Source organism: Paenibacillus sp. BSR1-1, assembly GCF_030403775.1.
In the GTDB taxonomy this organism is placed as follows: Bacteria; Bacillota; Bacilli; order Bacillales; family Cytobacillaceae; genus Neobacillus.
The window spans coordinates 1-55,516 of sequence record NZ_JAQMWQ010000031.1 but is presented as its reverse complement, the minus strand read 5'-3'; the positions used below and the strand labels follow the sequence as shown (position 1 = coordinate 55,516).

General features: G+C 40.1%; 66 protein-coding genes, 1 pseudogene and 2 riboswitches (1 of these 69 cut by a window edge). Of the genes and pseudogenes, 53 read left to right on the top strand and 14 right to left on the bottom strand.

Translation table 11 applies throughout. The annotated features are described in order from the left end of the window. From PH210_RS27120 to PH210_RS27110, 3 genes and pseudogenes are all read left to right on the top strand, one after another. Positions 1 to 256, top strand: the 3' portion of a protein-coding gene (locus PH210_RS27120; RefSeq protein ID WP_289989469.1) for an ABC transporter ATP-binding protein. The gene continues 563 nt to the left of window position 1, outside the view; the window shows 256 of its 819 coding nt (coding positions 564-819); its start codon lies off the left edge, out of view; it ends in the stop codon at positions 254 to 256. Next, positions 249 to 1,016, top strand: coding sequence for a siderophore-iron reductase FhuF (gene fhuF / locus PH210_RS27115; RefSeq protein WP_289989458.1), 768 nt, complete (start codon positions 249 to 251; stop codon positions 1,014 to 1,016). The genes PH210_RS27120 and fhuF overlap by 8 nt, the downstream gene beginning before the upstream one ends. After that, positions 976 to 1,227, top strand: a pseudogene (locus tag PH210_RS27110) (DUF2573 family protein). The gene fhuF and the pseudogene PH210_RS27110 overlap by 41 nt, the downstream one beginning before the upstream one ends. Positions 1,228 to 1,256: 29 nt before the next feature. Here the strand turns inward: PH210_RS27110 and PH210_RS27105 are convergent. Then, positions 1,257 to 1,388, bottom strand: coding sequence for a YuzL family protein (locus tag PH210_RS27105; RefSeq protein WP_223591976.1), 132 nt, complete (start codon positions 1,386 to 1,388; stop codon positions 1,257 to 1,259). 216 nt (positions 1,389 to 1,604) lie between these two features. On the opposite strand from PH210_RS27105, the gene PH210_RS27100 reads away from it, so the two are divergent. From PH210_RS27100 to PH210_RS27070, 7 genes are all read left to right on the top strand, one after another. Continuing rightward, on the top strand, positions 1,605 to 3,992 hold the full coding sequence (locus PH210_RS27100) for a 3-hydroxyacyl-CoA dehydrogenase/enoyl-CoA hydratase family protein (protein WP_289989457.1): 2,388 nt from the start codon (positions 1,605 to 1,607) through the stop codon (positions 3,990 to 3,992). A gap of 33 nt (positions 3,993 to 4,025) precedes the next feature. Then, positions 4,026 to 5,201 carry an acetyl-CoA C-acetyltransferase gene (locus PH210_RS27095; protein ID WP_289989456.1) on the top strand — a complete coding sequence of 392 codons (1,176 nt, stop codon included), beginning with the start codon at positions 4,026 to 4,028 and terminating at the stop codon, positions 5,199 to 5,201. Between the two features lie 60 nt (positions 5,202 to 5,261). Continuing rightward, positions 5,262 to 7,043: an acyl-CoA dehydrogenase FadE gene (locus PH210_RS27090; protein ID WP_289989455.1), complete on the top strand. Its 1,782-nt coding sequence runs from the start codon at positions 5,262 to 5,264 to the stop codon at positions 7,041 to 7,043. Positions 7,044 to 7,216: 173 nt separating this feature from the next. Continuing rightward, positions 7,217 to 7,576, top strand: a complete 360-nt coding sequence (locus PH210_RS27085) for an arsenate reductase family protein (RefSeq protein ID WP_289989454.1) — start codon at positions 7,217 to 7,219, stop codon at positions 7,574 to 7,576. 68 nt (positions 7,577 to 7,644) lie between these two features. Continuing rightward, entirely contained in the window at positions 7,645 to 8,028 is a 384-nt protein-coding gene (gene gcvH / locus PH210_RS27080; RefSeq protein WP_289989453.1) for a glycine cleavage system protein GcvH, read from the top strand. Positions 8,029 to 8,263: 235 nt separating this feature from the next. Then, positions 8,264 to 8,620 (top strand): toprim domain-containing protein, encoded by a 357-nt coding sequence (locus tag PH210_RS27075; RefSeq protein ID WP_289989452.1) that lies wholly within the window; start codon positions 8,264 to 8,266, stop codon positions 8,618 to 8,620. A 5-nt stretch (positions 8,621 to 8,625) separates the two neighbouring features. Beyond that, positions 8,626 to 8,934, top strand: coding sequence for a thioredoxin family protein (locus PH210_RS27070; protein ID WP_289989451.1), 309 nt, complete (start codon positions 8,626 to 8,628; stop codon positions 8,932 to 8,934). A gap of 607 nt (positions 8,935 to 9,541) precedes the next feature. Here PH210_RS27070 and PH210_RS27065 read toward each other — a convergent pair. Then, on the bottom strand, positions 9,542 to 9,946 hold the full coding sequence (locus tag PH210_RS27065; RefSeq protein WP_289989450.1) for a hypothetical protein: 405 nt from the start codon (positions 9,944 to 9,946) through the stop codon (positions 9,542 to 9,544). A gap of 152 nt (positions 9,947 to 10,098) precedes the next feature. Then, the gene (locus PH210_RS27060) at positions 10,099 to 10,449 is read right to left on the bottom strand and encodes a nuclease-related domain-containing protein (protein ID WP_289989449.1); all 351 of its coding nucleotides are present in this window, start codon (positions 10,447 to 10,449) and stop codon (positions 10,099 to 10,101) included. A 203-nt stretch (positions 10,450 to 10,652) separates the two neighbouring features. On the opposite strand from PH210_RS27060, the gene PH210_RS27055 reads away from it, so the two are divergent. The 15 genes from PH210_RS27055 to yunB all read left to right on the top strand — a co-directional run bounded on the left by PH210_RS27055 (position 10,653) and on the right by yunB (position 25,468). Continuing rightward, positions 10,653 to 10,985: a hypothetical protein gene (locus tag PH210_RS27055; RefSeq protein ID WP_289989448.1), complete on the top strand. Its 333-nt coding sequence runs from the start codon at positions 10,653 to 10,655 to the stop codon at positions 10,983 to 10,985. A gap of 79 nt (positions 10,986 to 11,064) precedes the next feature. Continuing rightward, positions 11,065 to 11,170: riboswitch (SAM riboswitch) on the top strand. A gap of 58 nt (positions 11,171 to 11,228) precedes the next feature. After that, positions 11,229 to 12,545 carry an O-acetylhomoserine aminocarboxypropyltransferase/cysteine synthase family protein gene (locus tag PH210_RS27050; protein WP_289989447.1) on the top strand — a complete coding sequence of 439 codons (1,317 nt, stop codon included), beginning with the start codon at positions 11,229 to 11,231 and terminating at the stop codon, positions 12,543 to 12,545. Between the two features lie 114 nt (positions 12,546 to 12,659). Further along, a riboswitch (SAM riboswitch) is annotated at positions 12,660 to 12,764 on the top strand. 160 nt (positions 12,765 to 12,924) lie between these two features. Further along, positions 12,925 to 13,950 (top strand): methionine ABC transporter ATP-binding protein, encoded by a 1,026-nt coding sequence (locus PH210_RS27045; protein ID WP_289989446.1) that lies wholly within the window; start codon positions 12,925 to 12,927, stop codon positions 13,948 to 13,950. Next, the gene (locus PH210_RS27040; RefSeq protein ID WP_223591959.1) at positions 13,943 to 14,611 is read left to right on the top strand and encodes a methionine ABC transporter permease; all 669 of its coding nucleotides are present in this window, start codon (positions 13,943 to 13,945) and stop codon (positions 14,609 to 14,611) included. Before PH210_RS27045 ends, PH210_RS27040 begins: the two co-directional genes overlap by 8 nt. A 15-nt stretch (positions 14,612 to 14,626) precedes the next feature. Beyond that, positions 14,627 to 15,469, top strand: a complete 843-nt coding sequence (locus PH210_RS27035; RefSeq protein WP_289989445.1) for a MetQ/NlpA family ABC transporter substrate-binding protein — start codon at positions 14,627 to 14,629, stop codon at positions 15,467 to 15,469. Between the two features lie 379 nt (positions 15,470 to 15,848). Continuing rightward, positions 15,849 to 16,634, top strand: a complete 786-nt coding sequence (gene sufC, locus PH210_RS27030; protein ID WP_289989444.1) for a Fe-S cluster assembly ATPase SufC — start codon at positions 15,849 to 15,851, stop codon at positions 16,632 to 16,634. 18 nt (positions 16,635 to 16,652) lie between these two features. Continuing rightward, complete coding sequence (sufD, locus tag PH210_RS27025; RefSeq protein ID WP_289989443.1) at positions 16,653 to 17,954, top strand: Fe-S cluster assembly protein SufD; 1,302 nt, start codon at positions 16,653 to 16,655, stop codon at positions 17,952 to 17,954. After that, positions 17,954 to 19,183: a cysteine desulfurase gene (locus tag PH210_RS27020; protein ID WP_289989442.1), complete on the top strand. Its 1,230-nt coding sequence runs from the start codon at positions 17,954 to 17,956 to the stop codon at positions 19,181 to 19,183. Before sufD ends, PH210_RS27020 begins: the two co-directional genes overlap by 1 nt. Continuing rightward, a complete protein-coding gene (gene sufU / locus PH210_RS27015) occupies positions 19,173 to 19,616 on the top strand; it encodes a Fe-S cluster assembly sulfur transfer protein SufU (RefSeq protein ID WP_289989441.1) in 444 nt (147 codons plus the stop codon). Before PH210_RS27020 ends, sufU begins: the two co-directional genes overlap by 11 nt. A gap of 51 nt (positions 19,617 to 19,667) precedes the next feature. Next, entirely contained in the window at positions 19,668 to 21,065 is a 1,398-nt protein-coding gene (sufB, locus tag PH210_RS27010; RefSeq protein ID WP_289989439.1) for a Fe-S cluster assembly protein SufB, read from the top strand. Between the two features lie 134 nt (positions 21,066 to 21,199). Then, a complete protein-coding gene (locus PH210_RS27005; RefSeq protein ID WP_289989437.1) occupies positions 21,200 to 22,045 on the top strand; it encodes a DUF72 domain-containing protein in 846 nt (281 codons plus the stop codon). A 17-nt stretch (positions 22,046 to 22,062) separates the two neighbouring features. Then, positions 22,063 to 22,884 carry a sulfite exporter TauE/SafE family protein gene (locus PH210_RS27000; protein WP_289989436.1) on the top strand — a complete coding sequence of 274 codons (822 nt, stop codon included), beginning with the start codon at positions 22,063 to 22,065 and terminating at the stop codon, positions 22,882 to 22,884. Positions 22,885 to 22,891: 7 nt separating this feature from the next. Further along, positions 22,892 to 24,244, top strand: coding sequence for a bifunctional metallophosphatase/5'-nucleotidase (locus PH210_RS26995; protein WP_289989435.1), 1,353 nt, complete (start codon positions 22,892 to 22,894; stop codon positions 24,242 to 24,244). 60 nt (positions 24,245 to 24,304) lie between these two features. After that, a complete protein-coding gene (locus PH210_RS26990) occupies positions 24,305 to 24,607 on the top strand; it encodes a YunC family protein (protein ID WP_223591917.1) in 303 nt (100 codons plus the stop codon). 75 nt (positions 24,608 to 24,682) lie between these two features. Next, the gene (yunB, locus tag PH210_RS26985) at positions 24,683 to 25,468 is read left to right on the top strand and encodes a sporulation protein YunB (RefSeq protein WP_354670026.1); all 786 of its coding nucleotides are present in this window, start codon (positions 24,683 to 24,685) and stop codon (positions 25,466 to 25,468) included. 25 nt (positions 25,469 to 25,493) lie between these two features. Here the strand turns inward: yunB and PH210_RS26980 are convergent, their stop codons facing one another. Continuing rightward, positions 25,494 to 26,489 (bottom strand): M23 family metallopeptidase, encoded by a 996-nt coding sequence (locus tag PH210_RS26980; protein WP_289989432.1) that lies wholly within the window; start codon positions 26,487 to 26,489, stop codon positions 25,494 to 25,496. 176 nt (positions 26,490 to 26,665) lie between these two features. Here PH210_RS26980 and lipA point away from each other — a divergent pair, with 176 nt between their 5' ends. Further along, positions 26,666 to 27,583, top strand: coding sequence for a lipoyl synthase (lipA, locus tag PH210_RS26975; protein ID WP_289989431.1), 918 nt, complete (start codon positions 26,666 to 26,668; stop codon positions 27,581 to 27,583). Positions 27,584 to 27,623: 40 nt separating this feature from the next. Here lipA and PH210_RS26970 read toward each other — a convergent pair whose 3' ends face one another. After that, positions 27,624 to 28,259 carry a YhcN/YlaJ family sporulation lipoprotein gene (locus PH210_RS26970; RefSeq protein ID WP_289989430.1) on the bottom strand — a complete coding sequence of 212 codons (636 nt, stop codon included), beginning with the start codon at positions 28,257 to 28,259 and terminating at the stop codon, positions 27,624 to 27,626. Between the two features lie 115 nt (positions 28,260 to 28,374). On the opposite strand from PH210_RS26970, the gene PH210_RS26965 reads away from it, so the two are divergent. Then, positions 28,375 to 28,650 (top strand): YutD family protein, encoded by a 276-nt coding sequence (locus PH210_RS26965; RefSeq protein ID WP_289989429.1) that lies wholly within the window; start codon positions 28,375 to 28,377, stop codon positions 28,648 to 28,650. Between the two features lie 28 nt (positions 28,651 to 28,678). On the opposite strand, the gene PH210_RS26960 is transcribed toward PH210_RS26965, so the two are convergent. Both PH210_RS26960 and PH210_RS26955 read right to left on the bottom strand, forming a co-directional pair. After that, positions 28,679 to 28,963, bottom strand: coding sequence for a cytosolic protein (locus PH210_RS26960; RefSeq protein ID WP_289989428.1), 285 nt, complete (start codon positions 28,961 to 28,963; stop codon positions 28,679 to 28,681). Positions 28,964 to 29,022: 59 nt separating this feature from the next. Beyond that, positions 29,023 to 29,289 carry a DUF3055 domain-containing protein gene (locus tag PH210_RS26955; protein ID WP_289989427.1) on the bottom strand — a complete coding sequence of 89 codons (267 nt, stop codon included), beginning with the start codon at positions 29,287 to 29,289 and terminating at the stop codon, positions 29,023 to 29,025. A 186-nt stretch (positions 29,290 to 29,475) separates the two neighbouring features. On the opposite strand from PH210_RS26955, the gene PH210_RS26950 reads away from it, so the two are divergent. From PH210_RS26950 to nucF, 3 genes are read left to right on the top strand one after another with little or no spacing between them, the layout of a single operon-like run. Next, positions 29,476 to 30,777 (top strand): EAL domain-containing protein, encoded by a 1,302-nt coding sequence (locus tag PH210_RS26950; RefSeq protein ID WP_289989426.1) that lies wholly within the window; start codon positions 29,476 to 29,478, stop codon positions 30,775 to 30,777. Between the two features lie 28 nt (positions 30,778 to 30,805). Further along, entirely contained in the window at positions 30,806 to 31,249 is a 444-nt protein-coding gene (locus PH210_RS26945; protein WP_289989425.1) for a DUF86 domain-containing protein, read from the top strand. A gap of 6 nt (positions 31,250 to 31,255) precedes the next feature. Beyond that, complete coding sequence (gene nucF / locus PH210_RS26940; protein WP_289989424.1) at positions 31,256 to 32,020, top strand: 5' nucleotidase NucF; 765 nt, start codon at positions 31,256 to 31,258, stop codon at positions 32,018 to 32,020. Positions 32,021 to 32,051: 31 nt separating this feature from the next. Here the strand turns inward: nucF and PH210_RS26935 are convergent, their stop codons facing one another. Further along, positions 32,052 to 32,564 carry a phosphatidylglycerophosphatase A family protein gene (locus PH210_RS26935; RefSeq protein ID WP_289989423.1) on the bottom strand — a complete coding sequence of 171 codons (513 nt, stop codon included), beginning with the start codon at positions 32,562 to 32,564 and terminating at the stop codon, positions 32,052 to 32,054. A gap of 215 nt (positions 32,565 to 32,779) precedes the next feature. Here PH210_RS26935 and yutH point away from each other — a divergent pair, with 215 nt between their 5' ends. Both yutH and PH210_RS26925 read left to right on the top strand, forming a co-directional pair. Beyond that, complete coding sequence (gene yutH / locus PH210_RS26930; RefSeq protein WP_289989422.1) at positions 32,780 to 33,793, top strand: spore coat putative kinase YutH; 1,014 nt, start codon at positions 32,780 to 32,782, stop codon at positions 33,791 to 33,793. A 95-nt stretch (positions 33,794 to 33,888) separates the two neighbouring features. Then, on the top strand, positions 33,889 to 34,878 hold the full coding sequence (locus tag PH210_RS26925; protein ID WP_289989421.1) for a 2-hydroxyacid dehydrogenase: 990 nt from the start codon (positions 33,889 to 33,891) through the stop codon (positions 34,876 to 34,878). Between the two features lie 48 nt (positions 34,879 to 34,926). Here PH210_RS26925 and PH210_RS26920 read toward each other — a convergent pair whose 3' ends face one another. Further along, positions 34,927 to 35,163, bottom strand: a complete 237-nt coding sequence (locus PH210_RS26920) for a NifU family protein (RefSeq protein ID WP_223591894.1) — start codon at positions 35,161 to 35,163, stop codon at positions 34,927 to 34,929. A 150-nt stretch (positions 35,164 to 35,313) separates the two neighbouring features. On the opposite strand from PH210_RS26920, the gene PH210_RS26915 reads away from it, so the two are divergent. Then, the gene (locus tag PH210_RS26915; protein ID WP_289989420.1) at positions 35,314 to 35,643 is read left to right on the top strand and encodes a YuzD family protein; all 330 of its coding nucleotides are present in this window, start codon (positions 35,314 to 35,316) and stop codon (positions 35,641 to 35,643) included. Positions 35,644 to 35,686: 43 nt separating this feature from the next. On the opposite strand, the gene PH210_RS26910 is transcribed toward PH210_RS26915, so the two are convergent. Beyond that, positions 35,687 to 36,754: an NAD(P)/FAD-dependent oxidoreductase gene (locus PH210_RS26910; RefSeq protein ID WP_289989419.1), complete on the bottom strand. Its 1,068-nt coding sequence runs from the start codon at positions 36,752 to 36,754 to the stop codon at positions 35,687 to 35,689. A gap of 259 nt (positions 36,755 to 37,013) precedes the next feature. Between PH210_RS26910 and PH210_RS26905 the strand changes: the two genes are divergently transcribed. Together PH210_RS26905 and PH210_RS26900 are read left to right on the top strand one after the other, a co-directional pair. After that, positions 37,014 to 37,253: a YuzB family protein gene (locus PH210_RS26905; RefSeq protein ID WP_223591891.1), complete on the top strand. Its 240-nt coding sequence runs from the start codon at positions 37,014 to 37,016 to the stop codon at positions 37,251 to 37,253. Positions 37,254 to 37,482: 229 nt separating this feature from the next. After that, positions 37,483 to 37,848, top strand: a complete 366-nt coding sequence (locus tag PH210_RS26900) for a HesB/IscA family protein (RefSeq protein ID WP_289989418.1) — start codon at positions 37,483 to 37,485, stop codon at positions 37,846 to 37,848. 211 nt (positions 37,849 to 38,059) lie between these two features. Here PH210_RS26900 and PH210_RS26895 read toward each other — a convergent pair whose 3' ends face one another. Then, positions 38,060 to 39,058: an NAD(P)/FAD-dependent oxidoreductase gene (locus PH210_RS26895; protein ID WP_289989417.1), complete on the bottom strand. Its 999-nt coding sequence runs from the start codon at positions 39,056 to 39,058 to the stop codon at positions 38,060 to 38,062. A gap of 451 nt (positions 39,059 to 39,509) precedes the next feature. On the opposite strand from PH210_RS26895, the gene PH210_RS26890 reads away from it, so the two are divergent. From PH210_RS26890 to kapD, 9 genes are all read left to right on the top strand, one after another. After that, a complete protein-coding gene (locus PH210_RS26890) occupies positions 39,510 to 40,727 on the top strand; it encodes an NAD(P)/FAD-dependent oxidoreductase (protein ID WP_289989416.1) in 1,218 nt (405 codons plus the stop codon). A gap of 59 nt (positions 40,728 to 40,786) precedes the next feature. Continuing rightward, positions 40,787 to 41,278 (top strand): NUDIX domain-containing protein, encoded by a 492-nt coding sequence (locus PH210_RS26885; protein ID WP_289989415.1) that lies wholly within the window; start codon positions 40,787 to 40,789, stop codon positions 41,276 to 41,278. A gap of 156 nt (positions 41,279 to 41,434) precedes the next feature. Beyond that, positions 41,435 to 41,563 (top strand): YuiA family protein, encoded by a 129-nt coding sequence (locus PH210_RS26880; RefSeq protein WP_223591886.1) that lies wholly within the window; start codon positions 41,435 to 41,437, stop codon positions 41,561 to 41,563. 143 nt (positions 41,564 to 41,706) lie between these two features. Then, positions 41,707 to 42,030 (top strand): YuiB family protein, encoded by a 324-nt coding sequence (locus PH210_RS26875; protein WP_223591885.1) that lies wholly within the window; start codon positions 41,707 to 41,709, stop codon positions 42,028 to 42,030. 115 nt (positions 42,031 to 42,145) lie between these two features. Then, positions 42,146 to 42,757 carry a stationary phase survival protein SpsC gene (gene spsC, locus PH210_RS26870; protein ID WP_289989414.1) on the top strand — a complete coding sequence of 204 codons (612 nt, stop codon included), beginning with the start codon at positions 42,146 to 42,148 and terminating at the stop codon, positions 42,755 to 42,757. Between the two features lie 72 nt (positions 42,758 to 42,829). Next, entirely contained in the window at positions 42,830 to 44,338 is a 1,509-nt protein-coding gene (locus PH210_RS26865) for a leucyl aminopeptidase (protein ID WP_289989413.1), read from the top strand. 295 nt (positions 44,339 to 44,633) lie between these two features. Then, the gene (locus PH210_RS26860; protein WP_289989412.1) at positions 44,634 to 44,906 is read left to right on the top strand and encodes a hypothetical protein; all 273 of its coding nucleotides are present in this window, start codon (positions 44,634 to 44,636) and stop codon (positions 44,904 to 44,906) included. Between the two features lie 129 nt (positions 44,907 to 45,035). Then, positions 45,036 to 45,419, top strand: a complete 384-nt coding sequence (locus PH210_RS26855; RefSeq protein WP_289989411.1) for a hotdog fold thioesterase — start codon at positions 45,036 to 45,038, stop codon at positions 45,417 to 45,419. A gap of 164 nt (positions 45,420 to 45,583) precedes the next feature. Continuing rightward, positions 45,584 to 46,207 (top strand): 3'-5' exonuclease KapD, encoded by a 624-nt coding sequence (gene kapD / locus PH210_RS26850; RefSeq protein ID WP_289989410.1) that lies wholly within the window; start codon positions 45,584 to 45,586, stop codon positions 46,205 to 46,207. A 194-nt stretch (positions 46,208 to 46,401) separates the two neighbouring features. Here the strand turns inward: kapD and kapB are convergent, their stop codons facing one another. Then, positions 46,402 to 46,785, bottom strand: coding sequence for a kinase-associated lipoprotein KapB (gene kapB, locus PH210_RS26845; protein ID WP_289989409.1), 384 nt, complete (start codon positions 46,783 to 46,785; stop codon positions 46,402 to 46,404). Between the two features lie 119 nt (positions 46,786 to 46,904). On the opposite strand from kapB, the gene PH210_RS26840 reads away from it, so the two are divergent. From PH210_RS26840 to PH210_RS26810, 7 genes are all read left to right on the top strand, one after another. Beyond that, complete coding sequence (locus tag PH210_RS26840) at positions 46,905 to 47,645, top strand: peptidylprolyl isomerase (protein WP_289989408.1); 741 nt, start codon at positions 46,905 to 46,907, stop codon at positions 47,643 to 47,645. Between the two features lie 76 nt (positions 47,646 to 47,721). Then, a complete protein-coding gene (locus PH210_RS26835; protein ID WP_289989407.1) occupies positions 47,722 to 47,931 on the top strand; it encodes a hypothetical protein in 210 nt (69 codons plus the stop codon). A gap of 95 nt (positions 47,932 to 48,026) precedes the next feature. Next, on the top strand, positions 48,027 to 48,581 hold the full coding sequence (locus PH210_RS26830) for a superoxide dismutase family protein (RefSeq protein WP_289989406.1): 555 nt from the start codon (positions 48,027 to 48,029) through the stop codon (positions 48,579 to 48,581). Positions 48,582 to 48,708: 127 nt separating this feature from the next. Continuing rightward, positions 48,709 to 49,083 carry a hypothetical protein gene (locus PH210_RS26825; RefSeq protein ID WP_289989405.1) on the top strand — a complete coding sequence of 125 codons (375 nt, stop codon included), beginning with the start codon at positions 48,709 to 48,711 and terminating at the stop codon, positions 49,081 to 49,083. Between the two features lie 108 nt (positions 49,084 to 49,191). Then, the gene (locus PH210_RS26820) at positions 49,192 to 50,382 is read left to right on the top strand and encodes an alanyl-tRNA editing protein (RefSeq protein WP_289989404.1); all 1,191 of its coding nucleotides are present in this window, start codon (positions 49,192 to 49,194) and stop codon (positions 50,380 to 50,382) included. A gap of 160 nt (positions 50,383 to 50,542) precedes the next feature. Further along, the gene (gene gnd, locus PH210_RS26815) at positions 50,543 to 51,955 is read left to right on the top strand and encodes an NADP-dependent phosphogluconate dehydrogenase (protein WP_289989403.1); all 1,413 of its coding nucleotides are present in this window, start codon (positions 50,543 to 50,545) and stop codon (positions 51,953 to 51,955) included. Between the two features lie 91 nt (positions 51,956 to 52,046). Continuing rightward, complete coding sequence (locus tag PH210_RS26810; RefSeq protein ID WP_289989402.1) at positions 52,047 to 52,424, top strand: PH domain-containing protein; 378 nt, start codon at positions 52,047 to 52,049, stop codon at positions 52,422 to 52,424. 435 nt (positions 52,425 to 52,859) lie between these two features. On the opposite strand, the gene PH210_RS26805 is transcribed toward PH210_RS26810, so the two are convergent. After that, entirely contained in the window at positions 52,860 to 54,023 is a 1,164-nt protein-coding gene (locus PH210_RS26805; protein ID WP_289989401.1) for a MalY/PatB family protein, read from the bottom strand. An 86-nt stretch (positions 54,024 to 54,109) separates the two neighbouring features. On the opposite strand from PH210_RS26805, the gene PH210_RS26800 reads away from it, so the two are divergent. Next, complete coding sequence (locus PH210_RS26800; protein ID WP_289989400.1) at positions 54,110 to 54,373, top strand: DUF1871 family protein; 264 nt, start codon at positions 54,110 to 54,112, stop codon at positions 54,371 to 54,373. A gap of 119 nt (positions 54,374 to 54,492) precedes the next feature. Here the strand turns inward: PH210_RS26800 and PH210_RS26795 are convergent, their stop codons facing one another. Continuing rightward, complete coding sequence (locus PH210_RS26795) at positions 54,493 to 54,726, bottom strand: helix-turn-helix domain-containing protein (RefSeq protein WP_289989399.1); 234 nt, start codon at positions 54,724 to 54,726, stop codon at positions 54,493 to 54,495. A 221-nt stretch (positions 54,727 to 54,947) separates the two neighbouring features. Between PH210_RS26795 and yugI the strand changes: the two genes are divergently transcribed. Beyond that, positions 54,948 to 55,349, top strand: a complete 402-nt coding sequence (yugI, locus tag PH210_RS26790; RefSeq protein ID WP_289989398.1) for a S1 domain-containing post-transcriptional regulator GSP13 — start codon at positions 54,948 to 54,950, stop codon at positions 55,347 to 55,349. Positions 55,350 to 55,516 lie beyond the last annotated feature (167 nt).

The window sequence follows — 55,516 nt, the reverse complement described above, 5'->3', positions numbered from 1 at the left end:
GAAGAACCGGACCGTCGTTATGGTCCTGCACGATCTCAACCTCGCTTGCCGATATGCCCATAACATTGTGGCAATAAAAGATCAAAAAGTTTACGCTCAAGGAAAACCAGAGCATGTCATCAATTGCAGCCTTGTAAAAAATGTTTTTGATATGGATTGTGAGGTAACGACAGATCCCTTATTCGGGACACCTCTTTGCATACCTTATGGGAAGGGAAGATGTATTCTAGAGAAGGCGGTAGCAATCAATGGCTAAACTTCTGACAGACACCCGTCTCCAAAAATATAGACTGGCAGCTAATTTGAAAAATTCATTTCATGTCGCTGATTTATTGAATGATAAGTTTTTAAAGCTATTTATTGCTAACTTAGCCGATTCTATCGGTGCACCGAATGAAAAGGCAGCAGCCTCCATTTTTATTAAAAGGTATGCATTTGTGGCAGTCATCTCCCTGTATGCGATGTCAGTCTGGAATAAAAAAATCGATGTCTCTCTGAGTAATATTGAAATGGAGTCGCCTGAAAAGGGAAAGGATTGGCTTCCTTCTTTTTTATTAAAGGATGAAAAGGAACTGAAATGGAATGGGAATGCCCGCGCGGATTGGCGAAAAGACATAATAAACGAGCTATTTGCCAAAAATATTTTCCCGATTATCGATAAATTAGAAAAAACTTTTGGGATTTCTAAGTTAATCTTGTGGGAAAATATTGCTGTTTACATATTCTGGCTTTACGAATCAGAGCTAAAGGATAGTGAAAATAGTAATATGCAAAGCGATTTCCATTATTTACTTATTGAAGCAGAGGGCGCTCTGTTTGGACGCTATAAAGGAAATCCCCTGCAAAAATACTACACCGAAAAGATCGAAGATGTTAGAATGAGGAAAACCTGTTGTTTCTCTTATCAATTATCCGCTGGTAAACGCTGCAAAACATGCCCTTGTACGAATATCACTAAAGATGGAAGGTGTCAGGATGGAGAAAGTATTTGTTCAACAATTCGAAGCCTTGCTTGAGAAATATAGTGAATTATTAGTAGGGGAAGCGGCTGAATAAACGAAAGAAAAGGTGAAGGCTTGGGCGCTATACACTCATATCGCCAAATCGATGCCAGCTTTAGCTAAGCATTGGAATGAATTGTATCCAGAAGCGAAGGAAGAAATGAAGAAAATTATTAATGAGATTAAACAAATGAATGAAAAGCACCGGAATTCTGCAAAGAAATAAAACAGGCTGAGTGGCTCAGCCTGTTTTTTTTAACGCTTATATTGGTTATTCTGGCTGTTGGTTTTGTTGAAGCCTGGATCCTCATTGCCTGGTCCGCTATTGCCTTTTACACTGGCCGCACTGACACCTGCTTTGGAAGGATTTTTCTTCATTTTTGCCATGGAAATCACCTCAAAAATAGATTTCCCTGCAAAAAAAAATTTATCAAAAGTCAAGAAAAAATTTATTTTTCAAAAAAAATTAAATTTTCCACGCTTATGGATTGCACAAATTTTCAAAATCTTTTATATTAAATAATAACAGAACTCATTCAAATGTGGATTTTTTTTAACAAAAAAATGAATGAGTATTCATTCAAAATAATGAAGGGGGAGACAATGTTGAACCAACTTATTAAAAAAGCAGCCGTCTTAGGATCTGGAGTAATGGGATCAGGAATTGCGGCACATCTTGCAAATATCGGAATACCAACCCTATTATTGGATATTGTCCCGCGTGAACTTACAAAAGAAGAAGAAGCAAAAGGATTAACTTTAGCTGACCAGCAGGTACGTAATCGTATCGCTGCTGCAAATATTCAAAAATTATTGAAGCAAAAACCTGCACCGCTGACAGCTAAAAAGAATCTTGCTCTTATTGAAGCAGGTAACCTTGAAGACGATTTAGTCAAATTGAAAGACGTTGACTGGGTAATCGAAGTGGTTGTTGAAAACCTAAATGTGAAAAAACAAGTTTTTGAGCAAGTTGACAAATTCCGTAAACCTGGCAGTATCGTAAGCTCAAACACTTCCGGTATTTCAGTGGAAGCGATGGTTGAAGGACGTTCCGACGATTTTAAGAAAAACTTCCTTGGAACACACTTCTTTAACCCGCCGCGTTATCTAAAATTGTTAGAAATGATCCCAACGCAATACACGGACCCAGAAGTCCTCTCTTTCATGAAAACATTTGGTGAGGATGTTTTAGGAAAAGGTGTAGTTGTGGCCAAAGATACGCCTAACTTTATCGGCAACCGCATCGGTACGTACGGCCTCCTTATTACAGTTAGAGAAATGTTAAATGGCGGCTATAGTGTCGGAGAAATCGATTCTATCACTGGACCATTAATTGGACGTGCGAAAAGTGCTACCTTCCGCACCCTTGATGTAGTCGGACTAGATACCTTCTATCATGTGGCAAACAATGTCTACGATAGTGTCCAGGGAGAAGAAAAGGAAGTTTTTGAAGTCCCTGCTTTTATGAAAGCGATGGTTGAAAAAGGCTGGCTTGGAAGCAAATCCGGACAAGGATTCTTTTTGAAAAAAGGAAAAGAAATCTTAGAATTGGATCCAAATACACTGGAGTACGGTCCACGCAAAAAGCTTGCTACACCTTCAGTAGAGCTTGCAAAGCAGGAAAAAGGCACAGGGAATAAATTGAAAGCGCTTGTTTACGCCAATGATCGTGCCGGCCAATTTTTATGGAATACAACAAAACATTCATTAATATACTCAGCACAGCTCTTAGGGGAAATCGCCGATGATATCGTAGCCATCGACCGTGCAATGAAATGGGGCTTCGGCTGGGAAAAGGGTCCTTTTGAAAACTGGGATGCCATCGGTGTCGAAAAATCTGTGCAAAAGATGAAAGAAGAAGGCATTGAAGTTCCAGAATGGGTTACCGAAATGCTTGAAAAGGGTCATACCTCTTTCTATAAGGAAGAAAACGGCGAGCTTTACTTCTATCATAAGGGTGAATACCAGCCAGTGGAGTTCAATCCAAAGGCGATCGACCTTAAGAAAATTAAGAAACAAAAAGGTGTAATCAAAAAGAATGGCGGTGCAAGCTTGATTGATATCGGTGACGGTGTTGCTTTATTAGAATTCCACTCACCAAATAACGCGATCGGACTTGATATCGTACAAATGATTAACTTCGCAATCGACGAAGTGGAGAAAAATTATAAGGGTCTTGTCATCGGGAACCAAGGAAAGAACTTCTGTGTCGGCGCCAACTTGGCAATGATGCTGATGGAAGCCCAGGATGACAATATTCCGGAGCTGGATATGGTCGTGCGACATCTTCATAACGCACTTTTAAAAGTAAAATACAGCTCTAAGCCGGTGGTTGCGGCACCATTTGGCATGACGCTTGGCGGCGGAGCAGAGGTTTGCCTGCCTGCAGCCCACATTCAAGCATCATCTGAAACGTATATGGGACTTGTTGAGGTTGGAGTAGGTTTGCTTCCTGGCGGAGGCGGTAACAAGGAGCTTTATATTAAGCACTTAGAAAGCCTGCCAAATGGCGTACAATTCGACCTGCAAAACGTGGCCAATAAAGTATTTGAAAGCATTGCGACCGCGAAAGTATCTACTTCCGCAGAAGAAGCACGCGAGAATAATTTCTTAAACTTTGCGGATGGAATCAGCATTAATGGTGACCATCTGCTATATGATGCAAAACAAGCCGTACTGGCATTACATGAAAAAGGCTATAAGCCAAGAGTGCGCCGCAAGGTTCCAGTCGTCGGTGAAACCGGTTATGCGACACTTCTGCTTGGTGCTGAAGCCATGCGTTTATCCGGCTTTATTTCCGAGCATGATATGAAAATTGCCAAGAAGATTGCTTATGTCATTGCCGGTGGCAAAGTGCCATTCGGAACAGAAGTCGATGAACAATATCTATTAGATTTAGAAAGAGAAGCATTCTTAAGCTTAATCAGAGAACCAAAAACACAACAGCGTATGCAGCATATGCTTGTGAAGGGAAAACCATTACGCAACTAAACTAATAGATTGAGAGAAAGAGAGGGAACATTCATGAGAGAAGCGGTAATCGTTGCCGGAGCAAGGACACCTGTCGGCAAGTCGAAGAAAGGAACGCTTGCCCAAGTTCGTCCTGATGATTTGGGAGCGTTAGTTGTAAAAGAAACCTTAAAGCGTGCCGGAAATTATGAAGGCAATATAGATGATTTAATCATTGGCTGTGCGATGCCTGAGGCAGAGCAAGGAAATAACATGGCCCGGAATATCGGGGCTTTGGCAGGACTTCCTTACACGGTTCCTGCTATTACAGTCAATCGTTTCTGTTCTTCAGGATTACAGGCGATTGCCTATGCAGCACAGGGAATCATGCTTGGCCATACTGATACAGCCATCGCTGGCGGAGCGGAATCGATGAGTATGATTCCAATGACGGGTCATGTTGTCAGGCCAAATATCAAACTAGCCGAAACAGCTCCACAGTACTATATGGGAATGGGTCATACGGCTGAACAGGTAGCACAAAAGTATGGAATTACACGCGAGGATCAAGACGCCTTTGCGGTTAGGAGTCATCAGCGTGCAGCCAAAGCCATTGCTGAAGGAAAATTCGTTGATGAAATCGTACCAGTGGATGTCACTATTCGCACAGTGGGAAAAGACAATAAGCTGGTAGAAAAAACAATCCAATTTTCACAAGACGAGGGTGTTCGTCCAGATACGAATTTAGAAACACTTGCTAAGCTGCGCCCGGCCTTCTCTGTTACAGGTTCTGTTACAGCTGGCAATGCCTCACAAACAAGTGACGGGGCAGCGGCTGTTATGGTAATGGACCGTGAAAAAGCAGAAGCGCTTGGTCTTAAGCCATTAGCAAAATTCCGTTCGTTCGCTGTCGGTGGTGTTCCGCCGGAAATTATGGGTGTCGGACCTGTAGTAGCGATCCCTAAAGCCCTAAAGTTAGCAGGTTTAGAGATATCAGATATTAATCTATTCGAATTGAACGAAGCCTTTGCTTCGCAATCTCTTCAAGTAATCCGCGAGCTTGGACTTAATGAAGAAAAAGTAAACGTGAATGGCGGGGCAATTGCCCTAGGACATCCGCTAGGCTGTACAGGTGCGAAGTTAACATTGAGCCTTATTCATGAATTAAAGCGCCGCAACGAACAATTTGGTGTTGTAACCATGTGTATCGGCGGCGGAATGGGTGCTGCCGGAGTATTTGAATTATTGTAATCCTGTCATGGGGGGTTCCCGATTATTGCCCCCTCTAAAAATTATTTAGGAGGAATATTAATGACTGAAACTAAAAAAATCGTAAAAGGCGGAAGCTTTTTAATTGAAGATCTATCATATGAGGATATTTTTACACCGGAAGATTTTACAGAAGAGCATTTAATGATTGGGCAGACTGCTGCAGACTTTGTTGAAAAAGAAGTGGCGCCGCAAATCGAGCATTTAGAAAACCATGAATTTGATCGTACCGTTAAGTTATTAAAGAAAATGGGCGATCTTGGCCTTTTAGCGGTAGACGTTCCAGAGGAGTTTGAAGGCTTAGGTTTAGATAAAATTACTTCATCAGTTATTACCGAAAAAATGTCAGGCGCAGGCGGCTTCTCCCTTTCTTATGGTGCGCACGTGGGAATCGGTTCCCTGCCAATCGTGTTATTCGGTAATGACGAGCAAAAGAAAAAATATTTACCTGCCCTTGCTTCAGGTGAAAAAATTGCAGCCTATGCATTGACGGAGCCTGGATCAGGTTCTGATGCATTAGGCGCTAGAACAACGGCTAAATTAAATGCTGCCGGCACTCACTATATCCTGAACGGTGAAAAGCAATGGATCACCAATGCTGGTTTTGCAGATGTTTTCGTTGTTTATGCAAAAATTGACGGTGAACATTTCACGGCCTTCATCGTAGAACGGGATTTCCCTGGCGTTTCAACAGGCGCTGAAGAAAAGAAAATGGGTATTAAGGCTTCCTCTACTCGTACCCTAATTTTAGAAGATGTAGCGGTCCCGGTCGAAAATTTACTTGGTGAATATGGTAAAGGCCATGTTATTGCCTTTAACATTTTAAACATTGGGCGTTACAAGTTAGCTGTCGGCGGCGTCGGCGGTTCCAAAAAGGCATTTGAAATGACCGTAAAGTATGCAAATGGCCGTAAGCAATTTAAAACTCCAATTGCCCAATTTAATTTAACTAAAGAAAAGTTTGGTACTATGGCTTCTAAAATTTATGCGGCTGAAAGCTCCGTTTACCGTACAATCGGTTTGTATGAAAACAACCAAGGCCAGCTTTCGACTGAAGAGGCGAAGGACATTAAAAAGGTTGCAGGTTCTATCGCTGAATACGCAATTGAGTGTTCCGTAAATAAATTCTTTGCTAGTGAAGTGCTTTCTTACGTGGTAGATGAAGGTGTACAAATTCACGGAGGATACGGCTTCATGCAGGAATATCCAATTGAAAGAGCCTACCGTGACGCCCGTATTAACCGTATCTTTGAAGGAACAAACGAAATCAACCGTCTATTGGTGCCAGGCACCTTCTTGAAAAAGGCCTTTAAAGGCGAGCTTCCATTATTCCAAAAAGCAATGGCGCTTCAAGAGGAATTAATGATGTTAATGCCGGAAGAGCCAGGCGATGAGCCGCTTGCACAGGAAAAATATCTGGTGAAAAACGCAAAGAAAATTGGCCTATTAGCAGCAGGCTTAGCTGCGCAAAAATTCGGCAAAGCGCTTGAAACAGAGCAAGAAATCCTCTCTAATATTGCGGATATCACTTCACAAGTTTACGCTATGGAATCAGTTGTTTTACGTACTGAAAAAGCGATTGCAAAGGATGGCTTAGAAAAGAATAAGCAAAAGCTTCTTTACACTCAAATCTTCTGTCAAGAAGCCTTTAATGAAATCGAACAGCATGCGAAAGAAACCCTTGTAGCGGTTGAGCAGGGAGATACACTTCGCATGATGCTTACTTCCCTTCGCAAGTTTACGCGCCACACGCCAATCAACGTGATTGCGAAAAAACGCGAAGTGGCAGATGTAGTAATTGATGCAGAACGTTATGTAGTGTAATTTTTATTCCGGCTCCCTTCCTTTCTAGAGGGGAGCTTTTTATTTAAATATTTTTTTAAAAAGCAGGAAACTCTACAAACGGTGTCGAAATTTATCTTTTGGAAGTGCCATCTATTAGGATTTTGAAGTTGTCTATGATAAAATGCATTTGACTAAAGAGGGTGGTGAAACGGTTGGCATTAACATTTTACTGGTATCCGAAATGCGGAACATGTCGAAATGCAAAGAAGTGGCTGGATGCCCATCAGCTTTCGTATGAAGAAGTACATATTGTAGAAAATCCCCCATCAAGGGAATTGTTGCAAGAGTTTTACCAAAAAAGCGGCTTGGAATTAAAGAAATTTTTTAATACAAGCGGCCAAAAATACCGGGAATTAGGTATGAAAGACCGAATGAAGTCAGCTACAGACGATGAGCTACTAGATTTATTGGCTTCCGATGGGATGTTAATCAAACGCCCTATTTTAACAGATGGTGAACATGTGACCGTTGGTTTTAAGGAAGAAGAGTTTGAGAAAATGTGGCTGAAGTAGTATTAATATGTGAAATCGATTTATTTCGATGATAGATTTTAGAATAATTCAATGGAGGGATTTTGCTAATGAGTACACCAAAAGAATTACGTTATTCTGAAGAACATGAATGGGTAAAAGTAGAAGGAGAAAAAGTGCGCGTCGGGATCACTGACTTTGCGCAGCACGAGTTAGGTGATATTGTTTTCGTAGAGCTTCCTGAAGTGGGCGACGAAGTAAAGGCTGACGAACCATTCGGCAGTGTGGAATCAGTTAAAACTGTTTCTGAACTATACGCACCAGTCAGCGGTAAAGTTGTTGAAGTAAACGAAGATTTAAGTGACAGCCCTGAGTTCGTTAACGAATCACCATATGAAAAAGCATGGATGATCGTAATTGAATTATCCGACAGCAGTGAAATCGACAAGCTTATGACGGCTGAACAATACGAAGAAATGACTAAAGAAGACTAATTTTTAGCTTGAAAGCACCTCATTCAGGTGCTTTTCTTACATTTTCCACTTTTTCTACTACTAAATTTGGGCAGGCTATAATAAAATGTGAAAAAGGCGGAAAAGCATCCATGAGCAAAAACCTATTTTTGAGATGACAATAATGCTATAGTTAACGTACCTAAGAAGCAGGCACACATTGTGAAAAATTTGGAATATGTTATCATAAAACAACTTCTTTTACAGGTGATGGATAATGAATGATACGTATGTTGACAAAGTTCTTATTGTCGAAGGAAAATCGGATAAAAATAAGGTTAAAAGTATCTTAAAGGAACACGTTGAAATCATTTGTACAAATGGAACCATCAGTTTGACAAAATTAGATGAATTGATTGAATTTCTTGAAGATAAGGATGTCTATATCCTTGTGGATGCCGATGAAGCCGGTGAGAAGCTTCGTAAGCAGTTTAAACGGGAATTTCCTCATGCGGAACATTTATATATTGACCGGATGTATCGTGAAGTTGCCACTGCGCCTGTGCATCACCTAGCCACGGTTTTATTAGGAGCGAACATTGACGTTCATACCGAGTATTTAGAAATGAGTTAACTGAAATGAATGAGTGGAATCGAAATGATTTAACCACCTTCCTCGAATCGAAGACAACCGGTCTGGTCTATTTTTATACGCCAATGTGCGGCACCTGCCAGCTGGCCTCTAAAATGCTGTTGGTAGTTGAGGAACTGGTTAAGATAGAAATGGGAAAAATGAATTTAAATTTTTACCCTGATTTAGCGGTAGATTTTACTGTTGAAAGTGTCCCCTGTTTGTTGATCATGCAAAACGGAGTCGTAATGGAGACACTGTATGCTTTTCATTCTGTACCGTTTTTGTTGGATAAAATTAAACAGTATATAAAGTAAAACAGATGCTTTTGGCGGGCATCTGTTTTTTTGTGATATATAAAAAGTGTGCTGCAGGTCATTGTGAAAGAGCCAGAGTGCCCGCGATAAGTAAAAAAGGTCAAGGCGGTCACTGTGAAAGAGTCAGAGTGCCTGTGACAAGGTTGAAAAAGCTTCAGCAGTCACTGTGGAAGGTTCAGAGTGCCCGCGACAGGATAGAAAAAGTAACAGCGGTCACTGTGGAAGGTTCAGAGTGCCCGTGACAAGGTTGAAAAATCTTCAGCAGTCACTGTGGAAGGTTCAGAGTGCCCGTGACAAGGTTAAAAAAGCTTCAGCAGTCACTGTGGAAGGTTCAGAGTGCCCGTGACAGGATAGAAAAAGTAGCAGCGGTCACTGTGGAAGGTTCAGAGTGCCCGTGGCAGGGGTGAAAAACCTTCAGCGGTCACTGTGAAAGGTTCAGAGTGCCCTTGATAGGATAGAAAAAGTAACAGCGGTCACTGTGGAAGAGTCAGAGTGCCTGTGGTAGGCTTAAAAAAGCGAAAGCAGTCACTGTGAAAGCTCCCAAGTGACTGTTACGAGATAGAAAAAGTCAAAACGGTTACTTAGAAATAAGCAAATATCAATTTATTTATTTTAAATTTAAAAAACTATATTCTTTCTTACCAGTAGAAATATAGTTTTCCTTTAAAACCCTTCTAATTGTTTTGATCGACACCCACCCACACCATTCCTGCACAACATTAGTGGTAATTCTCATATCCGGGAACAACAGCTTAATTTCCTCCACACTCCGTAAAACAGCAGTATCAACTGCTTCCTCGCACCCACAATCAATACAAATCAATTTTCCAGTAGCCAATGATACTTTAAAGGAATGGCACGCACAACAAGTTAACCCTTTTCGCAGCATACCGAAATTATAAGCCCGGAGCTTCGCATATGGTGAAACAAATTGATTCAAAGAAACCAGTTTATCTGCGAGAACATTTTGCCGAGAAGATAATTTGGACGGAATACTATTTAATTTCTTCATGAAACTTTTAAACTGAGGTACATAAATAATGGGCTCGCTGGGGGGTGCTTCGTATAGGTAAAACTCGGGGTTAATAAAAACAACGTATCCATTGATCGGTATATTGTAGCCTAAATCATGGAGTAGTTGACTTAATAGGGTTTTGCTGCGATTTAATTATCAAGCGGATTTTGATATACTTTTCCATTTAGAGTTTCTAACCTATCACGTTTAAAAACAAAATTGCCTTGATAATTTTTCACCTCAAAAAGATAGATCGGTTGTTGAAAAATGAGCGCTGAATCAATTTGGAATTTTTTATTACCGGTCTCAAGCTGCAAATCATTTAAAATAAAACTTTGACTTTGCACTTTCTCCGTTAATAAATCAAACTGAACTTTCCCTTCGTAGCCTTTTTCAAGATTCAAATAATGCTGCCTTTCATCCTCCGTCAACTCCATTCTCGTGTTTAAAATCCTAAGAATCAGTAACTCTAGTGACTCTATTCGTGGTTTGTAAGCCATGTTCCACACCCTCTCTTTACTTCAAATTTTATTAAAAAATCACCCATCCTTAACAACATACATTTGAACAATTGATAACAATTCCCCCAATTTCGACACATCACTCCGCAAATCACCGCAATAACTGTCGAGCGTTATTAAAAGGATAATAGCGCCCCATGATGAATATGTATTAGTAAAAGCATGGGACCGGAGTGGTGAAAATGATAGAGGCTTTAAATAATTTTCTAACAAAAGTAAAAGAACAAAGGCATATCCTTCCATTAATAGAAAACGCGGACCTCCGTGTAAACTTAAATACCAATCAACAGTCCATACAACTGGTAATAAAAAATGGAACGATTATTACTCTTCAAAACCAACCTTCCAAATACGAAATTAGCGGCGATATAAATGCAATGACACAACTCCTCGAGGGTAAGCAAAGATTACGAACGCTAAAGCTCAGCATATCAGCACCTTTAAGAACGATCCTGCTGCTCGAATCCCTTTTTTACCTCACAAAAGCACGGGAAGAATTTGCAAAAATAATTTAATCAAAGCTATTGACTCGGAATTAGACATCATGTATGCTGAATTTAGAATATTCTACCAATAAAACAGCCAAATAAAGTAATCTTATCTAGAGTGGCGGAGGGACTGGCCCAATGATGCCCGGCAACCGGTTGGACAACCAAGGTGCTAATTCCAGCGAAGCGGAAAAGGCTTCGGAAGATAAGAAGAGAGACCCCCTCTTCTTATTGAAGAGGGGGTTATTTATTTTAAAAGGAGTGGGAGTAATGGCAGAAAATCAAAAAAAATATCGGTTTGAAACATTAAGTGTTCATGGCGGATTGTCACCAGATCCAGTGACAGGTGCACGCGCGGTCCCAATCTACCAAAACAATGCCTATCAATTTAAAAACACAGAACATGCTGCAAACCTGTTTAGCTTAGCAGAACCAGGTTACATATATACCCGCATTCATAATCCAACCACCACCGTTTTTGAAGAACGGGTCTCCCTGCTAGAAGGAGGTGTTGGTGCTCTGGCAGTCGCCAGCGGAATGGCTGCCATCACACTCGCCATCCTAAATATTGCCGAAGCAGGCGATGAAATTGTGGCCGCTTCTAATCTCTATGGAGGAACCTATAATTTATTTGCAGTTACGCTCCCTAAATACGGGATTAAAGTAAAATTCGTAGATGCGGAAAATCCGGAAAACTTCCGCACGGCTATTACTGAAAAAACAAAAGCAGTCTTTGCTGAAACCATTGGTAATCCAAGCTTGCGCATTCTTGATATTGAAAAAGTAGCAGAAATTGCACACGAGGCCGGAGTCCCATTAATTATTGACAATACGTTTGCAACCCCTTACCTTTGCAGACCAATTGAGCATGGTGCAGATATTGTGGTACATTCCGCAACCAAGTGGCTCCTAGGCAATGGAACCACGACAGGCGGCATCATTGTTGACGGCGGTAAGTTTGATTGGAATTCGCCGAAATTCCCTGGCTTTACTACTCCAGATGCAAGCTATCATGATCTTGTTTATTCAGAGGCACTAGGGGCGGTTGCATATATTATCAAAGCGCGAGTGCAGCTTCTCCGGGATCTTGGACCAGCCTTAAGTCCACAAAATGCTTTCTTATTTGCACTTGGCCTTGAAACACTCCATGTTCGCATGAAAGAGCATGTCGCCAATACAAACCAAGTCGTTGAATATTTGTTAAATCACCCTGCCGTCGAGTGGGTTTCCTATCCAGGGCACAAAACACATCCTGATCACGGCTTAGCCAAAAAATATTTGCCAAAAGGTGCAGGATCTATGGTGATTTTCGGAATTAAAGGTGGAAAAGAAGCTGGAGCGAAGCTAATAGATTCCCTTTCTTTATGGGCACATGTTGCCAATGTTGGGGATGCAAAAAGTTTAATCATTCATCCGGCTAGTACAACACACCAGCAGCTAGATTCTGAAGGACTTAAAGCAGCAGGTGTATCAGAAGATTTAATCCGCCTATCAATCGGTATCGAGAACGTCGAGGATCTGATTGAAGACTTAGAATCAGCGATTGAGGCTGCAACAGGCTTAACTTCGTTAAAGGCAAATGTCTAAAATTTCATAAATTATTTTTTCAAAAATTTCATTGACACACTTTTTTATACGTGTTACGATAACTTTCGTGAAATAACTACTTAATTAATGAACGTGTTAATTGAATATAGGATGCTCTTATCAAGAGAGGTGGAGGGATGTGCCCGATGAAGCCCGGCAACCGTCAATTTATTGAAATGGTGCCAATTCACACAAAGCAATTGCTTTGGGAGATGGGAGAAAGGTTTAAATTAATGATACCTTTCTGCCTGTGCAGAAAGGTTTTTTGTTTTCCTAAAATAGGAATATTTCTATCAAACAATCGAACCCTATAATTAAGTATTAGGTTTTAATTTCAGAATTTTAAGTAAATAGGACAAAAAGTAGGTGAAACGAATCAATGATCTCGATAAAAAATGTCCGGAAAATCTATCCGTCGAAACAGGGGCAGCTAAAAGCAGTCGATGACGTCAACCTGGAAATTAAAGAAGGAGAAATTTTTGGTGTAATTGGATATAGCGGTGCTGGGAAAAGTACTTTAATCCGTATGCTAAACGGCCTTGAGCTGCCAACCGATGGAACCGTAACGGTAGCAGGACGTGTAATCTCAAAAATTAAAGGCAGCGAACTTCGTAAGGCACGACAGGAAATCAGCATGATATTTCAACATTTTAATCTTCTTTGGTCAAGGACAGTCAGCGAAAATATTGCTTTTCCGTTAGAAATAGCAGGGGTTCCAAGCACACAAAGACAAAAAAGAGTTAATGAACTCATTAAGCTCGTTGGCCTTGAAGGCAGAGAAAATGCTTATCCTTCACAGCTAAGCGGCGGGCAAAAGCAGAGGGTCGGAATTGCCAGAGCACTCGCGAATAACCCGAAGGTTTTGCTTTGTGATGAAGCAACCTCCGCGCTCGATCCACAAACAACCGACTCAATCTTGGAATTATTAGTTGATATCAATAAACGGCTGGGCTTAACCATTGTATTGATTACCCATGAGATGCATGTTATTCGTAAAATTTGCCACCGTGTTGCAGTAATGGAAAGCGGAAAAGTAGTTGAGCTTGGCTCAGTACTCGATGTATTTAAAAACCCGCAGCAGCCGATAACAAAACGATTCGTCCAACAAGTGACAGAGCCGGAGGAAACAAAGGATACGGCAGAGCATTTGCTTGAACGTTATCATTCCGGTTTGATTGTCCAACTAACCTTTATTGGGGAATCTGCTGAGCAGCCGGTCATCACAAATTTAATAAGAAATAACAATGTAACAGTAAATATCCTGCAGGGGAAAATATCACAAACGCAAAGCGGTTCATATGGTACGCTGTTCATCCATATCGATGGAGACGAAAAAGAAGTCACGAATGCAGTTGACTTTATCCGTTCTCATCAGGTAGGAGTGGAGGTGGTAGCAAATGATTAAGGAGTATTTTCCAAATGTTGATTGGCTAATTTTGTGGCAAGAAACAAAAAATACATTATATATGACGGGGATCTCTGTTCTTGCAACCTTTATTTTAGGGACCTTGCTTGGCTTAATATTATTTCTTACTTCTAATGGAAACTTATGGGGAAATAAACCGATTAACGCAGTATTCAGTACAATCGTAAATATTTTCCGCTCTATACCATTTATTATCTTAATCGTGTTATTAATTCCGTTAACAACGATATTAGTTGGATCGATGATTGGTGTTAATGCTGCATTGCCTTCATTAATTATTGGTGCTGCTCCGTTTTATGCACGGATGGTGGAAATTGGACTCAGGGAGATTGATAAAGGAGTCATTGAAGCAGCCCGGTCAATGGGGGCAACAACTGGTACGATTATCTGGAAGGTGCTTCTTCCGGAATCAATGCCGGCGCTCATTTCAGGGATTACAGTTACAGCGATTGCCCTTGTCAGTTACACGGCGATGGCGGGAGCGATTGGTGCAGGCGGCTTAGGAAGTCTCGCCTACAACTATGGATACCAGCGAAACCAAAATGATGTAACCTTCATGGCTACAGTCGTCATTTTACTTATTGTGTTTGTGATTCAATTTATTGGTGATTTCATCACTTCAAAATTAGATAAACGATAAAAAGGAGAGGTTAAAATGAAAAAATGGTTAACAGTACTTTTAGCATTAACACTTGCACTTGCGCTGGCCGCTTGCGGTAAATCTGAAGATAAATCAGAAGGTACTAGTGAAAAGGGCAGCAAAACAACAACATTAGTGGTCGGAGCATCTACTGTTCCTCACGCTGAAATTCTTGAAAAAGCAGCACCGCTTTTAAAAGAAAAAGGGATTAACTTAAAAATTACAACATTCACCGACTATGTTTTACCAAACAAAGCCCTTGCTTCGAAAGAACTTGATGCGAACTATTTCCAGCACATCCCTTACCTAGAGTCTCAAAATAAAGAGTTTGGATATAATTTTGTCAATGCTGGCGGAATCCATATCGAGCCAATTGGTATATATTCTAAGAAATACAAAAAGCTAAGCGACCTTCCAAATGGTGCCCACCTAATCATGAGCAACTCTGTAGCAGACCACGGCCGTCTACTTTCATTGCTTGAAAAAGAAGGTCTAATCAAGCTTAAAGAAGGCATTGATAAAACTAAAGCTGAGTTGAAAGACGTTGTTGAAAATCCAAAGAACTTAAAATTTGATGCAAACTATGAAGCAAAATTATTACCTCAAATCTATAAAAATGGCGAAGGCGATGCGGTTCTTATCAACTCAAACTATGCGATTGATGCAGGCCTAAACCCAGTAAAAGATTCCATTGCGATTGAAGATAAAGAATCACCATATGTAAACGTAATTGCGGTTCGTAAAGGTGATGAAAACAAGCCAGCAATTAAAACACTTGTTGAAGTACTTCATTCTAAAGAAATCCAAGATTTCATTCTTGAAAAATACAAAGGTGCCGTTGTACCGGTTTCCGAATAAGTAAATGGGACAAAGCAGGCGATGTGAGCCTGCTTTTTCGTCTAAATTAGGTAGAAACTGATGATACATGAATCAAACTAAATGGGTAAAAATAGAAAAGACTTTCAACCTGAATTCCTTGGCAATTGGTAAAAAAATGAGGTATCATTTTAATCGAGTGTGTTTTACATAATTGGTTAGTTGTCTGAATTTTTTAAAAACCACTCTTTTCATTCTCATTTAGGACATCCTCAATGAAAATAGTCACTTGGTTTTTACTGTTTAAGAGTTGCTAATACATTTCATTTGTTATAAGATTGGAATGAGAATAAAATGAGAATAGAGTTATAGATCTCCTGTGATCTACAAGATACAAAACATTCTTTTCGGAGGTATTATTATGGCTGGATCAACTTTAACTATCAAGGATTTACACGTAGAAATTGATGGGAAAGAAATCTTAAAAGGTGTAAACCTTGAAATAAAAGGTGGAGAAATTCACGCAATTATGGGTCCTAACGGAACAGGTAAATCTACTTTATCTTCCGCCATCATGGGGCACCCAAAATATGAAGTAACAAGCGGCAGCATCACATTAGATGGTCAAAACGTTCTTGAAATGGAAGTAGATGAGCGTGCCCGCGCAGGCCTTTTCCTTGCAATGCAATATCCAAGTGAAATCAACGGCGTAACGAATGCCGATTTTTTACGTTCCGCTCTTAATAGCCGTCTAGGTGAAGGCAATGAGATTTCCCTTATGAAATTCATTCGTAAAATGGATAAGCAAATGGAATTCCTAGAAATGGATTTAGATATGGCTCAGCGCTATTTGAACGAAGGCTTCTCCGGCGGTGAGAAAAAGCGTAACGAGATCCTGCAATTGATGATGCTTGAGCCAAAAATTGCAATCCTGGATGAAATCGACTCAGGTCTTGATATTGACGCTCTTAAGGTTGTATCAAAGGGTGTTAATGAAATGCGCGGCGAAGACTTTGGCTGCTTAATTATTACTCACTATCAACGTCTTTTAAACTATATCACTCCTGACCATGTGCATATTATGATGCAAGGCCGCATTGTTAAATCAGGCGGAGCAGAGCTGGCACAACGCTTAGAAGCAGAAGGATATGACTGGATCAAGAAAGAGCTCGGCATTGAAGATGAAACAGTTGGGCAAGAAGCGTAAGCAGTTAGGAGGATTACAATGACAACAGAAACAAAATTACCATTTGATAAGGGGTTTGTAAGCTCTTTTTCAAAAGAGACCGGCGAACCTGCCTGGTTTGCAGAGCTTCGTCTCAAGGCATTAGACTATTTCGAGGAAGTGCCTATGCCTCGTCCGGATAAAACAAAAATTGATAAGTGGAACTTCACGCAATTTAATCAGCATGTTGTAAAAAGTGCTGCATACACTTCACTAGCTGAACTTCCTGAGGAAGTAAAAGCATTAGTTGAAGAGAATAAGAACTTATACATTCAACGAAACCAGACTCCTGCCTTTTTATCTTTATCAGAAGATCTAAAAGCGAAGGGTGTTATCTTTACCGATATTTTCACTGCTGCAAAGAACCATGGCGACATTTTGAAAAAGTACTATATGACACAGGCAATTAACGCTGATGAGCACCGTTTAACTGCCCTTCACGCTGCGCTTGTGAATGGGGGAGCTTTCTTATACATTCCTAAAAATGTTGAAATCTCTGAACCAATTCAAGCGGTGTATGTACAGGATGATGCCCAAGCGAATCTATTCAATCATGTGATTGTCGTGGCGGATGATAACAGCTCCGTAACTTATGTTGAAAACTATATTTCAACGATTGAAGAATCAAATGCATTAGCCAACATTCTAACCGAAGTCATTGCCAATAGTAATGCGAAGGTTCAATATGGAGCGGTTGATTACCTGGCAAAAGGAATCACTACCTACGTGAACCGCCGCGGTGTTGCCGGCAGAGATGCTCGTATTGAATGGGCGCTTGGTTTAATGAATGAAGGCAATACAATCTCCGAAAATACAACCAACCTGCTAGGTGACGGCGCATATGGCGACACGAAAACAGTTGTGGTTGGACGCGGAGAGCAGACACAAAACTTTACTACTAAGGTCGTACACTTTGGTAAACATACAGAAGGATATATCTTAAAGCACGGCGTAATGAAGGATAGCGCTTCTTCTATTTTCAATGGAATCGGCAAAATTGAACATGGCGCTTCTAAATCAAATGCAGAGCAAGAATCACGTGTACTAATGCTTAGCGAAAAAGCGCGCGGCGATGCCAACCCAATTCTCCTCATTGATGAGGACGATGTAACTGCAGGACATGCAGCCTCAGTTGGCCGAGTTGACCCAATCCAGCTCTATTATTTAATGAGCCGCGGCATTCCGAAAAAAGAAGCAGAACGTTTAGTTATTCATGGCTTCCTTGCTCCAGTTGTTAACCAGCTTCCGATTGAAGGAGTAAAGAAACAGTTAACTGAAGTGATTGAAAGGAAAGTACGCTAATGAATATCGTGGATATTCGCCAACAGTTTCCAATCCTGGATCAAGAAGTTAATGGCAAGCCCTTAGTATATTTGGATAGTTCAGCAACTTCCCAAAAGCCGCTAAAGGTTATTGAAGCCGTTGAAAAATATTATCGTGAAATCAATTCCAATGTCCACCGTGGTGTGCATACACTAGGAACAAGAGCTACTGATGCTTACGAAGGTGCCCGTGAAAAGGTTCGTAAGTTCATCAATGCCAAGTCTACGCAAGAAGTTATTTTTACAAGAGGAACAACAACTTCCATTAACACAGTTGCTGCAAGCTACGCGGCGGCGAACCTGAAGGAAGGCGACGAAATCGTCATTACGTATATGGAGCACCACAGTAATATTATTCCGTGGCAGCAGGTAGCGAGACGGACAGGTGCCCAGCTCAAATACATCCCGCTTCAAGAGGATGGAACGATTTCACTCGAAGATGTACGAGCAACAGTGACACCAAATACGAAAATTGTTTCGGTGATGCAGGTATCCAACGTTCTTGGTGTCATCAATCCAGTCAAAGAAATCGCCCAGATTGCCCATGAGAATGGAGCGGTTATGGTAGTGGATGGTGCGCAAAGCGCTCCGCATATGAAAATTGATGTTCAAGATTTAGATTGTGATTTCTTAGCCTTTTCAGGACACAAAATGTGCGGCCCGACCGGCATTGGTGTTCTTTATGGGAAAAAACATTTGCTTGAAAAAATGGAGCCAATCGAATTTGGCGGCGAAATGATTGATTTCGTTCAATTATACGAATCAACATGGAAAGAGCTGCCGTGGAAGTTCGAGGGAGGCACACCGATTATTGCAGGTGCTGTCGGTCTCGGCGCTGCCATCGATTTTTTAAATGAAGTTGGCTTAGACAATATTGCCGAGCATGAACATAAGCTTGCAGCATATGCTTTAGAAAAAATGTCAACGGTTGAAGGCATGACCATTTATGGTCCGCTTGATCCGGCAAAGCGTGCAGGACTTATAACGTTTAATCTAGCAGACGTTCACCCGCACGATGTGGCGACTGTTTTAGATGCGGAAGGTATTGCCGTTCGCGCCGGACATCATTGTGCCCAGCCGCTGATGAGATGGTTAAAAGCTTCCGCAACTGCTCGTGCAAGTTTCTATTTGTATAATACTGAAGAAGATATTGATAAACTTGTTGAAGGGCTTGTCAAAACAAAGGAGTATTTCAGCGATGTCTTCTAATAATTTAGATACACTGTACCGTCAAGTTATTATGGACCATTATAAAAATCCTCGTAATCGCGGGGTTTTGGAAGATGGCAGCCATACGATAGATATGAACAACCCGACCTGCGGTGATCGCATTCGCTTAACCCTTAAGGTGGTAGATGGGATTGTGGCGGACGCCAAGCAGGAAGGGGAAGGCTGCTCGATCTCGATGTCCTCTGCGTCGATGATGACGCAGGCGATTAAAGGGAAGAAAATTGAGGAAGCCTTAAAGCTGGCGCAGATTTTTTCCGATATGATGCAGGGCAAAGATTACGATGATGACGATATCGATTTAGGCGATATCGAGGCACTTCAAGGTGTTTGCAAATTTCCAGCCCGAATTAAGTGTGCCACACTTGCTTGGAAGGCAATGGAAAAGAGTTTAAAGGAAGAGGAACAACAATAGAACGGCAGGGGTTTTGAGGGCCCCTCTCGTTTATGAATGGAGGACACGATAATGGCAAAAAAAATGCCTGAAATCGGTGATTATAAATATGGTTTTGCCGATAAAGACGTTTCCATATTCCGATCAAAGCGTGGATTGACAAAGGAAATTGTTGAAGAGATTTCAAAGCTTAAGAGTGAGCCGCAATGGATGCTGGACTTCCGTTTGAAATCACTTGAGCATTTTTACAATATGCCAATGCCGCAATGGGGCGGAGATTTGGGTTCTTTAAATTTCGATGAAATTACGTATTACGTAAAACCATCTGAGAAGTCAGAGAAGTCATGGGACGAAGTACCTGAAGAAATTAAAGCAACTTTTGATAAATTGGGTATTCCTGAAGCAGAGCAAAAGTATCTTGCTGGGGTATCTGCACAGTATGAATCAGAGGTTGTTTACCATAACATGAAGGAAGACCTTGAAGAACTAGGAATCGTCTTTAAAGATACGGATTCCGCGCTTAAAGAAAATGAAGACATTTTCCGCGAGCACTGGGCAAAGGTTATTCCGCCAACTGATAATAAGTTTGCGGCATTAAACTCTGCTGTTTGGTCCGGCGGATCATTCATCTATGTACCGCCAGGTGTAAAAGTGGATACGCCGCTTCAAGCGTACTTCCGAATTAACTCTGAAAACATGGGTCAGTTTGAACGTACATTGATCATCGTTGATGAAGGTGCACACGTGCATTATGTTGAGGGATGTACAGCTCCAGTTTATACAACAAATTCGCTTCACAGTGCGGTTGTTGAAATCATTATTAAAAAGGATGCTTACTGCCGTTATACAACGATTCAAAACTGGGCAAATAACGTTTTCAACCTGGTTACAAAGCGTGCGGTTTGTGAAGCAAATGCGACCATGGAATGGATTGATGGTAACATCGGTTCGAAGTTAACCATGAAGTATCCTGCGGTTATTTTAAAAGGTGAAGGCGCCCGCGGTTTGACATTGTCAATTGCCATTGCAGGTAAAGGACAGCATCAGGATGCCGGAGCGAAAATGATTCACTTGGCACCAAATACATCTTCAACGATCGTATCTAAGTCTATTTCTAAGCATGGCGGTAAAGTAACCTACCGTGGTCAGGTTCACTTCGGACGCAAAGCTGACGGTGCACGTGCAAATATTGAGTGCGATACGTTGATTATGGATAACTTGTCAACTTCAGATACAATTCCTTATAACGAAATCTTAAATGACAACATTTCACTTGAGCACGAAGCTAAGGTTTCCAAGGTGTCTGAAGAGCAGCTCTTCTACTTGATGAGCCGCGGTATATCTGAGCAGGAAGCAACTGAAATGATTGTTATGGGCTTCATCGAGCCGTTTACAAAAGAACTGCCAATGGAATACGCCGTTGAGATGAATCGCTTGATCAAGTTCGAAATGGAAGGCTCCATCGGTTAATATTTTTGAAAAAACTACCCGCTTGCCGTGATGGCAAGCGGTTTTTTTAATGCTGAAATGGACATTTGAGCACACTACAATTACCCGCCGCCTTAAAATGGTTATGCTATTATTATGTGGTGGAGGTGAATGAGTTGATTTATATTGGAGTAACCGGATGGGGGGACCATGACAGCTTATATCCTGGTCATATTGCCTCAAGAAATAAATTGAAAGAGTACGCAGGCCATTTTCCAATTGTTGAAGTGGACACTGCCTTTTATGCAATCCAGCCGCAGCGGAACGCACAGAAATGGGTTAATGAAACACCGGAAAGCTTCCAGTTTATCGTCAAGGCCTATCAAGGGATGACCGGGCATTTACGTGGAGAAATCCCTTTTGATACGAAACAGGCAATGTTTAGCGCGTTTAAGGAATCACTCGAGCCATACATAGAACATAATAAACTTGCAATGGTCCTTTTTCAATTTCCACCGTGGTTTGATTGCAAACGGGAAAATGTCGACTATTTACGATGGTGCAAGCAAGAAATGGGAGCAATTCCATGCGCTCTTGAATTCCGGCATCAATCTTGGTTCAAACCAGAATACCTTCAAAAAACATTAGAATTTATGAAGGAAGAAAAATGGATCCATAGCATTTGTGATGAACCGCAGTCCGGGGAAGGATCTGTTCCAACCATTCTTCAATCCACCACTCCTGAAAAAGTACTTGTCAGGTTTCATGGCCGAAATATCCACGGTTGGCAAAAGCGAACCGACGTGGATTGGCGGGAAGTTCGGTTCCTATATCGCTATAACCAACAGGAACTAGAAGAATGGGCTGAATCCATCGCAAAGCTTAAAAATGAATGCAGTGATGTATATCTCCTCTTCAATAATAACTCAGGCGGTGACGCGGCAGATAACGCTAAACAAATGATGGAACTGCTTCAGATTGAATATGAAGGGCTTGCCCCAAGGCAGTTAGATTTATTTTAAAAGTAGAAGGTGTAAAAATGGAATGGATTCTTTTGGTGGTGATAGGCTTGGCAGCGAGTTCACTTGGCTCGCTCATTGGTTTAGGGGGAGGAATTATCGTTGTTCCTGCCTTACTTTACTTAGGATCATTTTCGGCCTTTGGCCATGTTACCCCGCAGGTTGCGGTAGGAACGTCCTTGTTCACGATGATTTTTACAGGGCTATCCTCTACGCTTGCATATATGAAACATAAGACCGTCGATTATAAAAGCGGATTAATTTTCTTGATTGGCAGTGGTCCCGGCAGTATTCTTGGAGCATGGGTAACAGAAAAATTACCGATGCATTCTTTTAATATTCTTTTTGGGTTGTTCATTATTTTTGTCTCAATCATTTTACTGCTAAAAGATAAACTAAAGCCGATTCCTTATAAAAAGGATAAAGGAATTGTCCGCACTTTTACAGATAATACGGGGAAAACTTTCGAATACGGCTATAATCCAATTATCGGCGTTCTCGTTGCATTTATTGTTGGGTTTATATCAGGGATATTTGGGGTCGGCGGAGGCTCACTGATGGTACCAACGATGATATTAGTCTTCTTCTTCCCGCCGCACGTCGCTACGGCTACCTCGATGTTCATGATTTTACCAACATCAATCCTCAGTTCCATTACGCATATAACGCTCGGGAATGTTAATTGGCTTTATGCACTGGCACTTGTACCCGGGGCTTGGATTGGCGCCAGGGTGGGGGTCTATCTAAATACTAAGCTTAAGAGTAAAACGATCGTATTATTATTGCGGACGGTACTAGTAATTGTCGGCATACGATTAATCTATGAAGGAATTGCGGGATAAGATACAAATGGAAACCATACATATTTATCATACTAATGATGTTCACAGTCACTTAGAAAATTGGCCTCGAATTGAGCAATTCCTCAAGCAAAGAAAAACGCATCACCAAAAACATAAAGAGGAAATGCTACTATTTGATATCGGCGATTTTATCGACCGCTGGCATCCTTATTCGGAGGCAACTAAAGGAAAAGGAAACATCCAATTATTAAATGAGTGCGAATATAATGCCATCACTATTGGAAATAACGAAGGAATCAACCTACCATATGAGGCTTTGAATCATCTATATGATGAAGCCCATTTCGATATACTAACAGCGAACTTTTATAAAAAAAATCAAGTTTATCCAAGCTGGGTTAAACCATATAAGATTTATCCGACAAAAAACGGAACCCGTATTGGGGTCATTGGGGTAACGGCAAATTTTGCGCATCTATATGAATTGCTGGGCTGGAAGCTTACAGATCCCATCATGGAGCTGAAAAAATGGCTCCCAAGCTTAAAAGAACAATCAGATATCATCATCTGTCTTTCTCATCTTGGCTTACAGGATGATGTAACGATTGCCAGTGAGTTTCAGGAGATTGATGTCATTTTAGGAGCCCATACACATCATTATTTTGAAAACGGCCGGCTAGTGGGGGAAACTTTGCTCGGGGCTGCAGGGAAATATGGTTATTTAATGGGTCATGTCACCCTAAAACTAAATGATCAAAAGCAAATCAACTATAAGAAAGCAATAGTTTATGAAGTAAAGGATCTTCCGGAGGCTGCTAATGAACAGGAGCAGGTTCAGGCATTCCTTAGGCGAGGTAAAGAAGTATTAAGCCAAAAAGTAACAACTCTTCATGAACCGCTGTTAAATGATCCATATAAGGAAACAAATTTCTCCAGACTCCTTTGTTCATCGTTAAAAGAATGGTGTAAATCAGATATTGCCATGATCAATGCAGGACTCCTTTTAGGGCCCTTATCAGGTGATGTCACTGAATATGATCTTTTAACGATTTGCCCTCATCCCATCAATCCGTGTGTCGTGGAGCTGACGGGCAGGGAATTTAAAAATATTCTCTCAGAAACCCAGGATGAAAACCTTTCACATAAACAAATCAAAGGATTAGGATTTAGAGGAGACGTTCTTGGGATATTTATATATGTAGGCATTCTAGTCAAAGATGGAAGGATATTCATGAATGGTGAACCACTAGGGATGGAGGAAAAGTACACCTTGGCCTTGCCAGATATGTTTACGTTCGGCCATTTTTTCAAAGAGGTCCTTCCCTCTAAACAAAAAACCTATTTCCTACCTGAGTTCTTGCGGGACTTATTAAAATGGAAATTGCAGCAGATGTCCTAGTTGAATACACTCTTTTTTGATTATTGTCATAATGTGATAATGAAGAAAGGAGTGTAGGAATTGATTGAGCTTTCACCAATCGAAATAGACGGCCATACCTTTTTGGCAGTGACCGTTTTACTTCCAAAAACAACATTGCTTGCCATTTCAAGCGATAAAGGATATATAATGTGCGGTGCCTTAGATGTCGGTCTTTTAAATGAAAAATTGAAGGACCGCAAAATAATTGCAGGAAGAGCCGTCGGGGTAAGAACCATTGATCAGCTTCTAAATGCGCCAATGGAATCGGTGACATTTGAAGCAGAAGAACTGGGAATCCACCAAGGAATGATCGGCAGGGACGCCTTGCTGAAAATGATTTAAAAGCTTGCTTTTAACTAAGCAAGCTTTTTAATTGGGCTAGTTCACCTTTTAGAAGCATACATATAGCTAGAAGGGGTGATTGTTTTGGCAAAGATTCGCCGACGGTTTACGAAGCGAGGTCCGCTGCCTTTCCGTTATGTTATGCTGCTATCATTTGTTTTTTTTCTTTTTTCCACTGCCTTTGGGATATGGGTCATTAATAAAGGGATTGAACCGACGTTAATCAGTTATGCTGAATCCCAATCTAAAAAAATAGCCTCACAGGTTATTACGAAAGCCATAAATAAAAAGACTGTCGAAATCGGTGATGTAATTGCTGTTGAACCAGGCACGGACGGAGCTCCGCCTAGCGCCACCTTAAAAACGGAAGTAGTAAATCAGAAATTGTCCGAAATCACCAGTCAAATCCAGAAGAATCTTAATGCTGCAGAGAAAGGTGATCTTTCTTCCCTACAGCAATTAACAGATGTTGAAATAGAATTAGAAAATACGAATTCTGATGGAATTGTATGGAATGTACCGCTTGGGCGGGCAACCAATATGGCCTTATTCGGGAACCTTGGTCCAAAGATACCGGTGAGGTTTCAAGCTATTGGGGACGTCCGTCCGGATGTAAAAATCACACCAAAACCACTGGGAATCAATAATACGTGGATTGATGTAGCCATTCATTTAGAAGTATCGGTGCAAATTATTACTCCATTTTCGACGAAAATCACAAAGCTTGATCAAAAAATTCCTGTTGGGGGCAGATTGATTCAGGGCGATGTACCGCAATTTTATAATAATGGCAGCAATGCTCTGCCATCCATCGAATTGCCTAAAACAGATGAAAAGAAAAAAGCAAAATCGGAAAACTAAAAGGACAATCCTTAGGGAAAGTCCTTTATTTTTGCTTCTTTAGATTCATCCGCTCAATCCGCTTCCATTTTGCTAAATGTGGGTATGGATCAAACGACCATTCTGTTATTCCATTGTCTTTATACATACCATAATGCAAATGCGGAGGAAATTTGCCCGCGGTTCCAGGAGGCCCGTATCCAGTGTTTCCAACACTGCCGATAACCGTTCCTGGCTCAACAATAGATCCAACCTTTAAATTTCCAGAAAACCCTCCAAGATGGGCAAAGTAATGATACGTATTGTTAATATCGCGGATGCCAATTCTCCAGCCCCCGAACTTATTCCAGCCCTTCATCTCTATAATGCCATAACAAGTGGCTCGAACAGGTACTCCATGGCCGGCAAAAATATCAGTGCCTTCATGCATCCTTCTGCCTCCCCAGCCCCTTGCATCTCCCCATGTACTTCGATAACTGTGATTGGAGCGAATTGGGACTGGGAATACCTGAGTATCCAAATTAAGCCTTCCAAAATGGCGGTACATTTTGGCCTTACCCACAATAATCCCAACCGTTTTATCGCGATGATAGTAATTCCATAGTCCGATTTTTATATTATCATGATCGACACCATAGGAAAGAAGATAATTAGCAAAAGCATATAAAACATCCTCATCACTCTTTAAGCTCGCTTTACCATCTCCATTACCATCGACACCTATACCATTAAAAAACTGAATGATGGCCGGATTTTTGGTCTTGAGGTTCGGATTCGTTAAGCCAGACCACTCTTCAGGACGAAAATAAATGGCAATTGTCCCATCGGGTTTTGGTAAATCACGACGGGCCAAACGGACACTTCTTTCATATTGATCGATGGCAGCTAAGTAGTACCAGGGTATATTAGTAACGGTTTCCACTTTTTTATAAAGCTTCATTCTTTCCTGATAGGGATCAGGTTCCTTAGCTTGAGCATCCCTGACAGCAAATGTAGAGGTAAAAAATAAAAGGAAAGTTCCAATCATCAGAACAACCCTCACGCAGGAATCCTCCTTCCGATTAATGTACAAGTTTAGTTTATGTTTTCTAAACAATTTCATTATGGTTAATATTTGGTAAGAAGAATTGATTGCTTGTCGTAAAGGCAGGCAATATGTTAAAGTGACAACAGAAGAACTCATTTTCCATACATAAGTGGATTGCAAGGGGTGTAAAAATGAGCAAGAAAGAAGAAATATTACGTAAACCTGAGTGGTTAAAAATAAAGCTTAACACGAATGAATCATATACGGGCCTGAAGAAAATGATGCGCGAAAAAAACCTTCATACTGTGTGTGAAGAGGCTAAATGCCCTAATATTCATGAATGCTGGGCTGTACGACGTACGGCAACCTTTATGATCCTTGGTGATACATGTACCCGTGCCTGCCGCTTCTGTGCCGTTAAAACGGGTCTGCCGACAGAACTTGATTGGCACGAACCAGAACGAGTGGCTGACTCCGTTCAACTGATGAACTTAAAGCATGTGGTTGTTACAGCGGTTGCACGCGATGATTTAAAGGACGGCGGTGCTGCTGTATTTGCCGAAACAGTACGAGCGATTCGCCGGAAAAATCCATTCACAAGCATTGAAGTTCTTCCTTCCGATATGGGTGGAAAAGAAGAAAATTTACAGCTTTTAATGGATGCTAAACCCGACATCTTAAACCATAATATTGAAACCGTTCGCCGCTTGACTCCAAGAGTTCGAGCACGTGCCAAGTACGACCGCTCGCTTGAATTTTTACGGAGGGCAAAAGAAATGCAGCCAACCATTCCGACTAAATCCAGCTTAATGATTGGACTTGGCGAAACAAAGGAAGAAATCCTGGAGGTAATGGACGATCTGCGAGCAAACCATGTGGATATTATGACTATCGGACAATATTTACAGCCAACCAAGAGTCATTTAAGGGTTGAGAAATATTATAGTCCTGATGAATTTAATGAACTGCAGCAAATTGCCATCAGCAAAGGTTTCAGCCACTGTGAAGCCGGTCCGTTAGTCCGCTCCTCCTATCATGCCGATGAACAGGTAAATGCTGCTGCAAAGCATAAGCAATTACTTGGTGAAAAGGAAGCAAAAAAAGCATAAGTGAAGAAGAGTTCAGTCTGGGATGACTGAACTCTTTTTATTACTTATTGTGCATGTAATTTCGATCGTCCGGAGTAAGGCCGTTTTCGTCCTCTGTAGCGTTCATCCGTGAACCCTGAGGAGATTTTTTCATTTGTTTAATCAAACCATTGACCAAATTCCGGGTATTTCGGCTTGTTGAATCGAGATTTGCCAAATTTTCAACGTCGCGCATTAATACCTTATTGTCAGTCACGTAAACGTGGTAATATCTCGGTACAACGGACATTGCGGTTTTTTTCACCTGATCAGCTGTTAAATTTCGGTCCTTGGAATTTGTGTCATAAGCAATTAAGACTTCTTGGTCTGTTACAAGGGTGGCTACATCATTTACGTTATGAATATTGGTACTGTACTTGCTAATTATGTTAGCAAGCTGTTCTCGATCAAGAGCTGTATAATGATTATTGGCTGTGTTATCATTCATCAGCGGACTCTTTTGGTGGCGGACATACCCATAATTGTTGCTGACATTTCGAATGCCGCGGCCTGCTCCTTCATTGTAGAGCTCATGTCGCTTATTATTAACATTAATGGTATTACCGCTTTCCTCATAGATGTCATTCTTAGTGTCCTTTGTACATCCGGTTAAAGCAGTAAGTGTACACAATCCAATGACGATGATTGACTTTTTCAAGCTTAACACCTCCTTTTATTAGAATAGCCAAAGGGAGGATTTTTTTTCTTAGTAATTGATGGTGAATCGGTTATAATGAGAATTAAGAGTGTCTGGCAAATTGAGGTGAAAAAGGATGATAAATATTAACAACACCATGTATGAATTGGTGCAGGAGCATCGGAATGGTTTTAATGAGGATGCCCTAAAAGCGAGATATAGCGATATTTTGTCAAGATATGATTACATTGTGGGAGACTGGGGTTATGGCCAGCTCCGTTTAAAAGGTTTTTTTGAAGACCAAAATCAAAAAGCTACCTTTGATACAAAAATAAGCACGGTCAGCGAATATCTTTATGAATACTGCAACTTCGGCTGTGCTTATTTTGTTTTGAAAAAGGTAAAAAAATAAACGAAAGGCCAGAAACCTGGCCTTTCGTTTATTTGTTATATGGGGCCTGTTCATCCGTGTCCGGATCATCATGTGGCGGATGGGCTCCTTCCATCTGCCGGGGCAGATCTTGATGCAGGGACTTGTATTCATAATTAAATGCACTATAGGTCCGCTGCCCTTCTTCCCAGGGAGTGCTCTTATTTTGAACAGGATCATCTTTTCGGAAGGTTGAACCATAAGGCCCTTCTGGAAACTCCTGAGCAGTTAGATAATTATGCTGTTTTTCCACGTTAGATATTTCCGTATACTTCTCTGCCTCTTTATCCGCCATCTTTTCCACTCCTTTTAAAACCTAGTTTAGCCCAAGGAGTGAAAATCATGAGTAATTGTTTAAACTAATTCCATTAGAAATGATCTTAGTTCTTCTGCCTCTTCTTCATTTAATTGAAAAGCATATTCTAAATAGCCTTCCTCCTGAAGGTCATCGTGGCCAATAATAGCAAAACGGTTTCCCTGCATATCAAGGACAAGATGTTTACCATAATGGCGGTCGGATTGAACAATGGCTAAATCATAGCGCTGGTTTTCACCGACAAAACTAACAAATCTTGTTTTTGTATTCTCCGTATCATCGTATAAGAAAAACCGTTCTTTCATCCCAATAATCTCCTTTAAAAAATACTTTTTAATACCTTCTCTATAGTAACAAATTTATTTGATTGAGGGGAGTGGTGAAATTTCCGCAAAATTTGTAAAATTTGCCCTTGAAAAATACGAAATCTGTCAAAATATGCTACAATATACTTAAATTCACAATTATTGACTGGAAGAGGGATGAATTGAATGGTCCGTCGTTACATCGAAAAAGCAATAAATGTAATGCAATGGGGAAAGAATTTACTGCCTCAATCGTCAATTCGCTTTTATCCACCGCCAATAATTTTGCGAAATCCCGCATTAGAGGGTGTAACATCAGCCTTTCAATCTGGACATGAAGTGGCTGTGATTGTGTTTAATATCAAAAATTCTTTTGAATTGGCTGATTTATTGGGACAAACCCAGTATACACAGGTAATTAAAAATATTAGGAAGTATTTCCTTCTTTCTATTGAGGAAGAAATCAACAATCAAGATGTCATCACTCTCCATGATTTTTATGGTGACGGTTTTACACTATTCTTAAAAGTCGATTTTGAACGGGATTGTTTATCAGAAATAGATCTGTTTATGAATAAAATAACGTATCATGTTGAAAAAAAATTACATAAGTTATACCCTGCTGTCGAGCTTTGCTTTGAAACGGGCTATATGTTTGTTGATAAAAAACATTACTCGATTCATGATTCTGTTTTAAAAGCCCATAGGCAGGCCGTGTTTATGGCAGAAAGAAAAGCAAAAAACGGGTTTAATGAAATGGTTATGACGATGAATAAAATTATTACAAAAAAGGACATTAAACTTTTAGCTCAGCCGATTATCGATGTAGCTACAAAAGAAATTCGGGCCTGGGAAATGCTTACACGAGGACCTCAGGGAACCCTATTAGAAAATCCGTTGCCGCTCTTTTCAGTTGCAAGGCAGACTGGGATGCTGTATGAACTAGAAATGATTATCATTGATAAGGTTTTGGAGCAGATAAAGACAACAAGATGCCGGAAGGATATATTTGTAAATTTTACTCCCTTAACTTTAGGTAATTTAAGATTTACAAGAGATTTAAAAAATCTTATGTTAAACTATAAAAGTATTTCACCTGCGCAAATCACTATTGAAGTAACCGAGAGTGATTCAATCGAGGGCTTAAAGAACTTTATTTATAATATTAAAATGTTACGATTAATGGGATTTCGAATCGCTGTCGATGATACGGGTGCTGGCTATTCCAGTTTAAGTACGATTAGTGAAATCATGCCGGATATCATCAAAATTGATCGTTCAGTAATCCAAAATATTCATCAAAATTCTCTAAAGGAATCGATGCTGAAAGGATTGCTGCTTGTTGCAAGAGAAGCAGGTTCGTTAGTTGTCGCTGAAGGAATTGAAAGCGAAGAAGAAGCATCGGTTCTGACGAGAAATAAAGTGGATTTAGCGCAAGGAAACTTTTATGCCCCTCCAGCTGCATTCGTAAACGGGCTTGCAACTTAGTCAGACAACATAAAAGGAAGTGGAGCAAATGTATTTTGTAGACCGGGATAAAATGGAAACAACATTGGTTTATTTAGAAAAACAAATAAATCTTTTCACTGCGCAGCCAGAATGGTCGACACCATTAGAAAAAGCTGCATTGGAACGGATAACACAAATGTCACTAGAAGCTATTTTTGATGTTGGCAATGCCATGATTGACGGTTTTATCATGCGTGACCCCGGGAGTTACGACGATATCATAGAAATTTTAATGGATGAAAAGGTCATTTCACAAGAAACGGGAAATGACTTAAAAAGCCTCATTCCATACCGGAAGCAACTTGTCCAAGATTATACAGAAATCGTCCATAGTGAACTAAAGGAGCAATTTGCAAATTCTCATCCGGCTTTATCTCTTTTTGCGAAAAATGTCCGCGATTATCTAACAAATGAACTTGGTCCTGTTTCCGCCTTTAAAAGTCAGGAGTGAAGGATTTTGAAAAATTATAAAGGCTATTTAATTGATCTAGACGGAACGATGTATAAAGGAACTGAACGTATTGAGGCAGCTTCTGATTTTGTCAAAAGTCTGCGGGCTAAGAAAATCCCGTATTTATTTGTGACAAATAATTCGTCAAGGACACCAGCACAGGTTGCCGAAAAGCTTCGGGATTTTGATATTCCTGCAGAGGAAGAACTTGTATTTACGACCAGCCAGGCAACCGCTAATTACATTTATGAAACCAAGAAGGATGCTACTGTTTATGTCATTGGAGAGGAAGGGCTGCGATCCGCGCTTGAAGAAAAGGGATTCCAATTTGCCCAAGAAAATGCGGAATTTGTCGTGATTGGGATTGACCGCTCCATCAGTTATGAGAAATTAGCTGTTGCTTGTTTGGCGGTTCGAAATGGAGCGACTTTCATTTCTACTAATGGTGATATTGCGATTCCAACTGAAAGAGGACTTGTACCGGGTAATGGTTCGCTGACATCCGTCATTACGGTTTCTACCCAAACGAAACCGATTTTTATCGGCAAGCCGGAATCGATTATTATGGAGCAGGCCTTAAAGGTATTAGGAACGGCCAAGGAAGAAACGATCATGGTCGGGGATTATTATGACACAGATATTTTAGCGGGCATGAATGCCGGGATGGACACACTATTGGTTCATACAGGTGTGACCACGAAAGAATTGCTTAAAGGGTATAAACAAAAACCTACATATGCCATTGATTCATTGGAGCAATGGGAGGTATAAAAAGGATGGGATATACACCCATCCTTTTACACTATTTTTTTTCTTTTTCCATTCTTGCTGCCCGGTGAGCCAGCCTGCTGGAGGCAGCTGCGGCAATCGCACCGACAATATCATCTAAAAAGGTATGGCACTCACCGGTAGATTTATCATTTAGATGGGCTAAAATGCCAGGTTTTTGTTTATCAATATAACCATAATTGGTAAATCCGATTGATCCATACACATTCACAATCGAAAAGGCAAGTATTTCATCTACTCCATAAAGACTCTCATCTGTCCCAATTATCGATTGAAGGGGCTCCTCAAGCATTCCTTTTTCAGCAAGCATGTCGAGCTGGATTCCGGTAATAATGGCATTTTGCACTTCACGTTTGGAGAGGACGCGTTCCACATTAGCAATACAGTCTGCCATTTGTAAATTTTCATGATATTTTTCTTGTAAATAAAAAACTAAATCAGCAATATCTTGAATTTGGACGCCTCTTTCTGTTAGCCATCTGCGTGCAGTTTCTTCGGTCATATCTACTTTTTTGTCGTCTGCCATCCCTTTTATCACCTTTTCTTTGGATTTTCACTATATATATACTCTTTTTTCATAAGATATGCAATTTTAACATAAAAGAACTAGACAAAATTTTATCTTTCCAATCGACGATATTTCCTATTCATTTTTGAAAAAAAACAGGAAGACAACAAGTTTTTTAATGCTCCTTCATATATATGACTTTATAAGGGTATGAAGAAGAGGGTGGGACTCGTATGCTTCAGAAAATGCTTGAAAATCAATATGGGATCACAACACAAGAATATATTAAATTAGATACGTATGACGCCTTAAGAGGCAATGGCTGGCTGTATGTAATCTCTAATCCTGCTGGAAAGGAAGAAGAGGATATTTCTGAACTTGGGAAGATTGCCGAGCATCTGCGAAATTATGGCGACCATAATGTGCCTATATTTTTGCAGTCAAAGGAAGGGAATTTAATTACTACATGGGAACAAAATAAATATTGCGTATTAGCCAATCGGCAAGCAGATGAAAAACAGCGGAAAATCAAATTAGGGCGTAAGCTCGCTAAATTTCATGAACGTGGGAGAAGGGTTCCCTTTCAAATCGAGCGGTCCAGCCGGATTGGAAAGTGGAAGGAATTATGGGAAAAGCGGCTTGAACAAATGGAAAAGGTTTGGAATGGCCTTCTCTTTCAAACGCCAGAAGATGAATTTGAACGGATGTTTATCGAATCATTTCCCTATTATATGGGCTTAACTGAAAATGCGATTCAATACCTAGTCGATACAGAAATAGATGATGAGCCAGCTGAAACGGACAGCGGCACAGTCTGTCATGAACGTTTTTGTAAAAAAACGTGGGGCGGCAATTATGTTATTAAAAATCCCTTTGATTGGGTCTTTGATCATCGCAGCCGTGATTTAGCCGAGTGGACAAGAGAGAGATATTTCCGAAATTTTCAAACATACGATGTCGATTTAAAACAATTTTTTGAAGAATATCAAAGTGTTGCTCCATTATCATCATTTTCGTGGCGACTATTATATTCGCGTCTAATATTCCCACTCCACTATTTTGAATCTATCGAAAATTATTATATAACTCGGTCCGAGCAGGATAAAAAGGTATTAGAAGATCAGCTAAGTAAAATTTTAAGACAATCGGGCGAATATGAGCGATTTTTGGCTGGTTTTTTTCAAATTTCGGGAGCGCCAATCAAAAGGCTAAATCTCCCCCAGTTGGAATGGTTATATAAAGTGTAAACACATAAATTGACACACTTTTGAAAAATTTCAATCAGAATAATATGGTAAAATAACAAGGAGTTCTAAAATTAGGAATGAGGTAGGGACGCAGCATGAAGCCTTATATTTACATTACTAGAAAGCTGCCAGAGGCAGTTATTGAAGTCATGAAACAAAAATATGAAGTAAAAATGTGGGAACATGAGGATATTCCGGTTCCAAAAGAAGTTCTTCACGCAGAAGCTAAGAAAGCGGATGCTCTCTTGACGATGGTATCTGACCAAATCGATGAACAAATTTTAACCGCCGGGAATCGGTTAAAGGTTGTCGCTAATTTGGCTGTAGGGTATGACAATATTGATGTCAAAAAAGCAAGCCTTAAAGGAGTTGCAATTTGCAATACTCCTGATGTTTTAAATGACACTACGGCTGATTTAACTTTTGGTTTGCTGATGGCGGCCGCCCGGCGGATAGTCGAGGCAGCCGAATATGTCAAGGAAGGAAAATGGAAAAGCTGGAGCCCGCTGCTTCTGGCTGGCCAAGATATTCATCATAAAACAATTGGTATTGTTGGAATGGGGAAAATTGGTGAAACAGTTGCCAAAAGGGCAACAGGCTTTGATATGAACATCCTTTATCATAACCGGACCAGAAAGCCTGAGATGGAACAGCTGATAGGTGCCATGTATGTATCTTTTGAAGAGATTGTTGAAAAATCCGACTTCATCGTCTGTCTAACACCGCTAACACAAGAAACCAGAAACTTGTTCACGCGTGAAGTATTTAGAGGAATGAAACAATCGGCTATTTTTATCAATGCTTCAAGAGGCCCTGTAATCGACGAACAGGCCTTATATGACGCCTTAACAGCAGGGGAAATTGCCGGTGCTGGATTAGATGTTTTTGAAAGAGAACCAATCGATCGGGACCATCCATTACTATCCCTTCCAAATGTAGTTGCACTTCCGCATATAGGCAGTTCAAGTGTTGAAACCCGAACCGCCATGATGAAGCGTTGTGTAGAAAATATCATGGAAGTTTTAGAAGGAACCGTGCCAAAAACACTTGTGAACAAAGACTGGAAACCCTTTGTAGAAGCATAAAATAAAAAAGCGATTGCTGATAATGGCAATCGCTTTTGACGTTTTAAATTAAAATACTTGCTCTACTTCGACAACGCCTGGCACTTCTTCTAAAAGAGCTCTTTCAATGCCGGCTTTTAATGTGATGGTTGAGCTTGGGCAAGATCCGCAAGCTCCAAGCAAGCGAAGCTTAACAATACCATCCTCTACATCAACTAATTCACAATCCCCGCCATCGCGAAGAAGAAATGGGCGTAATTTATCTAATACTTCCTGAACTTGTTCAAACATTTCTTGTTCTGCCATAGTAATCGTCTCCTTTCCTATCTATATTATAATGTGATTGGCCATAAAAATCCATTCTCAGAAAATAGGATAACACACATTTACAGACATTTTCTTCGTTTTTATCATTTAATTATTGTAAAATAAAAGAAAAAAGATGGGAATGGTTTTATGGAATTTACAGAAGTAGAAATTGTTCTATATGGTGCTGAACAATTATGCCCAAGCTGTGTCAACCTGCCGTCGTCAAAAGAAACATTTGAATGGCTGGAAGCGGCCATTACAAGAAAGTTCCCGGAGCAGCCCTTTAAAATGACATATGTGGATATCCTGCTGCCTCCAGAAGGAGACCGTGAAAAATATCAATTTGCGAAACGGGTTATTGATGAAGATATGTTTTATCCAGTAGTGGTGATAAAAGAAAAAGTAGTTGGCGAAGGCAATCCACGCCTCAAGACCATTTTTTCAGAGCTTGAAAAGTATGGATATAAAGCAATATAAAAAAGAAGCATTCCAATTATCAAAACGGAATGCTTCTTTTTTATCAGCCGTTATGCCATTTATACATCCACAGAAGGCCCGATTTCAACAGGCGGGCCACACGTCCCGTAATGGCACGCTCAGCCATCATTCCAAACCCTTGTTTCTTACCAAGAGAACCTAGGACACCCTTTAATTTAATAACTGGCATCGTTTCAGGCAATGGTTCGCCGCTCCAGCGCTTCTTAAGTACTTCGACAATTTGTTCAGCCTGACCCTCAGCTAATTGGGCGCTTGGAGCATGCGGGGAACTAGCACAGTCACCAACAATGAAAATATGTTCATCATTAGGAAGATGATGATGAGGGGTTACTTCCAGCCTTCCTAATCTGTCCTTTTCCCCTTCCATCTCCCGGACGATTTTATTTGCTTGGATCCCTGCAGTCCAAACAATCACGTCACATTTGATTGCCTGATCATGATTGAACAATGTATTTTCTTCCACTTTTGTTATATTTGAGTTGTTAATAATTTCGACATTATGCTTCACAAACCAGTTTTCAACATATTTGCTTAATCGCTCTGGGAAAGAAGAAAGAATATACTTTCCGCGATCAAATAATTTAATCTGTATATCTTCACGGCTTTCGCTTAATTCGCTTGCCAGTTCTACTCCACTAAGACCTGCACCAACAATCCCAACAACAGATCCGGGAGCTAAATTGTTTAATGCAGAATATGTGCGGCGGGATTTTTCAATGCTTTGAATGCTGTAAGTAAATTCCTCAGCACCCGGAACCCCATGATATTTGTCTTCACAGCCAAGGCCGATGATTAAGTCATCATAATCAATAGGATCATCACCATTTAATAAGACCTTTTTATCTTTTTGGTCAATGCCGATGACATCCCCATATTTGATGTTGAGTTGTGAATGCTCTGGAAAGGCGACCCGGATTTCTTTATCCGAAATCGTTCCTGCAGCAAGAGCATAGTATTCTGTTTTTAAACAATGATACGGTACGCGGTCAATAAGCGTAATCGTAACGTCTTCTGGCAGATGATTTGGAAGCAATTCGTTTAAAACTTTCATGCCGCCGTATCCGCCGCCAAGTATAACAAGGTTTTTCATTTTGTATTTCCCCTTTTTAAACCAATATCTAATGTCTTTATTTTGCTCAGATGGGACCCATTTCAGAATTAAAAACAAATGGGAATTAATTGATATATTCTAGAATAATTTCTGTTCTTTTACCACATATGAGTATATCTAAAATGTGTCGAAATAACAACTCTTATCCCACTTTTCTTGACACTAAAGCTACAGTCGTGATAATTGACGGAACATGCTAAAAATAGTAGGATAGGTACGTAATGGAGAGGTGAAAAGAATGATTCAACCGATCATAGAATTTTGTATCAGCAATCTGGCAAATGGTGCGCAGAAAGCACTTGAAAAATTAGAAAAAGATCCAAATTTGGATATTATTGAATATGGATGTCTTGGATATTGTGGTAAATGTGCCTCCACATTATATGCTCTAGTTAACGGAGAAGTAGTGACAGGAAAAACACCTGATGAACTTGTGGACAATATCTACCAATATTTAGAGGAAAATCCGATGTTTTAAAATATACTATATTAAAACTTGGCTGTGTTAAATGCCATTGTTTATATTTTTCAATGTTGATTGGAGCGGAAGGCGCGAAGACTCCTGCGGGAGTACGGGGCAGGGGAGACCCCGCAGGCGAAAGCGCCTAGGAGGCTCCCAGGCACGCCCGCGGAAAGCGAAGCGCCTAGAGCGCAAATCAACAACCAAGTTTAACAGAGCCTAAAACTTAAAAAAAGGAGGAGAATTTATGAGCAATGATGTTGTAATTTTAACGGAAGCGGCAGCTCTTCACATTAAAGAAATGATGAAGCACAATGAAGAAGAAGGAGCCTTCTTACGAGTAAGTGTAAAGGGTGGAGGATGCAGCGGCTTATCTTATGGAATGGGTTTCGAACACGAGCTAAATCCGGCTGACAAGCAATTTGAACAGTATGGAATTAAAGTAGTCGTTGATCAAGAAAGTGAACCAATTCTAAAGGGCACGAAAATTGATTATAAAGAATCTATGATGGGCGGCGGCTTTACGATCGATAACCCGAACGCTATTGCTTCCTGCGGATGCGGTTCTTCTTTCCGAACAGCGACTGCAGCAGGTACACCTGAAGAATGTTAAAAACAAAGGCGCCCAATTTGGGCGCCTTTGTTTATTAAGAATTAAATTAAACTTTGAGAATTGTCCAGCTCCAGCGCCCAGCACTTAGTGTACTTCGCCCTTTTCCCTACGATAAGTCAACATCGGATCGCTCTCACTCTCCGTGTTTCCTTTATCTCAGTCAAAGTGCTCCAGTCCATACGCCGCTATACGGGCGCTTCCGCTTTTCTTATTATTTATCAAACATAGAAGAACTATGAAGAGGTTGTACTTTTGCTTTAGGATCGATAAATGATTTCGCATTATTTACGGCAGTTGGCGCTTCACCAAAACCACAAGCGATAAGCTTTACTTTACCATCATAGATGCAAATATCACCGGCTGCATAAATTCCTGGTATATTTGTTTCCATTTTGGAATTGACGGCAATCGAGTTTTTAACAATTTCCAGGCCCCATTCTTTAATAGGTCCAAGTGAGGATACAAATCCATAATTACATATGACAGCATCCACATCAATCGTTTCTTTTCCTTCGCCATTAGCAGCATTAAGAACAACTTGTTTAATTCCGTCTTCATCGCCAATTAGTTCTGCAGGTACATACGGAGTTTTTACATCTACTTTTGAATTAAATAAATTTTCCACACTATGCTCATGTGCGCGGAACTTATCACGACGGTGAACAATCGTTACTTTCTCGGCAATTGGCTCCAACATTAAAGCCCAGTCCACTGCTGAATCTCCGCCGCCAAATACAACTACTTTTTGACCGGCAAATTGGTTTAAGTCCTCTATAAAGTAATAGAGGTTTTTCTTTTCATACTGGATAGCACTTTCAAGCTCTAAGCGGCGCGGTTGGAAGGCTCCGTTTCCAGCTGTAATAATAACGGTTTTAGAAAAGTGAACCTCTTTATTAGTGGTTAATTTAAAAGTTCCGTCTTCTTGCTTTTCCAATTTTTCAACTGATTGCTCAAGGGCAACTGAAGGTTCGAATTTTGCCATTTGCTCCTTCAAGTTATTAATTAATTCTTGTGCACGAACCTTTGGAAAACCAGCAACATCATAAATATATTTTTCCGGATAAAGGGCTGATAATTGGCCGCCTAGTTGAGGTAAGCTTTCAATGATTTTTACTGAAGCTTGTCTCATTCCTCCGTAGAAAGCTGTAAAAAGACCGACAGGGCCTCCGCCGATAATAGTAATGTCAAAAACTTTTTGATTTTCTTGCACGCCGTATCCCCCTAACTAGTAGTAACAACTCCACTCCCTATAATATCATAAATTAATAAAATCCTCACTTATTTGTGGCAATATTCAAACTGGAATCACTATTTAAATAACTTGAATTAGGTTATAAAAAAGTAAAACTATTAATATGCTTTTGGTAAATAAATTTAAAAAATCGCTTGAAAATCCGAGGAAAGTAGCATAAGATGTAATGTGGATATATTGTTAATTATTTGTGTCAAAATAGGTACAATTTTATGACCGGTTTGAAAATCCGATTGCGTTGAATGGTGAAATCGGGTGTATTTAAAATTGGCTATTTTTCTTTATCCTCATTCGTGAAGTATATCACATACATTTTTCTGCTTAGAAAAATAAAATTAGCTAATGCAGTGGAAGATAAGAATAAGCGAATTTATTCAAAAAATTAACTTAAAAGGTGGAAGTGATCACTTTGAGAAAGCCTAAAATTGTTATTCTCGGTGCTGGATACGGCGGTCTGATGACAACTGTTCGTTTACAAAAGCATGTCGGTATTAATGAAGCCGATATCGTATTAGTAAATAAAAATGATTACCATTATGAAACAACGTGGCTTCATGAAGCGTCTGCAGGCACACTTCATCATGACAAAGTACGTTATGAAATCCGTGATGTTATTGACCGAAGCAAGGTTGACTTTATTCAGGATACAGTGGTTGAAATTAAGAAAGATGAAAAGAAAGTCGTATTAGAAAAAGGCGAAGTCCAGTATGACTATCTTGTTATTTCTCTTGGCGGCGAACCTGAGACATTTGGGATTAAGGGATTAAAAGAGTATGCTTTTGGGATTACCAATGTGAATTCTTCACGCCAGCTTCGTGAGCATATCGAGTATCAATTTGCTACCTACAATATGGAGGAAGAAAAAAATGATAACCGCCTATCCATTGTTGTTGGTGGTGCAGGCTTTACGGGAATTGAATTTTTGGGAGAATTAACAAATCGAATTCCTGAATTATGCCACGAATATGATGTTGATTATAATAAAGTAAAAATAATCTGTGTTGAAGCGGCTCCAACTGTATTACCTGGATTTGATCCAGAATTAGTTAATTATGCTGTATCTCAATTAGAACGGAAAGGTGTAGAGTTTTTAATTGGAACGGCTATTAAGGAAGCTACTCCTGACGGTATTATCGTAGCGAAAGGTGAAGAAGAGCCTCGTGAGATCAAAGCGGGTACTGTTGTTTGGGCAGCGGGTGTTCGAGGAAATTCTATCATCGAGAAATCTGGTTTTGAAGCTATGAGAGGCCGTGTAAAGGTAACTCCAGAATTACGAGTACCTGGTTTTGATGATGTATTCATTATTGGCGACAGTTCTCTTGTCATCAATGAAGAAATTAATCGCCCATATCCGCCGACTGCCCAAATTGCAATGCAGCAGGGTGAACTTGTGGCACGCAACTTGGCCGCACTTGTCCGGAACAAGACAGAGCTTGAAACCTTTACATTTGATAATAAAGGTACAGTTTGCTCACTTGGTGAAGATGATGCTATTGGTGTTGTGTTTGGTAAGAAAATCACCGGTGCAAAAGCTTCCTTCATGAAGAAGGTAGTCGATAACCGCTCCCTATATATGATTGGCGGCGCAGGTTTGGTACTGAAAAAAGGAAAGTTTAATGTATTTTAATAAGTAAAAAAGGACAGTGACCCTGTCCTTTTTTGTTATGAATATTTAGGGGTGCTACAATGAGCAATCGTGAAAAACGCGGCAAGGTGTGGTTAGCTGTTTCGGGGTTAGTGATTTCTAAGGATGGCCAATGGCTTGTGGTGAAGAAGAGATACGGCGGCTTGAAAGGCCAATGGTCCTTGCCAGCAGGTTTTGTTGAGATAGGTGAAACGGCAGATGAAGCGGTTCTAAGAGAGGTTAAGGAAGAGACAGGAATTGACTGTGCCGTAAAAGGTCTTATCGGGTTAAGAACCGGAGTAATTAAAGAAGAAATAAGCGACAATATGATCGTCTTTTTAATGGAACCAATAAGCGAAGAAAAGATAATCCATCAGGAAAATGAACTTTATGAAGCGAGATTTATGGCACCAGAAGTGTTGTTAAATGAAAAAGATGCATCTATAATTCTTCACCAGCTTATTAAGCAAAAGGAATCTTGTATAAAACCTGGTATTGATGGGTTGAACCCAGGAAATCAGTTTGGTTATACGGCTTACAAATTATTTTTGTAATTTTTTGAAAATTTAAGTAACAATTAGAAAATGAAAGAAAACTTTATATGTATCCGTTTTCTTTTGAGAATTTGCAAGAATTTCGCTCTTTCCTTTTTCGCCAATCCTTGTTATATTATCAGAAAATTAAGTTAATATATAAGGGGGATGAAAAGGATGACAGTTAAGAGCTTGGATACAAAAAATTGTGATTATTGCTCAGGGTACGGCTATTTTCAACTAGTGCTTGGCGGTTCTGAAACGTGTTCCTGCTGTGGCGGCACAGGAAAGAAGGAAGAGGAATAAGGGGTATTAAGTTTTATAATTGAAAAGAATGGCTGGATACTGCTTCTTCGAACATTTCGAAGGGCTATTTTTTTTGTGTTCATATTGACTCCACTTTGGACGTTAGGTACACTTAGTGTTGATGCGTAAAGGGGGAATCTCGGATGCAAATGAGCATCGTTGTTTTAGTTATTTCGATATTGCTATTTTTTGTCTTGTTTTTTGGTATTGGATTTATCCTAAATATGCTTTTAAGAATGTCATGGGTTATGGCGATAATATATCCTATTGTGGCCATTTTAATCGTAGATAAAGTAAGATTTATTGAATATTTTACAAATAGTAAGTCTGCCTTTTTGGAATTAGGACATAAATTCAGCTCGCTGGCCACCGCTGATATTCTAATTTTATTAAGTGGCTTAGCAGGAGCCATAGCTGCTGGATTTACCATCAAACTGCTTCGAAAAAATGGCTATCAAATGTTTTAAAACTCTTTGCCTTCTGGCAAAGGGTTTTTTTGTTCACTAGTAATATTTTTCACTCCTTTTTTGAATAATTCCCTTCAGCTTGGGAATGAATATTTTTGGAGGAGTGAAAAATTTAATGGATATATTTAAAAATTGGATCAAGCGTGCAGCCATGACAATTCTTTTCATTATGGCCTTATTAGCGACGTTCCAATCTATTTCTGGTGTTAATGCTCATGCCTTAATTTCACAATTTGCGTCCGTTATTTCATCAAGCGAAAATGTTTCAGGAACAACCTCTCCAACATTAGAGGATGCCTTTGATTGGTCAAAGTATCCAAAGCAAACTGTTACAGCTACCGGCTACACCGCAGGTTTTGAATCGACTGGAAAAAGACAAGGACATCCTGAGTATGGGATCACCTATTCAGGTGTTAAAGTGAAACGTGATTTATTTTCTACTGTAGCTGCAGATTTGAACGTTTTTCCGATTGGTACAATTCTGTTTATCCCCGGATATGGATATGGGGTCGTAGCTGATAAGGGTGGCGCAATAAAAGGAAATGAATTAGATCTTTATTATGAAACCGTTGAGGATGTTTATAATAAATGGGGCAAAAAAAAGGTAGAGGTCTATGTTGTTCAAAAAGGCAATGGAAAACTGACAGAACAACAATTACAGGCATGGAACGAAGATAAAACGCTGCAGGTATTCCGCCAGCGGTATATTAGCTCAGAAAAAAGGTAAAGCAGGCATCATGCCTGTTTTTTTATTTGGGGTTCGGTATAATAAATGGAGAATAACACGGAGGTGAATTGAATGTTTCACGTTACATCAAAATTGGACTTAACTGCTGAACATGAAGGCCTGGTCATAGGACTTTTTGAAAAACCAGAAAAATTCTCAGGTGCTTTAGCAAAATTGGATGAAAAATTCGATGGACAGCTAACTGAGTTGGTTAAATCAGGTGATATTTCAGCAAAACTAAAAAGTATTAGCAAAATACATACCTTTAGTAAAATCGGTTCAAAACGAATTTGGTTTGTCGGTCTTGGAAAGGAAAAGGAATTGACCTTCGATAAACTAAGAGAAGCATTTGGTAAGTTATTCAAAGATGTGAAGGCAAGTAAATTAGAAGAGGCTGCTGTTTATCTGGATTCTTTCTTGACGGAAGAACTGGATGGACTTGACGCTGCCCATGCTTTGAGCGAAGCATTCTCGCTGGCTACCTATCAGTTCAAGGATTATAAACAGAAATCGAATGAACCTGAGAAAAAACTGAAGACCCTGAATGTTTACTGTGAGGGCTTTGAAAAAGAAGATATTCAAGCGTCGTTATCGGTCGGATTTGCATTCGGAAATGGGACAAACTCAGCTAGGACGCTTGTCAATATTCCAGGGAACTTGCTTACAGCGACCGATTTGGCAAACTATGCGGAAGAATTAGCTGATAAGTATGATTTTGAGATAGAAATTTTAGAAAAAGCAGAAATTGAAAAGCTTGGAATGGGAGCATTCCTTGCTGTTAACCAAGGGTCAACAGAGCCGCCTAAGATGATCGTGTTGAAGTATCAAGGGAAAGATGATTGGAAAGACGTAATCGGCTTAGTGGGAAAAGGAATTACCTTTGATACGGGCGGTTATTCCATTAAAACAAAAGCCGGCATTGTAGGGATGAAAACAGACATGGGCGGCGCGGCTGCTGTGCTTGGAGCAATGGAGATCATTGGTGAAACCCGCCCAGAACAAAATGTTGTGGCGGTTATTCCTTCGACTGATAATATGATTAGCGGCCATGCCTTTAAGCCGGACGATGTGATTACCTCAATGTGTGGGAAAACGATTGAGGTATTGAATACGGATGCAGAAGGCCGTTTGGTGTTAGCAGACGCGGTGACGTATGCGAAGCATCATGGAGCCGAATATTTGGTAGATGTTGCAACATTAACCGGCGGGGTCATTACGGCACTTGGATTACATACAACCGGCGCGATGACCAATCACGAATCATTATATGAACAAGTATTAGAAGCATCGGTAGAAGCCAGTGAGCAAATGTGGTTACTGCCTTTGTTTGAAAGCGAGAAGGAACGAGTCAGAAATAGCAAAGTAGCTGATTTAAATAATTCACCAGGCAGTGAGGGGCATGCCCTTGTTGCTGGCGCCTTTATCGGCGAATTTGCTGAAGGTACTCCTTGGGTGCATTTAGATATTGCCGGAACGGCCACTACTGCTAAAGGAAATAATCTTGGTCCTGCAGGTGCAACCGGAGTAATGACGCGTACTCTTGCATTATTTGTAGAACGGTTCGAACCAATTGAAAAATAAACCTTTAAACCCACGGAAACTTCCGTGGGTTTTCTAATATTAATTAGGAATAATTTCATGTGACTTTGAGAAATGTCCAGGTCCAGCGCCCAGTGGCCATCCCACTCCTCCCTACGATAAGTCAACATCGGATCGCTGACGCTCTCCGTGTTTCCTTTATCTCAGTCGGAGCGGGCCCCTGGCCATACGTCGCTAAACGGGCGCTTCCGCTTTTCTGACTGCCCACTCATTAGCCTTCCTTCTCGCATATGAAATAGTGTAGGCAAGTATAGCGAAAAAGGAGGTATGGTAATTAATGTACCCATATCGAAGTCCCTACCCGGTACAAGATCAACGATTTTTCGGCTTTGGATTACCCTTGGCGATAGGCGGGCTTAGTTTTTTAGGTGGTTTAATTGGAGGTGGACTTGGTGCATCGTTTGCAGCACGGCCATTTTACGGCGGTTTTGGTTACCCTGGTTTAGGATACCCAGGATCAGGATTTGGTTTTGCACCAGGACTTGGTTTTGGAGCTCCAGGGCTTGGTCTTGGCTATCCTGGTATAGGCGGCCCACCATTTTATTATTAATTAAGGAAAAAACAGCTCTAGGGCTGTTTTTCCTTTGATTAGAAGGAAAATTGATTTACTAAAGAGAATAGGTTAACTATGACAGTTTTCATTGACCGTTACATATTATAAATATACTGGAGGATAATCATGATTAAAAACACACTAATTGAAGCACTTGGTATTGAAATTACCCATATTGAAGAAGGAAAAATCATTGCAACGATGCCGGTTGATGAGCGGACGCGCCAGCCTTTTGGCATCCTGCATGGCGGTGCATCCGTGGCATTGGCAGAAACGGTTGCGAGTTTGGGCGCTTATGAGTTAGTTAATAAAGAAGAGGAAGCAGTAGCTGGTCTCGAAATTAATGCGAATCATGTTCGATCTATTCGAGAAGGCGTAGTCACAGCGGTGGGCACAGTTCTGCACCAAGGCAGAACCACACAAGTATGGGATATTAAAATTACCGACGATCAGGGACGCCTTATTTGCGTTTCAAGATGTACCATGGCGGTCATAAAAATCAGAAAATGAGAATGGGATTTTTACCCACTCTCTTTTTTTTATTGAAATATTTAAAAAATTTAAGGAAAATCATGATATAATTGAAAATAAAATAGAACAAAAGCACAGTTTTTTGTACATGTTTCTTTATATAATGGTAGTAAGCTTATTCATAAGAAATGGGGGTGAAGAATATGAGAGCAAAGCGGCAATACCTATTTATTGATTTTGAATTTACCATGCCTGAACGTAATGGACGTATGAAAGATTTTTTCGCGGAAATTATTGAGGTTGGAATTGTATCCGTTATTGATGATCAGATCGCCGAACAGTTTTCTTCCTTTGTTACTCCTCTAAAGTTCCCAAAGCTATCAGAACGCTGTAAATCCTTTTTACATATTTCACAGCAGCAGGTTGACACGGGGCTATCTTTTTATGATTTTATCCGAAAGCTGGAGGAATTCAATAAGAGCAATCTGGAAACCACAATTGTTACTTGGGGAAATATGGATATGAAGGTACTTCGTCATAACTGTTTGGAGGCTGGTACTGCTTTTCCATTTCATGCTTCAGAATTAGATCTGTCAATGGAATATAAACGATTCTTCGGAGATCAAAATCAAACAGGACTATGGAAGGCTGTTCAAGAATATGGCAAAGAAGGGACAGGCAGGCACCACCGGGCACTTGATGATGCCTTGACTACCTATAATATATTCAAGCTAGTTGAAAAGGATAAACGATATCTAGAAAAACCAAAGCCAACCACCATCGGTGACCGGGTTGATTTTTCAAAGTTATTAAATGAATTTGCATAAAAGGCCAAATCACTCAACCTGATTTGGCCTTTAGTGTTTAAACTTGTATGTTGATTTGCGCTCCAGGCTCTTGCGGTTCGCGGCGTGCCGTGGAGCCTCCTCGGCGCTATGCGGCCTGCGGGGTCTCCCCTGCCCCGTACTCCCGCAGGAGTCTCGCACCTTCCGCTCCAATCAACAAGGTCCTTGAACACGGTTTAGGATTTGAAATAATCCTTTTCTAGGGAGTCTATCATTTTTAAGCTCATTTCAGCCCATTGTGAAGATGTTCCTAACAGTTCATTTTTCATTTTATCTACCGCTATCTTTAATGACTCTTTGTAGTCGGGTATCTCTTCTTCAAAAGGTTTGACCATCTGCTTTGGAATATTGGCCTGCTCTCTAAAGGCTAGTGCGCGCCTCTCATGGAAAATGAGTACATCCGCTTCTTTTGGGTTATGAAGATCACCTTGCATTGGATGCTTGAGAACACCCAAAACTCTGACTAAATAATGCTGCGGGCGGATATCCGTTATTTCTCCAATATACTTTCCTGTTTTATAGATACCTGTTACTGCAGTACCAACCTGCAATTCTGACATAAAAAAACCCCCTGACACCCAATCTTTATCTTGATTCTTCCCCTTCATTATGACTAAATTTAAAACAGAGTGCAAAAAAATTTATTTTCGGTTAAAGTGAAAAAATGGAGGTATGATAAATGAAGAAGCTAAAATTCTTGATTGCTTTATTTGCTATTATTTTAGTATTGTCAGCTTGTGGGACAAGCACAACAAAGAAGGAAGAAGCAAAAACGAAAAGTTCTGCGCCAAAAACGGAACAGAAGGAAGGGGATCAACAAGTGTCAAAGGGAGTCTATCCTCAGCTTTCAACAGAGGTGTCTGAGAACGAGAAGCTCGTTGAAATGGAAACATCAATGGGTACGATAAAAATTAAATTATTTCCAGAATATGCGCCAAAAGCCGTTGAAAATTTTGTCAAGCATAGTGAGGAAGGTTATTACAACGGTTTAATTTTCCACAGGGTTATCAAAGACTTCATGATTCAAGGCGGCGATCCTAGTGGGAACGGAACGGGCGGCGATAGTATTTGGGGAAAGCCATTTGAAGATGAATTCTCCAATAATCTTTTCAACATTCGCGGAGCCTTGTCAATGGCCAATTCAGGCTCTAACACAAACGGCAGCCAGTTTTTTATTGTTCAAAAAACTTCTCTTGACCCTCAAATGAAATCGGAAATAAACAAGGCAGGATACCCGAAAGAAATAATTGATGCCTATGATGAACGCGGCGGAACTCCATGGCTTGATCACCGCCATACGGTTTTTGGACAAGTTGTTGAAGGTATGGAAGTCGTTGATAAAATTGCTGACACACCTGTGGGGGCACAGGATAAACCAGAAAAAGATGTTATTATTAAAAAGATAAAAGTATTAAAATAGGCTTTGTTGGTCGGAAACGTTTTTTCTTGCTATAATGATTTATTAGAGCAAGTCCTTGATAGAAAGGAAGAAAAAAATGTTTCAGTCATTAGTAATGTCATTGTTTTTATACTTTCCTGAAGATAAATCGGAATATATTCCCGCAGCAATTACGTTTTTTATTTTTTTCATAGGTGCTTTGGTAACAATGAGGTTAATCATTGTTCACTCCAAGCGGGAAGCCAAAAAAGCAAAGGAATTAGAGGATCGAATTCGAAATCATGAGCTTAATCAGAGGAACAGTTAACTGCAGCTGTTTCTTTTTTTGCCCCCAAATACTGTATAGTCCAATGTTCGTTTGCCGATACTAACGGCAAATTGTCTATTGTAGGGGGATTACATATGAAGAAATTCTGGTTGATTGTTCCACTTCTCATTCTAACTGGATGTACGGAAAAAAATATCACAAAAATTGATGTGGAAATGTTTAATGCGGCAGGAGATTCTTTAGGAACAGTCAAATTGCAGGAGCAAGCCAGTGGTGTGAAAATGTCCGTAGATTTGAAGGGGCTTTCACCTGGGATACATGCTATTCATTTTCATGAGAAAGGAACCTGCGAGGCACCTGATTTCAAATCTGCCGGTAACCATTTTAATCCAGAGAAAAAAGAACATGGACTGCTTCATCCAAAAGGCGCGCATGCCGGCGACCTGCCTAATTTAATTGTTGGGGATGATGGGTCCGTAAAGGCAGATCTTATGGCATCCAATGTCACCTTAAAGGATGATAAGAAATCTCTGTTTACAAAAGAGGGGACCACGCTTGTTGTACATGAAGGAAAAGATGATGGTATGACTCAGCCTGCCGGCGACTCAGGCAATCGGATCGCCTGCGGGGAGATTTCTAAGGATAAAAATAAAGAAGGTCAAAAGAAAGCACAGGATGAAAAAGAATAATCGATTAAAGCTATCTCATGGAGCGAGATGGCTTTTTATATGAAATTTTTCTTTTTTGGGTAAAAATCTAAGCTTTTCCAATGTGTGGACATACACTAACAGGGAGATTGTAAGGAGGCGAGTATTGATGGAGAAAAGACAATTTGGCAGTTTTCAGGGACAGCCTGGTATGCAGCAAATGGGTTTTCCTCAGATGGGCGGATTCCAGCAAGGGCATCCACAAATGATGGGTGGATATCCGTATCACGGCTATCCTCATATGGGAGGGTATCACCACGGATATCCACAAATGGGTGGATATCAGCATGGCTATCCACATATGATGGGCGGTTTTCAGCAGCCTGGAGGATTCCCGCAAATGATGGGCGGACAGCAAACAGGTTTTCCACAAGGAATGGGCGGACAACAAGCTGGTTTTCCTCAAGGAATGGGTGGTTTTCAACAAGGTCAAATGCCGCAGACTCAACCATCCACATTTGGCCAACGTAAAGATAAAAAGTAATATTCATTATTTTAGAAACCTGTCCTTCAAAATAGCGGGACAGGTTTTTCTTGATTTCTCTTCCTTTTTTCAAGACAATGAGGTTATTAAAATTTAGGAGCTAATAAAATGGAAAATAAACTATATTACCAAGATGCCTACATTCAATCCTTTACTGCACAAGTGCTTAAACAAGAGAAAGACGAGGAAGGGAATTGGTACGTTCTTTTAAATCAAACGGCATTTTACCCAACTGGCGGTGGCCAGCCGCACGACATTGGGAAGCTTGGAGAGTCCAATGTAATAAATGTTGAAGAAATACATGGGGAGATACGTCATTACATAGATATGCCATTGTATGACACCCAGAAAGAGGTACTCGGGGCCATCGATTGGGAACAGCGCTTTGATCATATGCAGCAGCATGCTGGCCAGCATATTTTATCGGCAGCATTTGAGCAATTATTTGATTACAAGACCGTTGGCTTTCATTTAGGAAATGAAATGGTCACCATTGATTTGCAGACAGAAAATTTAACGGAGCAGGAAGCGAAGAAAGCGGAAGAGCTTGCAAACCAAATAATTTTGGAGAATAGGTCTATTGAAGTAAAGTGGGTAACAGAGAAAGAGCTGTCTCAATATCCATTAAGAAAAGAAACGAAGGTTAAAGAAAATATCCGGCTCGTGATTATTCCGGATTTCGACTATAACGGCTGCGGCGGAACCCATCCAAAAGCAACAGGAGAGGTTAGTGCAATAAAAGTTTTAGATTGGGAAAGACAAAGGAAAAACACACGGCTTCAATTTGTCTGCGGAAATCGAGTTTTAAAACAGCTTGGGCAAAAACAGAGAATTCTGCTTCAGTTAACCAGTTTGCTTAATGCGCCTGAAAAAGATATGGAGGCAGCTGTTGGCCGGATGCTTGAGAATGCAAAATCGCAGGAAAAGCTTTTAGAACAAACTAAGGAGCAGCTACTGCAATTCGAGGCAAAGGATTTGAATGATAAATATTATACTGATAATATCGTAAATGAAATTTTTCAAAATCGCAGTATTCAAGAACTTCAGAAATTAGCTCGTTTTATCACGGCAAACAATGAAAATGCTTTGGTTATTTTTGTATCGAACAATGAAGATAAGCTCCAAGTCGTCTGTGCAAAGGGAAAAGCTAGAAACGAAAATATGAAAACAATTATTGGTAAATCATTGCCATTCATAAATGGTAAGGGCGGAGGAAATGATTCTTTTGCACAAGGAGGAGGCGAAAAGCTTATAACACCGGAGGAAATGCTGATGTTATTATTCGAATTATCGAAATAGCAGTCTTTTTTCGTTTATTAATACACTTTTACTAATAAAAAAGTGTATTTTTTTTCACACTATAATTATAAATTTTGTATTAAATGATGTGCGAAAAAATATTTCATATATGTTATAATAAAAATGAATTTTTTTTCACAACCTTGAAGGGATGATAAGATTGGAAAAACAAAAAGTTGGGGTTGTCGGTGTAGGTGTAATGGGAAGAAGTTTGGCCCTGAATTTTGAAAGCAAAGGTTTCCCTGTTTCCGTATACGATCTCTCCGCTGAGAAAGTAAATGAAATTTTAGAACATCATAAAGGGAAAAATATAATTGGTACTGCCAATATTGAAGAATTTGTTCAATCTTTGGAGCTTCCCCGAAAAATTTTATTAATGGTAAATGCTGGTGAAATTACCGATAAAGCGATTGAATCGCTAGTACCCTATTTAGACAAAGGGGACATTCTTATTGATGGAGGCAATAGCTATTACAAAGATACCATTCGACGAAATGCCGCTCTTGCTGAGAAAGGGCTTCTTTTCATAGGTGCCGGTGTTTCTGGCGGGGAAGAGGGAGCATTGACAGGTCCGTCGATCATGCCAAGCGGACAAAAGGAAGCTTATGATGAGGTTGGTCCGCTCTTAACGGCTATTTCAGCTAAGGTGGATGGAGAACCTTGTTGTACATATATTGGTCCAAATGGTGCCGGGCACTATGTAAAAATGGTTCATAATGGTATTGAATATGGTGACATGCAGTTAATATGTGAATCTTACCATTTAATGAAAACGCTCCTTGGCTTATCTGTCAACGAACTTCATGAAGTCTTTAGCGAGTGGAATCAAGGAGAACTTGACAGCTATTTGATTGAAATTACCGCAGACATCTTTACAAAAATGGATCCTGAAACCGGCAAGCCATTAGTGGATGTTATTCTCGATACTGCCGGACAAAAAGGAACAGGAAAATGGACAAGTCAGAGTGCCCTTGATTTGGGTATTCCACTATCCATTATTACTGAATCTGTGTTCTCGCGTTTCCTTTCAGCTATGAAGGAAGAGCGTGTAAAAGCTAGCAAATGGTTAAAAGGACCTAGTGAAAATAAATTTGTTGGCAATAAAAAGGACGTTATTGAATTAATTCGGAAAACCTTGTATTTTAGTAAAATTATTTCTTATGCACAAGGATTTTCGCAATATAAAGTGGCTTCCCATGAGTATAATTGGGATTTGAGACCGGGTGAAATTGCGAAGATCTTCAGAGGCGGCTGCATCATTCGAGCAGCATTCCTGCAAAATATCATGGATGCATATGATCGAAATCCGGAATTAGACAACTTGCTCATGGATTCCTACTTTCAAGCAATTACAGGGGATTATCAGGATGCAGCTAGAGAGGTTGTTTCCATTGCTTTAAAAGCAGGGATACCTGTTCCAGGACTCTCTAGTGCAATTTCGTATTATGACAGTTATCGCTCAGCGGTCCTGCCTGCCAACCTGCTTCAAGCTCAGCGCGATTATTTTGGAGCTCATACGTATCAGCGGGTGGATCGTGAAGGAACTTTCCATACCGAGTGGCTTGAGAAATAATTGACGAACCAGACGTGGACATTCACGTCTGGCTTTTTAATATATGGAAACTTATGTATACTGAATTGAGAGAATTGAGAGGGTGATTTAGATGGGTTTTTTAGATGGTTTAATGGGCAATGCCTCAGAAGTGAATGCACAGGAAGTACAAAAGGAATTTGAACGTGTTTTGGCTCCAAGTGAAAGAATTGAAAAAGCGTATAGACTCATTCGGGACATGTTTGTTTTTACGAATAAGCGGTTAATTTTAGTTGACAAGCAAGGTTTAACTGGAAAAAAGGTCGAGTATCATTCTATCCCATATAAAAACATTACTCATTTCAGCATTGAAACAGCAGGGAGCTTCGATTTAGATGCGGAATTAAAGATTTGGATCTCCGGAAATGCACTTCCGCTGCAAAAGCAATTTAATAAAAACTTAAACATCTATGAACTCCAAAGTGTTTTAGCTGAATATGTGTTGAAATAATCTTTTTATACCTTCTTATCGACCGTTAGAATCCATATTTGAGTTCAACAGTCGATAAGAGGCGATCATAACGACCAAGAGAGCCAATTTTTTGGTGCAAACGGTCGATAAGAAGCGTTCATAACGACCGAGGAAGCCAATTTTTTGGTTCGACGGTCGATAAGAAGAGTTCATAACGACCGAGGGAGCCAATTTTTTGGTTCAATGGTCGATAAGAAGAGTTCATAACGACCGAGGGAGCCAATTTTTTGGTTCGACGGTCGAAAAGAAGCATTCATAACGACCGAGGGAGCCAATTTTTTGGTTCAATGGTCGATAAGAAGCATCCATAACGACCGAGGGAGCCAATTTTTTGGTTCGACGGTCGAAAAGAAGCATTCATAACGACCGAGGAAGCCAATTTATCAGTTAGACAGTCGATAAGAAGCGTTCATATTAACCAAGTGCTCTTTTTAGACGTTCTAGTCCTTCTATCAAGTCATCCTTTGGACAAGCAATATTGATGCGGACGAATCCTTCACCGCCAGGGCCGTATTTAGAACCGGGTTCTAATGCCAGCTTTCCTTTTTGAATCAGCAAGTTTCGTAACTCTTTATCGCTTAATCCAAGTTTTCGGCAATCAAGCCATAACAGGTAAGTTCCTTCGGCATCAATACAAGTGATTTCCGGGAAATGATCCGCTAGGAATTGAATTGTATAATCCTTGTTCACCTGCAAATAATCAATCAGTTCTTCGAGCCATTCCTCACCGTGACGATAGGCGGCCTCCATTCCAATTATCCCAAAGGTATTCAAGGAGAAAACACCTTGGCGTTTTTGCTGCTCCTGAAATTGGATCCTTAATTCCTTATTTTTAATGATTACAGCAGAAGCCTGTAAGCCAGCAAGATTAAACGTTTTGCTAGGAGCAATTAAAGTGATGGTTCTATCCAAAAGCTCATCATTTAAAGAAGCAATTGGTTTATGCGTAAACTTCTTATAGATAATATCAGAATGAATCTCATCAGAAAGAATAAGGCAATTATATTGTAAACATAACTCACCAATTTTTAATAGCTCATCTTTTGTCCAAACCCTGCCAGCAGGATTGTGCGGATTGCAAAGTAAAAATAATTTACAGCCTTCTTGCAAAGCTTTTTCAAAACCCGCAAAATCAATCTGATAACGATCTCCATTCAATAACAGCGGAGAGTTTACGACGATGCGTTTATTTTTTTCAATCATATCAAAGAAAGGAGTATACACGGGAGATTGAAGCAGTACCCGATCACCTTCCTTCGTAAACGACTGTATGGCTGTACTGATGGCCTGCACCACACCGCTGCAATATAATAGCCATGAAGTGATAATTTTCCATTGATGCCGCTTTAACAGCCAGGAGTTAATAGCTTCTGAGGTGGAGGTCGGGACAAAAGTATAGCCAAAGACCCCGTGTTCGACGCGATTCTTTATCGCATCAATGACAGCCTGTGGCGGCTTAAAATCCATATCCGCAACCCACATCGGCCATAAATCTGACTCTCCAAAGATATCTTTTGTTAATTCCCATTTGACTGATGCCGTTTTAAACCGGTCTATCCGCTCATTAAATACTGACATATGTCCACCGCCTGTAATATTTTCTTACCTTCTCCTTCTTATGATAAAATATATCAATCAAATGTTAAAACAATAGGGAGAAAAAAATGAGAAAAGAGATTCAGACAAATTTAAAGTTTGTTGACTTATTAAATGAATGGGATCCTTTCCAATTGAAAAATGGGAGCTATGAGACGGAAATCGCTGATGTGATAGCGGCTGTTCATGAACTAGACCACCCATTAATACTTGCTAAGCGAATTCAAACCATCTATGAATTCTCCTTTGAAAAACTTATCCCATTGGAAAGCTGTTTAAAAGTAGCGGGCGAACTTTTAAATATTAAGGCGAACGATTCTTGTTCGTTGTAAAAAAAAGAGGACATCCCGATATCGGGGTGTCCACTCAAAAAGGGGGGAATACTAGAAAGCTTATGATATAAGGTTTACCAGATTTCCCCTTTATTATACAACCATGATAGAAAAATTTATTAGTTTTCCACTGACGAGGAGTTTGTATGAAGTTTGTGGTATTCTAATAACTCAGATGCTGCGATATCTAATACAGTAGATAGTTTTAAAATGGTCTGACTGCTTGGAATTTGTTCCCCGGATTCATATTTTTCAATCGTACTTGTTCCAACTCTGATTTTTTGTGCTAATTCTTCCTGTGTCATGTTTCGCATTTCACGAGCGGATTTGATTGTTTGACCGATTTTATTCATACTGTTCACCTCAACTTAAAATATTAAGTTACTCTCTACTAGTGTAACATTGGATAAATCATTTTTCTAATTCTACATGTTAAAATTTACTGACAATTTTATAATTTAGAAGGGGCCCTGTTTCTATTATTTTACTTTCTTTGATAAAAACAATTCTTTGTGGTATAATCTTATAATGCGTATATAAGGGACTAAATAATTATTTACTTAGGAGTGTTTTCATGTCAGGAAACTTTGAAACAGGAAGTATCGTAACAGGTAAAGTAACAGGAATTCAACCATATGGCGCGTTCGTTGCATTAGATGAAAATACACAAGGTCTTGTGCATATTTCAGAAATCACGCACGGTTATGTGAAGGATATTAATGACCATCTTAAAGTTGGGGATGAAATTAAAGTAAAAGTTTTATCGGTTGATGAAGGGGCAGGAAAAATTGGTCTTTCAATCAGAGCAACTGAAGAAGCGCCAGTCGAGCAACTAGCAAAAGTGAAGAAGCCTCGTAAGCGCCAAGCGGCTGCCATCATTCCGGAAGCAGAAGGACAACAAGGCTTTAACACACTTAAGGATAAGCTTCAAGAATGGATTGACCAATCACAGCGCGAAGATTTAATTAAGAAATAAATCATTCATTAAGCCAAGGCATACTGTTGAAAAGCAGTTGGCCTTGGCTTTATTTTTTGCTCTCTGAATTTGTTGTTGATTTGCGCTCCAGGCGCTTCGCTTTCCGCGGGCGGTCCGGGGAGCCTCCTGATATGAACGAAACTTTCAAGGCCCCCACTCTACATCAG

Excerpts from the sequence above, each read along its gene's own strand:
- PH210_RS26830 (WP_289989406.1), top strand. The coding sequence starts at position 48,027 with ATGAAGAAATTCTGGTTGATTGTTCCACTTCTCATTCTAACTGGATGT.
- sufU (WP_289989441.1), top strand. The coding sequence starts at position 19,173 with ATGTCTTCTAATAATTTAGATACACTGTACCGTCAAGTTATTATGGAC.
- PH210_RS27095 (WP_289989456.1), top strand. The coding sequence starts at position 4,026 with ATGAGAGAAGCGGTAATCGTTGCCGGAGCAAGGACACCTGTCGGCAAG.
- PH210_RS27055 (WP_289989448.1), top strand. The coding sequence starts at position 10,653 with ATGATAGAGGCTTTAAATAATTTTCTAACAAAAGTAAAAGAACAAAGG.
- spsC (WP_289989414.1), top strand. The coding sequence starts at position 42,146 with ATGGATATATTTAAAAATTGGATCAAGCGTGCAGCCATGACAATTCTT.
- PH210_RS26945 (WP_289989425.1), top strand. The coding sequence starts at position 30,806 with ATGTATTTTGTAGACCGGGATAAAATGGAAACAACATTGGTTTATTTA.
- gcvH (WP_289989453.1), top strand. The coding sequence starts at position 7,645 with ATGAGTACACCAAAAGAATTACGTTATTCTGAAGAACATGAATGGGTA.
- PH210_RS26925 (WP_289989421.1), top strand. The coding sequence starts at position 33,889 with ATGAAGCCTTATATTTACATTACTAGAAAGCTGCCAGAGGCAGTTATT.
- PH210_RS26840 (WP_289989408.1), top strand. The coding sequence starts at position 46,905 with ATGAAGAAGCTAAAATTCTTGATTGCTTTATTTGCTATTATTTTAGTA.
- sufB (WP_289989439.1), top strand. The coding sequence starts at position 19,668 with ATGGCAAAAAAAATGCCTGAAATCGGTGATTATAAATATGGTTTTGCC.
- PH210_RS27035 (WP_289989445.1), top strand. The coding sequence starts at position 14,627 with ATGAAAAAATGGTTAACAGTACTTTTAGCATTAACACTTGCACTTGCG.
- PH210_RS26820 (WP_289989404.1), top strand. The coding sequence starts at position 49,192 with ATGGAAAATAAACTATATTACCAAGATGCCTACATTCAATCCTTTACT.
- PH210_RS26885 (WP_289989415.1), top strand. The coding sequence starts at position 40,787 with ATGAGCAATCGTGAAAAACGCGGCAAGGTGTGGTTAGCTGTTTCGGGG.
- PH210_RS27040 (WP_223591959.1), top strand. The coding sequence starts at position 13,943 with ATGATTAAGGAGTATTTTCCAAATGTTGATTGGCTAATTTTGTGGCAA.
- PH210_RS26855 (WP_289989411.1), top strand. The coding sequence starts at position 45,036 with ATGATTAAAAACACACTAATTGAAGCACTTGGTATTGAAATTACCCAT.
- PH210_RS26875 (WP_223591885.1), top strand. The coding sequence starts at position 41,707 with ATGCAAATGAGCATCGTTGTTTTAGTTATTTCGATATTGCTATTTTTT.
- PH210_RS26935 (WP_289989423.1), bottom strand. The coding sequence starts at position 32,564 with ATGGCAGACGACAAAAAAGTAGATATGACCGAAGAAACTGCACGCAGA.
- PH210_RS26805 (WP_289989401.1), bottom strand. The coding sequence starts at position 54,023 with ATGTCAGTATTTAATGAGCGGATAGACCGGTTTAAAACGGCATCAGTC.
- kapD (WP_289989410.1), top strand. The coding sequence starts at position 45,584 with ATGAGAGCAAAGCGGCAATACCTATTTATTGATTTTGAATTTACCATG.
- PH210_RS26905 (WP_223591891.1), top strand. The coding sequence starts at position 37,014 with ATGATTCAACCGATCATAGAATTTTGTATCAGCAATCTGGCAAATGGT.
- PH210_RS27090 (WP_289989455.1), top strand. The coding sequence starts at position 5,262 with ATGACTGAAACTAAAAAAATCGTAAAAGGCGGAAGCTTTTTAATTGAA.
- PH210_RS26960 (WP_289989428.1), bottom strand. The coding sequence starts at position 28,963 with ATGGCGGATAAAGAGGCAGAGAAGTATACGGAAATATCTAACGTGGAA.
- PH210_RS26865 (WP_289989413.1), top strand. The coding sequence starts at position 42,830 with ATGTTTCACGTTACATCAAAATTGGACTTAACTGCTGAACATGAAGGC.
- lipA (WP_289989431.1), top strand. The coding sequence starts at position 26,666 with ATGAGCAAGAAAGAAGAAATATTACGTAAACCTGAGTGGTTAAAAATA.
- PH210_RS27050 (WP_289989447.1), top strand. The coding sequence starts at position 11,229 with ATGGCAGAAAATCAAAAAAAATATCGGTTTGAAACATTAAGTGTTCAT.
- yugI (WP_289989398.1), top strand. The coding sequence starts at position 54,948 with ATGTCAGGAAACTTTGAAACAGGAAGTATCGTAACAGGTAAAGTAACA.
- PH210_RS26835 (WP_289989407.1), top strand. The coding sequence starts at position 47,722 with ATGTTTCAGTCATTAGTAATGTCATTGTTTTTATACTTTCCTGAAGAT.
- PH210_RS26825 (WP_289989405.1), top strand. The coding sequence starts at position 48,709 with ATGGAGAAAAGACAATTTGGCAGTTTTCAGGGACAGCCTGGTATGCAG.
- sufD (WP_289989443.1), top strand. The coding sequence starts at position 16,653 with ATGACAACAGAAACAAAATTACCATTTGATAAGGGGTTTGTAAGCTCT.
- PH210_RS26950 (WP_289989426.1), top strand. The coding sequence starts at position 29,476 with ATGGTCCGTCGTTACATCGAAAAAGCAATAAATGTAATGCAATGGGGA.
- PH210_RS27060 (WP_289989449.1), bottom strand. The coding sequence starts at position 10,449 with ATGGCTTACAAACCACGAATAGAGTCACTAGAGTTACTGATTCTTAGG.
- PH210_RS26995 (WP_289989435.1), top strand. The coding sequence starts at position 22,892 with ATGGAAACCATACATATTTATCATACTAATGATGTTCACAGTCACTTA.
- PH210_RS26920 (WP_223591894.1), bottom strand. The coding sequence starts at position 35,163 with ATGGCAGAACAAGAAATGTTTGAACAAGTTCAGGAAGTATTAGATAAA.
- PH210_RS27105 (WP_223591976.1), bottom strand. The coding sequence starts at position 1,388 with ATGGCAAAAATGAAGAAAAATCCTTCCAAAGCAGGTGTCAGTGCGGCC.
- PH210_RS27075 (WP_289989452.1), top strand. The coding sequence starts at position 8,264 with ATGAATGATACGTATGTTGACAAAGTTCTTATTGTCGAAGGAAAATCG.
- sufC (WP_289989444.1), top strand. The coding sequence starts at position 15,849 with ATGGCTGGATCAACTTTAACTATCAAGGATTTACACGTAGAAATTGAT.
- PH210_RS27070 (WP_289989451.1), top strand. The coding sequence starts at position 8,626 with ATGAATGAGTGGAATCGAAATGATTTAACCACCTTCCTCGAATCGAAG.
- PH210_RS26915 (WP_289989420.1), top strand. The coding sequence starts at position 35,314 with ATGGAATTTACAGAAGTAGAAATTGTTCTATATGGTGCTGAACAATTA.
- PH210_RS26955 (WP_289989427.1), bottom strand. The coding sequence starts at position 29,289 with ATGAAAGAACGGTTTTTCTTATACGATGATACGGAGAATACAAAAACA.
- PH210_RS26810 (WP_289989402.1), top strand. The coding sequence starts at position 52,047 with ATGGGTTTTTTAGATGGTTTAATGGGCAATGCCTCAGAAGTGAATGCA.
- PH210_RS26860 (WP_289989412.1), top strand. The coding sequence starts at position 44,634 with ATGTACCCATATCGAAGTCCCTACCCGGTACAAGATCAACGATTTTTC.
- PH210_RS26900 (WP_289989418.1), top strand. The coding sequence starts at position 37,483 with ATGAGCAATGATGTTGTAATTTTAACGGAAGCGGCAGCTCTTCACATT.
- PH210_RS26800 (WP_289989400.1), top strand. The coding sequence starts at position 54,110 with ATGAGAAAAGAGATTCAGACAAATTTAAAGTTTGTTGACTTATTAAAT.
- PH210_RS27100 (WP_289989457.1), top strand. The coding sequence starts at position 1,605 with ATGTTGAACCAACTTATTAAAAAAGCAGCCGTCTTAGGATCTGGAGTA.
- PH210_RS27045 (WP_289989446.1), top strand. The coding sequence starts at position 12,925 with ATGATCTCGATAAAAAATGTCCGGAAAATCTATCCGTCGAAACAGGGG.
- PH210_RS27020 (WP_289989442.1), top strand. The coding sequence starts at position 17,954 with ATGAATATCGTGGATATTCGCCAACAGTTTCCAATCCTGGATCAAGAA.
- fhuF (WP_289989458.1), top strand. The coding sequence starts at position 249 with ATGGCTAAACTTCTGACAGACACCCGTCTCCAAAAATATAGACTGGCA.
- PH210_RS26880 (WP_223591886.1), top strand. The coding sequence starts at position 41,435 with ATGACAGTTAAGAGCTTGGATACAAAAAATTGTGATTATTGCTCAGGG.
- PH210_RS27065 (WP_289989450.1), bottom strand. The coding sequence starts at position 9,946 with ATGAAGAAATTAAATAGTATTCCGTCCAAATTATCTTCTCGGCAAAAT.
- kapB (WP_289989409.1), bottom strand. The coding sequence starts at position 46,785 with ATGTCAGAATTGCAGGTTGGTACTGCAGTAACAGGTATCTATAAAACA.
- PH210_RS26965 (WP_289989429.1), top strand. The coding sequence starts at position 28,375 with ATGATAAATATTAACAACACCATGTATGAATTGGTGCAGGAGCATCGG.
- yutH (WP_289989422.1), top strand. The coding sequence starts at position 32,780 with ATGCTTCAGAAAATGCTTGAAAATCAATATGGGATCACAACACAAGAA.
- PH210_RS27000 (WP_289989436.1), top strand. The coding sequence starts at position 22,063 with ATGGAATGGATTCTTTTGGTGGTGATAGGCTTGGCAGCGAGTTCACTT.
- PH210_RS26910 (WP_289989419.1), bottom strand. The coding sequence starts at position 36,754 with ATGAAAAACCTTGTTATACTTGGCGGCGGATACGGCGGCATGAAAGTT.
- PH210_RS26795 (WP_289989399.1), bottom strand. The coding sequence starts at position 54,726 with ATGAATAAAATCGGTCAAACAATCAAATCCGCTCGTGAAATGCGAAAC.